This is a genomic window from Roseomonas sp. 18066 (genome assembly GCF_902706185.1).
GTDB lineage: Bacteria > Pseudomonadota > Alphaproteobacteria > Acetobacterales > Acetobacteraceae > Pseudoroseomonas.
On record NZ_CACSJM010000002.1, the window covers coordinates 1 to 55,084 of the forward strand.

A 55,084-nucleotide genomic window follows, 5' to 3' on the forward strand; every position below is an offset into this window, starting at 1 on the left:
CCGCTGCCCCGACGGTCCAGGCGCCACCGCCGATCGAGACCCCGGGCACCGAGCTGGCCCGCCGCGTCGCCGCCTATGACCCGCGCGCCGATGTCGCGCTGATCGAGGCGGCCTACAACCTCGCGGCCACCGCCCATGCCTCCCAGTCGCGGGAGAATGGCGACCCCTATATCACCCATCCGCTGGCCGTCGCCGGCATCCTGGCCGGCTACCGGCTCGACACCGGCAGCATCGCCACCGCCCTGCTGCACGACGTGGTGGAGGATACCAGCTTCGGCCTGGCCGAGCTGGAAAAGCGCTTCGGCACCGACATCGCGCGCCTGGTCGACGGCGTCACCAAGCTGACCCGGCTGGAGCTGCAGTCGGAGCGCACCAAGCAGGCGGAAAACTTCCGCAAGCTGGTCCTCGCCATGAGCGAGGATATCCGCGTGCTGCTGGTCAAGCTCGCCGACCGGCTGCACAACATGCGGACGCTGCATTTCAAGCCGAAGCCGGAAAGCCGCGCCCGCGTCGCCCGCGAGACCATGGAGATCTATGCGCCGCTGGCCCAGCGCATCGGCATGGACGCGGTGAAGACCGAGCTGCAGTCCCTTTCCTTCCGCGAGCTGCAGCCCGACGCCTACCAGACCATCACCGCGCGCCTGGCCTTCCTGCGCGGCCAGGGCGCCGATCTGATCGACGAGATCGCGGCCGACCTGAAGACCAAGCTGACCGCCGCCGGCGTGCCGATCCTCGAGGTCAATGGGCGCGAGAAATCGCCCTATTCGATCTGGCTGAAGATGCATGAGAAGAAGGTCGAGTTCGAGCAGCTCTCGGACATCATGGCCTTCCGCGTCGTCACCAACGACCGCGCCAATTGCTACGCGGCGCTGGGCGCCATCCACTCGGCCTATCGCGTGGTCCCGGGGCGGTTCAAGGACTATATCTCGACGCCCAAGCCGAACGGCTACCAGTCGGTGCATACCGGCGTCACCGTGCCGGAGAGGCGCAACGCCAAGATCGAGGTGCAGATCCGCACCCCCGATATGCACGAGGTCGCCGAATACGGCGTCGCCGCGCATTGGATGTACAAGCAGGGCACCGCCGCCGAGCCGCCGAAGCGCCGCCGCTACCCCTGGGTGCGGGAGCTGCTGGAAATCCTCGAGACTGCCGCCGAGCCGGGCGACTTCCTCGAGCACACCAAGCTGGCGCTGCACCAGGACCAGGTCTTCTGCTTCACGCCGAAGGGCGACCTGATCGCCCTGCCGCGTGGCGCGACGCCCATCGACTTCGCCTACCAGGTGCACAGCCAGGTCGGCGATGCTTGCGTCGGCGCCAAGATCAACGGCCGCATCGTCCCGCTCCGGCACCAGCTGGAAAACGGCGACCAGGTCGAGATCATCACCGCCCGCGGCGGCACGCCCAACCCGGCCTGGGAACGCTTCGTCGTCACCGGCAAGGCCAAGGCGCGCATCAAGCGCTTCGCCATGGCCCGCCAGCGCGGCGAGTTCCAGGAGCAGGGCCGCAGCGCCATCGCCCGCGCCTTCCGCCAGGAAGGCCTCGACTTCTCCGAGAAGCTGGTCGAGCCGGCGCTGAAGATCTTCAAGCAGCCGGGCTTCGAGGAGCTCTGCGTCGCCGTCGGCAACGGCAATATCTCGGCGCGCGAGGTGCTGCACGCCGCGGTGCCGGAGCTGCGCGGCCCGCCGCGGCCGATGGACGTGATGCCGCTGGCGCGCGCCCGCGGCAAGCCGGGCTCCACCGTGGTGCGGCCGGAGCGGCGGCGCGAGGCCTCCTCCGGCATCACCGGGCTGGTCGCCGGCATGGCGGTGCAATTCGCCGGCTGCTGCCACCCGATCCCGGGCGACCGCATCGTCGGCATCGTCACCACCGGCAAGGGCGTCACCGTCCACAAGAACGACTGCCACAACCTCGAAGCCCTGGCCGCCACGCCGGAACGCTTCATCGACATCGACTGGGATTACGAGGCCGGCTCGGCCGGCGCGCATCTCGGCCGCCTCGACGTGCTGACCAGCAACGAGGATTCGGCCATCGCCGCCATGACGGTGGCCATCGCCAAGCAGAGCGGCAAGCTGCACAACCTGCGCTTCGCCCATCGCGCCGCCGACTACGCCGAGGTGGTGGTGGACCTCGAGGTCGCCGACCTGCGCCACCTGTCCAACGTCATCGCGGCGCTGCGGGCCTGCCCCGGCATCATCCAGGTCGAACGCAGCAAGGGCTGACGCGCACCGCGCGGGGAGTGAACACACGCCATGATCATCGGCCTCGGCAACGACATCGTCGATATCCGCCGCATCGAGAAAGTGCTGGCCCGCCACGGCGACCGCTTCCTCGAGCGGATCTTCACCACGCTGGAACGCCGCAAGGCCGACAGCCGCACCGACAGCCTGCGTGCGGCGACCTACGCCAAGCGCTTCGCGGCCAAGGAAGCGGCGTCGAAGGCGCTGGGCACGGGTTTCCGGCAAGGGGTGTTCTGGCGCGACCTCGGCGTGGTCAACCTCTCCTCGGGACAGCCCTCGCTCCGGCTGTCGGGGGGCGCCGCCAAAAGGCTGGACGCCATCACGCCGCAAGGACACGGCGCGCAGATCAGCCTGACCATGACGGACGAATATCCCTACGCCCAGGCCGTGGTCATCATCTCGGCGGTCAGGATTGCGCCGATCTAAGAAAAGCAAAGGCCAGGGGAAGGAATTCCCCTGGACCCCATCTTCTTTCTGTTACCAAAGCACGTCGCCATCGGGCTTCGTCGGGGCCGAGGCATCGCTGTCGCCCAACGCCTGCTGCAGGTCGATCTCGATGGTGCGGCAGATCGCGGTCATCGGCACGTCGTTCACCGCATTCTCGAACGGATCCTGCAGGTCGTGGCCGATCTGCTCGAAAGCCAGCAGCATCAGCCCCACCACGGTCGAGGCCAGCGGCGTGTAGAGGCCGAGCTGGTCGACCAGCCCGACCGGCAGCAGCACGCAGAAGACATGGCAGAAGAAGCGCGGGAACAGCGTGTAAGGCCGCGGCAGCGGGGTGTTCTTGATGCGCTCCATGCCGCCCTGGGCATTGGAGAAATCCACCATCAGCCGCTCGATCTGCGTGTGGCGGAACTCGGTGATGCGGCCCTTCCGCGCCGCCTCGGCCAGCAGCCGGGCGGAGCCGTTCAGGATGGCGTTCGGCAGGTTGGCATGGCCGCGCAGGGCGGCGGCCTCGGGCGCGGTCAGGAAGCGGGCGACCTCCGGCCAGGGGTCCTGCCGGCGCAGCGCGCAGCGCAGGGCATGGACATAGGCGATCTGCCGGCAGACCAGGCGGCGCACCAGCTGGCGGCCTTCGGTGCTGTCCTCGATGAAGCTCAGCGCCTGGCGGGTGTAGGAGCGCGAGGCATTGACCATGGCGCCCCACAGGGTGCGGGCTTCCCACCAGCGGGCATAGGCGCTGTTGTTGCGGATGCCGAGGAACAGCACCAGGGCCGAGCCCAGCAGGGGCAGCGGCAGCATCGGCAGGTCCCAGGGTGTCTCCTCGCTGTGCAGCAGCGAGTAGGACAGGGTGATGGCGATATCCCAAACGAGGAAGATGACCAGCGGCCATCCGAGGTAGCGCAGCATCCGATGGAACTGCGTGCGGGTCGGGATGATCATCGGGCGGGGAGCCGCTCCTGTGTTCTTTCCTCCCTGAGCCCGAAGAACGCCCTTTCCCGTGTAAGGTTATGTTTCTGGAAGAAAAAAGATGGGGTCCAGGGGAATTCCTTCCCCTGGCCTTGCTTTTTATTCTTGCCGGATGACGTCCGTGATCCTTCGGATCTGTCCTTTGCTATCGACGACGATGACATCGAATCGGATGCCATTCCGTCCGTGCTGCCCGTTGGCCCCCGCCCAGATTTCCCCCGCCGCCCAGAGCCGCGCCTGCTGTCGCGGCGTCAGCGCCGCCGCCGCCTCGGCGAGCGTCGCCCGGCATTTCACCTCGATGAAGGCCAGCAGCCCGTCGCGCTCGGCGACCAGGTCGATCTCGCCGCCGCCGCTGCGGTAGCGGCGCTGCAGGATGGTCCAGCCTTCCGCCTGCAGCCGCTCGGCGGCGCGCGCCTCGGCCAGGCGGCCACGGGCTTCGGCCTCGGCGCGGGATTGTCGCGGCATCGTCATACTCTTCACGCCGCCGCGAATCTGCGCAAGCCGGGCTGCGGCAGGACGATTCTTGGCCTACATCGAAAGCCATGCAGAGACGCCCCGGCCGGCTTCGTCGTTTCCTCAAGCGTGGCCTGATCACCGCCATGCTCCTGTTGGTCGTGGCGGTGCTCGGCGCCGGCGGGCTGCTGTGGCTCAGCCTGCCGCCGCGCGAGGGCCGCGTCGACCTGGCCGGGCTGGGCGCCGAGGTGACGGTGCTGGAGGATGCCCGGGGCATCCCCCGCATCACCGCCGCCAACGAGCTGGATGCCGCCCGCGCGCTGGGCTGGCTGCATGCCCGCGACCGGATGTTCCAGATGGAGCTGATGCGGCGCAACGCCTCCGGCCGGCTGGCCGAGATCGCCGGCGCCGCGGCGCTGCGGCTCGACCGGATGAACCGCACCCTCGGCCTGCCACGGCGGGCGGAGGCGGATTTCGCCGCCCTCCCCGCCGAGACGCGGGCGATGCTCGAGGCCTATGCCCAGGGGGTGAATGGCTGGATCGAGGCCAAGGGCATGCTGGCCGCGCCGGAATTCCTGGCGCTCGGCGCGCCGGAGCCCTGGCAGCCCTGGCAGAGCCTGCTCTGGGCCAAGACCATGGGGCTGTGGCTGTCGGGCAACTGGCGCACCGAGCTCGACCGCGCGCGCCTGGCCCAGCGCATCGCGCCGGAGCGGCTGGCCGAGCTCTGGCCCTCCGACGACACCGCCGGGCGGCCGGACCAGGTGGCGGGGCTCGACCAGGGCGTGCTGGACCGGCTGGCCGCCGCCATCCCGCGCTTCCCCGAGGATGCGCCGCTGCCGGCCTCCGCCTCGAATTCCTGGGCGCTGTCGGCGGCGCGGTCGGAAAGCGGCGGGGCGCTGCTGGCCAACGACCCGCATCTGGGCTTCCAGGCGCCGATCCTGTGGTACCTGGTGCGGATCGAGCTGCCGAATGGCCGCTTCCTGGCCGGCGCCAGCTCGCCCGGCGTGCCCTTCGTGGTCATCGGCCGCAACGAGAAGCTGGCCTGGGGCTTCACCACCACCCATTCCGACACCCAGGACCTGTTCGTCGAGCGGCTGGCCGGCGCCGACGGCTACGAGACGCCCGAGGGCCCGCGCCCCTTCACCCTGCGCGAGGAGCTGATCCGGGTGCGCGGCGTGGCCGAGGCGGAGCGGCTGGTGGTGCGCGAGACGCGGCACGGGCCGGTGGTCAGCGATCTGGCGGGCGCCACGGGGGGTGCCACGGGCGGCGCCACGGGAGGCACCGGCGCCCCGGCCGGCACCGTGCTGGCCGTCGCCATGGCCAATCTGGAGCCCGGCGACCAGGCGGCGGCGGGGATGCATGCGCTGAACCGCGCCGGCAGCCTGGCCGAGGCGCGGCGCGCGGCGGAGGCCATCAGCTCGCCGCCGCAGAACCTGATGGTGGCCGATGCGGCGGGCGGCATCGCCATGTACCTGACCGGCCGCAGCCCGGTGCGCCGCGCCGGCGATGGCAGCCAGCCGGCCCCGGGCTGGGATGGCAGCCATGACTGGACCGGCTTCATCCCCTTCGACGCGCTGCCGCATGTCGAGAACCCGGACAGCGGCGCGCTGGCCAACGCCAACAACCGCATCCAGGCGCCGGGGGCCGATCCCTATCTGGGGCGCGACTGGTTCGGCGACTGGCGGTTCCGCCGTATCCACGAATTGCTCGGCCAGCGCCGCAAGCACCGGCCGGAGGACCTGGCCGCCATCCAGCGCGACGCGCAGAGCCTGTTCGCGGCCGAGGTGCTGCCGGCGCTGCGCGCCATCCCGCGCCCGGCCGGCACCGCCGGCGTCGCCCGCGACCTGCTGCTGGCCTGGGACGGCGAGATGGCGATCGACCGGCCGCAGCCGCTGATCTTCAACGCCTGGTGGCCGATCGCCGCGCGGCTGGCCATGGCCAATGGCGGCGTGCCGGAGGGCGGCTGGCCGGTGATGGGCGAGTTCCTGCGGCTGGTGCTGAACCCCGACGGCCGCGGCGCCGCCTGGTGCAAGCCGCAGGGCGAGACGCCGCCGCAGCCGGTGCCCGCCTTCGGCAAGGGCGGCGCCTGCACCGCGCTGGTCGCGACCGCGCTGCGCCAAGCGGTGGAGGAGCTCTCCCCCCTCTACGGCCCCGACCCCACCGCCTGGCGCTGGGGGGCGGCGCACCGCACCCGCTTCGAGCACCCGCTGCTGCGCTTCATCCCGGGCCTGTCCGACTGGACGGCGATCAGCCTGCCCAGCCCGGGCGACGACCAGACGGTCAATCGCGGCGGCATGGGCCATGCGATGGAGGGCGATTTCCGACAGGTCCACGGGCCGGGGCTGCGGCTGGTGGCCGACCTGGCCTCGCCGGATGGGATCTGGGCGGTGATCGGCACCGGGCAGTCGGGCCATCCGCTGTCGCCGCACTGGGCCGACCAGGCGCCGGTCTGGGCCGGGCTGGCGCCGGACGGGGTGCGGCTGCTGCGGCTGGGGGCGGTACCCGAAGCCTCGGGCGGCAGCCTGACGCTGGCGCCGCGCTAGAGCGAGCTGTCTTCGGACGAACGAAGACGACCCGCTCTAGCTGTTTGTTTGATCGCGTGATTCAGGCTTTCGGTGATTCCACCTCAAGCCACCACGCTCTGGCCTCGCGGCGAAAAGGCGGGCCTGCGCGCGGCGGGCACCGCTTCTCCCGTTGCGTCCGGCCGCGCAGGCCGTAACACTGGCGACAGATGCTGCACCGTTCGACCAAGCGCCCCCAGTTCTTCTACACGACCGCGCCGCTGCCCTGCCCTTACCTGGCGGGCCGGACGGAGCGGAAGATCGTGACCGAGCTGACCGGGCCCGAGGCCGAGCCGCTGCATGACCGGCTGTCCCGCGCCGGCTTCCGCCGCAGCCACAACATCGCCTATTCGCCGGTCTGCCCGGGCTGCTCGGCCTGCATCCCGATCCGCATCGACACCGGCCGCTTCACGCCCGACCGCACCCAGCGCCGGGTCGCCCGGGCGAACGCGCTGCTGCGCGGCGAGACCGTGCCGGCCCGCGCCACCGCCGAGCAGTTCGCCCTGTTCCAGCGCTACCAGAAGGCGCGCCACCAGGATGGCGACATGGCGGCGATGGGCTTCTACGACTACCGCGCCATGGTCGAGGACACGCCGATCACCACCGGGCTGATCGAGTTCCGCGACCCCGACGGCCAGCTGGTGGGCGCCTGCCTGACCGACTGGCTGAGCGACGGGCTGTCGGCGGTCTATTCCTTCTACGAGCCGGGGCTGGAGAAGCGCTCGCTCGGCACCTATGCCGTGCTCTGGCTGGTCGAGCGCGCGCTGCAGCTCGGCCTGCCCTATGTCTATCTCGGCTACTGGGTGCCGCTGAGCCGCAAGATGGCCTACAAGGCCCGCTTCCAGCCCAGCGAGATCCTGCTCAGCGGCGCCTGGCGGCCGATCGAGGCCTATGCCGGGCCGATGCTGGAGCCGCTTCAGCCGGTGGCGTCGCCGTAGGGCCAGCCGCCGAGCCACAGCGTCTCCGCCACCGTCGCCGCCCCCGCCGCCAGCATGGCCAGCCGGTCGAAGCCCAGCGCGATGCCCGCCGTCGGCGGCATGCCATGCGCCAGGGCGTCGAGGAAATCCTGGTCCACCGGCCAGCCCTCGCCATAGAGGCGGTGCCGCTCGGCGACATCATGGGCGAAGCGGGCGGCCTGCTCGGGGGCGTCGGTCAGCTCGTCGAAGGCATTGGCCAGCTCGATTCCTGCCACGAACAGCTCGAAGCGCAGCGCGGCGCGGGGGTCGGCCGGGTCGCGCCGGGCCAGCGCCGCCTGGGGCGCCGGCCAATGCGTCAGGAAGGTCGCGCGGTCGCGGCCGAGCTCCGGCTCGATCCGCTCCAGCAGGATGCGGAAGAACAGATCCTCCCAGCCCTCCTCGCCGCGCGGGGCGATGCCCACCGCCCGGGCCGCCGCCCGCAGCCTGGCGCCGTCCCCCTCGGTGGCCAGGATATCGAGGCCGCCGGCATGGCGGCGAAACGCCTCGGCCATGGTCAGGCGCTCGAAGGGCGCCGCGAGGTCGGTGGTGATGCCGCCATGGCTGACGCTGCCCGGCAGCACGGCCCGCAGATAGGCCTCGGTCTCGTCCATCAGCCCGTCCAGGCCGGCGCCCGGGCGATACCATTCCAGCATGGTGAATTCGGGGGAATGGCGCGGGCTGACCTCGCCATTGCGCCAGACGCGGGCCAGCTCGAAGACCGGGCCGCAGCCCGCCACCAGCAGCCGCTTGATCGCCAGCTCCGGCGAGGTGCGCAGCCACAGGGGGAAAGAACCCTCCCCCAGGATCGGGCGGAACTCGCTGCGGAAGGCGGCCAGATGCACCTCCATCCCCGGCGCCGGGACCAGCGCGGGCGTCTCCACCTCGGCATAGCCGCGCGCCGCGAAGAAGGCGCGGGTCTCGGCCATCAGCTGCGTCCGGCGGCGCAGCGCCGGCAGGCGGGCGGCGAGGCTGTCGGGGTGCCAGACGGGACGCTGGTCCGGGGGGCTGGGTTGCAACGGGCGATCGGGCATTGCGGGCTTGGGGCCTCCGGGCGTAAGCGCGCGACCATGCCCGACGGTTCCGCCCATTTGAAGCCCGGCCTTAACCCTGGCCCCCGCACGCTCCGCGACGCTTCTGCCCTGGTCGCCGCCGGCCTGGTGCCGCCCGCGGCGCAGGCCGGGCTGGACGCGCTGTCGAAGACCTATGCCATCGCCGTCACGCCCGCGGTCCAGGCGCTGATAGACCCCGCCGACCCGGCCGACCCGATCGCCCGGCAATACATCCCCGATATCGCCGAGCTGACCACCCTGCCCGCCGAGCGCAGCGACCCGACCAGCGACGCCCCCTTCACCCCGGTCAAGGGCGTGGTCCACCGCTACCCCGACCGCGCGCTGCTGAAGCCGCTGCTGACCTGCCCGGTCTATTGCCGCTTCTGCTTCCGCCGCGAGGTGGTCGGCCCCGGCGGCGGCCTGCTGTCGGAGGCCGAGCTCGACGCCGCCCTCGACTGGTTCGCCGCCACCCCGCAGGTGCGCGAGGCGATCCTGACCGGCGGCGACCCGCTGATGCTCTCGCCCCGCCGGCTGCAGCACATCCTGCGGCGGTTGTCGGCGATCCCGCATCTCGACATCATCCGGCTGCATTCGCGCGTGCCGGTCTCCGCCCCCGAGCGCATCACGCCGGAGCTCGCCGAGGTGCTGGCCGAAAGCGACAAGGCGGTCTTCCTCTGCGTCCACGCCAACCACGCCCGCGAATTTTCTGAACATGCCCGCGTTGCCCTGAAGCGGTTGCGCCGGGCGGGGGTGGCGCTGCTCGGGCAGTCGGTGCTGCTGCGCGGCGTCAACGACAGTGCCGAGGCGCTCGCTGGCCTGTTCCGCGCGATGCTGGCGCAGCAGGTGAAGCCCTACTACCTGCACCAGCTGGACCGCGCCCCCGGCACCGCGCGCTTCGAGGTGCCCATCGAAGAAGGCCGCGCCCTCCTGCGATCCCTCCGCGGGAAGCTCACGGGGCTGGCCTGGCCGGCCTATGTGCTGGACCTGCCCGATGGGGCGGGGAAAGCACCCCTCGGGCCCGACTTTGCTGTCGCCGACGGGGATGATTGGGTTGTTGAAGGGCCTTTGGATAGGAAGGCCTACAGGCAACGGAAGAACTGAGAAGGTCGGGGGAATGAATTCCCCCGAACCCCCATCTTCTTTCTGTTCATCGGCCGTTCGAAGACCAGCGCACATCCACGAGCATGGCCTTTGACCGGCCTTCGCCGTCAGGCTGCCGTCAGCACGACACGCCCGTTGATCTTGCCATCCTTCAGCCGGTTGAGCACGTCGTTCACATCCGAGGCCGGCGTGGTGCTGACCGGCAGCGGCGACAGCTTGCCCTGCTGGGCCAGGGCGACCACGTCGCGCAACTCCTGCGGGTTGCCGACATAGCTGCCGCGGATGGTCAGCGCCTTGGTCGCCATCAGCGGCAGCGGCACGTTCATCTCGCCGCCGAACAGGCCGACCTGGATCAGCTTGCCGCCCTTGCCCAGCGCATCGATGGCGAAGCGCGCGGTCTGGGTGCCGTTGACCAAGTCGATCACCGCCTCCACCGGGCCGCCGCACAGCGCGAGCAGGCGGGCCGTGGTGTCCTCGGCCCCGGCCTGCAGCGTGTCGGTGGCGCCGGCCTTCTTGGCGCCGTCCAGCTTCTCAGCCGAAATGTCGACCGAGACGATGCGCTTATGGCCCAGCGCCTTCAGGATCTCGATGGCGTTCAGGCCGAGGCCGCCGGCGCCGACGACGACGATCGGGGTCGTCGGCGGCAGCGGCAGCACCTTCTGGATGGCCGAATAGACGGTGACGCCGGAGCAGGCATAGGTCGCGGCCACCGCCGGGTCGATGCCGTCGAAGGCGACCAGGTGCTTCGGGCTGCGGGCGATGACATGGGTGGCGTAGCCGCCGTTCTGGAACACGCCCATGCTGCGCGAGGCCACCTGGCACATATTGTCCTGGCCCGACTGGCAGCGGTCGCATTTGCCGCAGCCCAGCCAGGGGAAGACGATGCGCAGGTCGCCGACCTTGACGCCCTTGGCATCGGGGCCGAGCTTGGCGACGCGGCCGACGATCTCATGCCCCATGGCCAGCGGCAGGACCACGCCGCGGTCCTTCAGCGACATCTTGCCGCGGCTGCCCATGTCGTAGCTGCCTTCCCAGATATGCAGGTCGGAATGGCAGACGCCGCAATGCGTCACCTCGACCAGCACTTCCTCGCCGGTCGGCTCCGCCAGCGGCAGCTCGATATTCTGCAGCGGTTCCCCGCATTCGACCACGGCCCAGGCGCGCATGTCGATTTCTCCCTTCTTGGACTCATGGGATGGGAAACCCTGGCGCGCGGCGGGTCAAGCCCCGCCGGCGCAGTTCGCCGGATGCTTTGCGGCGACCCGGATCACGCCTTGCGCGACGACGGGCCGGAGGCGCTCAACGCGCGGCGGATCTCGGCCTCCGCCTTGGCGAGCTCCGTGGTCGCCTGGCGGCGGGCGGCGCGGCCTTCCTCGGCGATGCGCAGGCTGTCCTCCAGCGTGGCGACCAGCGCGGCATTGGCCTGCTGCACGGCGACCAGGTCGAAGACCCCGCGCTCCACCTCGATGCGCGCCTCGGCATTGCCCTGGCGCAGCGTCTCGGCATTGGCGGTCAGCAGCTTGTTGGTCAGGTCGGTCGCCGCGCGCACGGCGCCGCTGGCCTCGCGCATGTTCTGGATGGCCAGCGCCTGGGCCAGCTGGGTGCGCCACAGCGGCACGGTATTGGCCAGCACCGAATGGATCTTCGACGCCAGCGCCTTGTCGTTCTCCTGGATCAGCCGCATCCCCGGCAGCGATTGCATCGCCACCTGCCGCGTCAGCCGCAGGTCATGCACGCGCCGGTCGAGCTCGTCGCGCGCGGCGCGCAGGTCGCGCAGCCGCTGCGGCCCCAGCGGATTGGTGGTGTCGGCCGCCGCCGCCGCCGCCTGCGGGATCACCTCCGCGTCGGTGCGGGCCAGCACCGTCTCGCCGGCGGCGATATGCTCGGCCAGCCCGTGGAACCAGTCGAGCGTCGCGCCATAGAGGCGCTCCAGCCGCTCGACATCCTCCATCAGCCGGGTGCGGTGGTTGTCCAGCTTGTCGCCGATGCTCTCGATCTGGCCGCGCACCGTCTCGTAGCGCTGCAGCACCACCGCCGCCTCGGCGCCGGCCCGGCGGAAGACGCGGGCCAGCAGCCCCGGCTTCTCGCCCAGCGCGGTGACATCGAAGCCGCGCAGGGTCGACAGCAGGCCGGACAGCGCCTCGCCCGCCTCGCCGGTCGACTGGTTGCGCACGGCGCCCAGCATGGCATCCGCCGCCGTCGCCGCCCGCGTCTGCGCCTCGGCGCCGAAGCGCAGGATGGTGGAGGGGTCGCGCAGGTCGATCTGGGCGGCCAGCGCGGTCACCCGCTCCGGCGCGATGCTCTCCCGGGTCAGCGTCTCGGTGGTCTTCATCCCGGCGGATTGGCTCATGCGTAACCCTCCTCTCGCAGTCGGTCGGCCAGGACCTTGACCTGAATTTCCAGCGCCTCGGTCTCGGCGGCGCGCAGCCGGTCGCGCAGCTGCAGGCTGCCGCGCGCCATGTCCTCGACCAGCAGGCCGAGGCCGGGCGGCGGCTCGGCGCCGCGGCCCAGCGTGTCGTCGATCCGCTCCAGCCCTTCGAGCTGCAGGTTCATGAAGCGCCGCGCCTCGCCGAGGCCGGAGGGGCGCAGCGCCAGCTCCGCCATCAGCGCGCGCAGCGCGGCGACCGCCGGGCGCAGCTGGGCGTCGGCGGCGGCCAGGGCGGCGAGCCGCGCGCGCGGCACCTCCAGCAGGTCGGGCGGCGGCGGCGGCGCGGGGGCCGCCGGCTCGACCACCGCCGGGGGGGCGGCCACATACAGAAGCTTGGCGCCGAAGAAGGCCATGGCGCCGAAGACCACGGCGCCGAGCGGCGGAATGCCGGCGGCCATGCCGGCGATCACGCCGGTGGCGGCGCCCACCATCAGGGCGGCACGCGCTGTCTTGCCGCGCCGCAGCCGGTGCAGCGCCAGGCCGAGCAGCCCGAGCCCCAGCAGCAGCCCGAGCAGCGGCCGCTGCTGGCCGCTGATCAGATTGACCAGCAGGGCCGGCGCCAGCGGCAGCGCCACCAGCACCAGCATCGCGCCCCGGAACTGCCGCAGCATCAGCTGAACACCCGGAAGACCGCGCGGAAGAACGCCAGGAGAGAGACCAGCCAGAGCGACAGCCCCAGCAGTCCGAAGCCGGCGGCGCGGCCGAGCGTGCTTTCCCCCTGCAGCCGGGCGGGCAGCAGGGCGGTCAGGCGGGTTTCCAGCCAATCGGCGGGGCGGGGTCGGGGCGCGGGCGCCGCGGACCGGGCATGGTGTCGCATAGGGGTCAGATTGCCCCTGGGACCTGCGGCTTCAAGCGACCGGCGGCGCTTCAGCCACCGCGACCCCGGAAGAAACGCGCGATCGTGGCCGCAGCCTGGTCCAGGTGGCGCTCCAGCACCGCCACCGCCGCCTCGACCTCGCCGCGATCGGCGGCGTCCAGCATGGCGCGGTGGTCATGCTGCGCCATCTCCCCCCGCCCATGCGCCGCCAGATGGAAGCGGAGGTAGCGGTCGAAGGCGGAAAGCTCCTGCTCGACCAGCTGCAGCATCCGGGCATGGCCGGCGGCGGCATAGAGCGCCAGGTGGAAGCGCCGGTTCAGCTGGCCGAGCCGGCCGGCATCCGGCTCGCTGTCCATCGCGGCGATCAGCGTCGCCGCCTCCGCCCGCTGCGCCGCGGTCAGGTTCGGGATCGACAGCCGCAGCGCCGCCACCTCCAGCGCGCGGCGGATGGCATAGCCATCGGCGGCGTCGGCGGCCGAGATGGCGGTGACCACGGCGCCGCGATGCGGCAGCATGTCGACCAGCGCCTGCGCCTCCAGCTGGCGCAGGGCTTCCCGCACCGGCATGCGGCTGACGCCGAAGCGCGCCGCCAGCTCCTCCTGCCGCAGCGCCGTGCCGCCGGGCAGGCGGCCATCCAGGATCGCCGCCTTCAGGATGGCCTCGACATACTCCGTGGCGGTGCGCCAGCCGCCGGCCAGCTCGGGGGCCAGGCGATCCAGCGGGGAAATCTCTGCGGCAGTCACAGGTCGGGCATCCACAATCCGGCCGTTGATTGGATCCAACATTACGCTACCCTGCCGTGCCGAAGCCAGAGGGAGTTCCAGGCCCGTGTCCGCAACGCTTGCCCGCGCCGGCCTGGTGCAGCCCCTGGTGGCCGGCGTGCTGGCCGCCATCGTCGGCTTCGCCAGCTCCTTCACCATCGTGCTGCAGGGGTTTCGCGCGGTCGGCGCGACCCCCGCCCAGGCGGCTTCCGGCCTGCTGGCGCTCTGCGTCATGCAGGGGCTGCTGGCCATCTGGATGAGCACGCGGCTGAGGCTGCCGATCATCATCGCCTGGTCGACCCCGGGCGCCGCCCTGCTGGTCGCCACCGGCATGCCGGAAGGCGGCTTCCCCATCGCCGCCGGCGCCTTCCTGATGGCGGCCGGGCTGATCCTGCTGGCCGGGCTGTGGAAGCCCTTCGGCCGCGCGGTGGCCGCCATCCCGCCCAGCCTGGCCAATGCCATGATGGCCGGCATCCTGCTCGACATCTGCCTGGCGCCGATGCGCGCGGTCGGCGCCATGCCGCTGCTGGCCCTGCCGGTCATCCTGGCCTGGGCGCTGGCCTGGCGCTTCGCCCGGCTCTACGCCGTGCCGATCTCGGTGGCGGTGGCCGCCGTGCTGATCGTGCTGGCCACCCCCCTGCCCCACGGCGCCCTGGCCGAGATCGCGCCGCACCTGGAATGGGTCACCCCGCAATTCTCCACCGGCGCCGCCATCGGCATCGCCGTGCCGCTGTTCCTGGTGACCATGGCCTCGCAGAACGTGCCGGGCCTGGCGGTGCTGAACGCGCATGGCTACCGCCCGGCGCCCGGGCCGATCTTCACCGCGACCGGCCTGGCCAGCGCCGCCATCGCCCCCTTCGGCGGCCATTCGCTGAACCTGGCGGCCATCACCGCCGCCCTCTGCGCCAACCGCGACGCCCATCCCGACCCGGCCCGGCGCTGGATCGCGGCCCTGGCCTGCGGCGGCGCCTATGTGCTGCTGGGGCTGGGCGCCAGCTTCGCGGTGGCCTTCATCGCGGCCTCGCCGCCACTGCTGATCCAGACCGTGGCGGGACTGGCCCTGCTGGCCAGCCTGGGCGGCGCCCTGACCGCGGCGCTGGCCGATGAACGCCAGCGCCTGCCGGCCATCACCACCTTCGCCACCACGGCCTCGGGGCTGGCGATCTTTGGCATCGGGGCGGCGTTTTGGGGGCTCGTCGCGGGGGGTGCCTTGATGGTGCTGGATCGCATCAGAAAGTAAGCAGGCCAGGGGAAGGAATTCCCCTGGACCCCATCTTTTTTCTGTCTGGCTGCCGGTGAAGCGCAGGTCAGTGAACGGCCGGTGAAAGAAAAGAATGATGGGGGTTTGGGGGAAGAATTCATTCTTCCCCCAACCTTGCCAATGCTTCCCGTCAGACGACCGGGCTCTTCCCGCCATCCACGTTCAGCGCCGTCCCGGTGATGTAGCCCCCGGCATCGGAGGCCAGGAACAGCGCGGTGGCCGCGAATTCCTCGGCCTTGCCGATGCGGCCGAGGGGGACATTGCGGCCCTGCTCGGCCTTCCACGCGTCGAAGCTCAGGCCGCGCGGGTCGGCGGCGTGGCGGCGCACCCACTGGTCGCTCTCGATGATGCCGACCAGCAGGGCATTGACCAGGATGCCGTGCGGCGCGCCCTCATTGGCCAGGACCTTGGTCAGGGCCATGCCGGCGGCGCGGGAGACGGCGGTGGGCGCGCCCTGGGCCGGCGGCGCCTTGGCGCCGATGTTCAGCACGTTGATGATGCGGCCGAAGCGGCGCTGCTCCATGCCCGGCCAGGCCAGGCGGGCCAGGCGGATGGCGGCGAAAAGCTTCAGGTCGAGGTCGGCCTGCCACACCGCGTCGCTGACCGCGGTGAAGCGGCCATGCTGGCTGACGCCGGCATTGTTGACCAGGATATCCACCTGGCCGAAGGCGGCCACGGCCGCGTCATGCGCCGCCTGGCAGCCTTCTGCGGTGCTGATATCGGCGGCGATGGGGGTGGCGCCGGTCTCGGCGGCGGCGGCCTGCAGGGTGGCCGCGTCACGGGCGACGATGGCGACCCGGGCGCCGGCCTCGATGAAGGCGCGCGCCATGGCAAGGCCGAGGCCCTTGGAACCGCCGGTGATCAGCGCGTGCCGGCCGGCCAGGGAAAGCTGCATTGTTGGGAGACCTCTTGGACGGATGGGGAAGAGTGGGGCGACCTACGGGACTCGAACCCGTGACATCCACGACCACAACGTGGCGCTCTACCAACTGAGCTAAGGCCGCCATAACCACCTTCCCCCCGGGCCTGCTGGCTGACCAGCGGGCTTCGAGGTGGCGCGGGAAATAAGCCGCGCGCGCGTCGCCGTCAACAGCCAGCGCGCGGCAAAAGCGTCAGAAGATCAGCTCGCCGGCCGCCAGCGCCATGACCAGCACCAGGACGAACAGCAGCAGGAAGACGCCGAAGATGATCTTGGCGATGCGGCCCGCCACGGCGGAGACGCCGGTGAAGCCCAGCGCGCCGGCGACGATCGAGATGACGAGGCAAATCAGCGCCCATTTCAGCATGGTGGTCCATCCCCCTGGTTGACCCTGGCGGGGGAACGCGGCGGAAGCGGCGCAGTTCCCGCCGGACCCGCCGAAATTTCAGGCCGCGCGGTTCTCCACCATGGCCATCAGCGTCTCCAGCCGGTCGGCCTCGGCCGCGGGCTTGTCGGCGCGCAGCCGGCCGATGCGGGGGAAGCGCATGGCGACGCCCGACTTGTGCCGCCCCGACAGCTGCGCGGCGTCGAAGACGATCTCGAGGACCAGCTCCTTCTCCACCTCGCGGACGGGGCCGAAGCGGCCGGTGGTGTGGTTGCGGATCCAGCGGTCGAGCCAGACCAGCTCCTGGTCGGTATAGCCGGAATAGGCCTTGCCCACCGGCACCAGCTCCTGGCCGCCCTGCCCGTCCTCCCGCCACAACCCGAAGGTGTAGTCGGAATAGGTGCTGCTGCGCTTGCCGTGGCCGCGCTGGGCATACATCAGCACCGCATCGACCGAGAGCGGCGCCCGCTTCCACTTCCACCACAGCCCCTTGGGCCGGCCGGCCAGATACGGCGCGTCGCCGCGCTTGAGCATCAGCCCCTCGATGCCGGCGGCGCGCGCCCCTTCGCGCAGGCCTTCCAGCTGCTCCAGCGAGACGAAGGCGATCTGCAGCGACAGGTCCATGCGGCCCGGCTTCGTGGCGGCGAACCAGGCCTCCAGCCGCTCGCGGCGAGCGTCGAAGCCGAGCGGGCGCAGGTCCTCGCCGGCCTCGAACAGGATGTCGTAGACGCGCAAGCCCGCCGGGTAGTCGCGCAGCATCTTCGGGCCGACGACCTTGCGGTTGAGGCGCTGCTGCAGCTCGGCGAAGGGGGCGACCTCGCCGTCGCGCATCACCAGCAGCTCGCCATCCAGCACCGCATGGAAATCCATCGCCTCGAGGATTTCCGGGAAGGACTGGGAGATGTCCTCGCCGGTGCGCGACCAGAGCCGTCGCCCGCCGGGACCGGCGGAGGCCTGCACCCGGATGCCGTCCCATTTCCACTCGGCGCGGAAGTCGCGGTGGTCGAGGGCGGCGATATCCGGCGCCTCCAGCGGCTGCGCCAGCATCGGCGAGCGGAACACCGGGGCGTCGCGCGGATCGGGGCGCGGCGCGCGGCCCTCCAGCCAGGCGAAGATCGGCAGATAGGGCGCCGGCACCCCGTGCCAGACCTCTTCCAGCTCCTCGATCGGCTGGCCGGACCAGTCGGCGAGCGCCTGCCGCGCCAGCCGGCCGGAGACGCCGACGCGAAGCCCGCCGGTGACCAGCTTGATCAGCGCGATCCGCCCGCCGGGATCGAGCGTGTCGAGCCATTCCTCCAGCAGCCCCGGGATCTTGTCCTTCGGCGCCAGCTCCAGCGTCTCGACCACCTCGGACAGGTCGGGCGGCGGGCGATTCGGGCGGGTCGCCGGTGCGGGCCAGATCAGCGCCACCGTCTCGGCCAGGTCGCCGACATAGTCGTGGCTCATCGCCAGCAGCTCGGGGTCGACGCGGGTCCGCACCAGCTCGCGCACGATCGACGGCTTGGCGGCGCTGAACGACAGTTCCCCGGCGATGGCGGCCAGGCCGATGCCGCGGTCGGTGTCCTTCTGCGTCGCGAACCAGCGCTTCAGCAAGGCCAGCTTGGCATTGCGGCCGGGGGTGAAGATCAGCCGCTCCAGCAGCTCGGCGAAGGCGGGCAGGCTCATGGGGTGGCGGCCTCCGCCGGCTCGGGCTCGGGGGCGGCGTCCTCGTCCTCCTCGCGGCCCAGCAGATGCAGCGCGCGGCCGCGCACGCCACGACCGGCCAGCGCATGGATCAGCGCCTCCTCCCGCCCATGCGTGACCCAGACCTCGGGGGCGCCCACCTCCTCGATGGTGGCGAGAAGATCGTCCCAGTCGGCATGGTCGCTGACGATCAGCGGCAGCTCGACGCCGCGCGCCTTGGCCCGCTGCCGCACCCGCATCCAGCCGCTGGCCAGCGCCGTCACCGGATCGGCCAGGCGCCGCGCCCAGGGGCTGGCCTCGGCCGAGGGCGGCGCCAGCACGATCTCGCCCGCCAGCACCGTCTCGCCGCGCTTTTCCGGCCGCGGCACCGGGCGGAGCTCGCCCAGCTCGACGCCGAAGCGGGAATAGAGCTCACACATGCTGGCCTGGGCGCCGTGCAGGTAGATCGGCCGGTCGTAGCCGGCCAGGCGCAGCAGGGCGATCAGCCGCTGGCACTTGCCCAGCGCGTAGCACCCCACCAGATGCGCCCGGTCGGGAAACAGCGAAACACTGTCAAGCAGCCGCCGCATCTCGCCGATCGCCGGCGGGTGGCGGAACACCGGCAGGGCGAAGGTCGCCTCGGTGACGAAGACGTCGCAGGGCACCGGCTCGAAGGCGGCGCAGGTCGGGTCGGCCTCGCGCTTGTAGTCGCCGGAAATCACCAGCCGGCTGCCCTGCCAGTCCAGCACCACCTGCGCCGAGCCCAGCACGTGGCCGGCCGGCACCAGCGTCACCTTCACCCCGTTCTGCATGACGCTGCGGTGATAGGGCAGCGGCTGCGGGTTGCGCGGCGCGCCCTCGCCCAGCCGCGCGGCCATGATGGCCAGCGTCTCGGGCGTCGCCAGCACCGCGTCATGCCCGGGCCGGGCATGGTCGGAATGGCCATGGGTGACCACGGCGCGGGCCACCGGCCAGGCCGGGTCGACATGGAAATCCCCGGGCTCGCAATAGAGTCCCTGGGGGGTGATGCGGATCCAGCTCTCGGGGTGCGGCGCGGCCATGGCCTGGTAACAGCTGGGCGCGGGCTTCGGCTGCACAAGCCCTTGTCATTCGCGCTTTCCGGCTGCCGCCCCAGATGATGGCAGCGGTAGCGGAGGATGCAGCCCCATGGAAAACGACCGGAACCTCGGCGCCAATCCTGACCTGGACCCCGCCTGGGAAATGCGCCCGCGCCAGGGCATCGGCCGGCTGGAATTCGGCATGTCCCGCCAGGCGGTGGCCGCGCTGGCCGGCCAGCTGGGCGTCATCACCTATGAGAACGACCTGGGCGCCGGTATGGGCGACATCGCCGCGCTGCTGCAGCCCTTCGGCCAGTGGATCTCGGACGAGGACATCGCCACCGCCCGCGCCGCCATGGCCGAGGTCGCCGACATGCAGCAGGGCCTGTTCCAGGAGCATCGCGGCTGCGGCCTGATGCTGACCTTCCAGGACGACGCCCTGGCCGAGATCATGGCGCCCTGCGACGGGCCGCCGATCCACCTGGACGGCCTCGATGTCTTCGCCGCCCCGCGGATCGACGCCGTCGCCGCCCTGTCGCGCGCCGTCGGCGACGCGCCGCTGACCGATGGCGAGCACGTCGCCTATCGCCATGCCGCGCTGTGGCTGCACAGCTTCATGCTGGGCGCGCCGGGCTTCGCGCCGCATCCCGACCGGCAATCGGCCCGCGAGGTGAACATCCTGCTGCGCGCCGGGCCGATGCGCGGCACCGCCGAGATCGCCTGGGACCGCTTCCGACCCCTGGCGCTGCAGGCATGACCGCCTTTCGCGACGAGGCGCAGCTGCGCGCCGCGATCCGCGATGCCGGGCTGCAGGAGATGGCGGGCGCCCTGCTGGCCAGCGCCCGCCCGGCGCAGCTGTTCCTGCGCCGCCAGCGCCCCGACGACGCGCTGCCCACCGGCGCCAGCAAGATGGGCGGCGTGCCGGACTGGCCGCCCGGCCGGCCCTGGCCGACCCGGCTGGCGCGCCCGGACGCCGCCGCCTGGGCCGAGCAGGTGCGGCTGCGCGGCGCCCGGCTGCAGGCCTATCTGCAGGGCCGCGGCCTGGTGCCGGAGCCGCGCCTGGCCGTCCATGACGCGCTGCTGATCGACAGCTTCTACCGCCCCTTCCCGCTCGCCTTCCGCGCCCAGCTGGACCTGCAGGCGCTGGCCGAGCTGCCCGGCTTCGACGCCGACCTGCCGCGGCACGGGCTGCTCAGCCTGTTCGAGGACCTGACCGGCGACGGCAGCGGCCACGAGACCCGGCTGATCTGGCATGACGGCCCGATCGCCGCGCTGCAGCGCCGCCCGGTGCCGGAGCCGATCATCGCCTTGTCCGACGCGCTGCAGCCCGGCATCCCCTGGTCGGCCATGGACCAGGCGGAGGTGCTGGAGCCGCATCCGGCGCTGACCCTGCCGCATCGCTGGCTGACCGCCAGCGGCTGGCGCGACGAGCGGCTGTTCCAGCTGCTGCGGCGGCCGAGCCAGCAATTGCTGCTGCCCGGCGAGCCCGGGCCGGGCGACGGCCAGGTCGGCTGGTTCGCCGACCGGCTGGGCGGCTGGCCCGACCCGATCCAGTCCGACCCCGAATCCGAGATGCCCGAGGCGCCCGGGGCCATGGCCCCGGGCGACGACCGCATCCGCCATGTCTTCAGCTGGGGCGGCGAGCATCATGGCGGCACCCGGCTGCCGAATTCGCAGATCGGCGGCGACGGCACCACCCATGTGATGATCCCGCGCGAGGCGCTGCTGGCCCGCCGCTTCGGCGCCGCGCGCGGCATTTATCAGAGCGACTGAGGCCCTACAGCCAGTCGGGCTCCGGCATGCGGCGGTAGGATTCGCGCAGCGCCGTCGACCAGTCCTCGCGCAGCCCGCGGAAATAGGGGTCTTCCTCGGTGATGCGGCGTTGCAGGCGGATTTCCTGCGTGCCGGCCTCGTAGACCAGCAGGTCCAGCGGCAGGCCGACGGTCAGGTTGGAGCGCAGCGTGCTGTCCATGCTGACCAGGGTCAGCTTCACCCCATCCTCCAGGCTGGTCTGGTGCGACAGCGCGCGGTCGAGGATCGGCTTGCCGTATTTGTGCTCGCCGATCTGCAGGAAGGGCGTCTCCGGCGTCGCCTCGATGAAGTTGCCGGCGGCATAGACCAGGTAGAGCCGCAGCGGCCCGCCGGCGATCTGCCCGCCCAGCATCACCGAGACGTCGAAGCCCACGCCCTGGGCCTTCAGCATCGGCCCGTCGACCTCGTAGACGGCGCGGATGGCGGCGCCGACCAGCTGCGCGGCGCGGAACATGCTGGGCACGCTCAGCAGGGTGTGGCGCTCCTCCTCCAGCGCCAGGCCTTCCTGCAGCCGGTTCCACACCGCCTGGGTGATGGCCAGGTTGCCGGCGGCCAGCAGGCAGAGCATCCGCTCGCCCGGGGAGATCACCGTGTACATCTTCGAGAAGGTCGAGATGTGGTCGACCCCGGCATTGGTGCGGGTGTCGGACAGCATGACCAGCCCGCGCTCCAGCCAGAGGCCGACGCAATAGGTCACGGCTGCCGCCCGCTCAGGTAGAAGCGGCCGATCTCCTGCCCCAGCAGCATGTTCTCGTCGATGATGCCGGTCAGGAAGTCATGCAGCCCGGCCTCCAGGATGCCGTCGATCGGGCGGTCGCGCAGCCGCGCATGCAGCGCCCCGGCCAGGCTGTGGCATTCGCCGCGCTGGCCGCCATTGGCCCCGGCGATGGCGTCCAGCGTCTGCTCGACCCGGCGGTAGCAGGCCAGCAGCGAGCGCGGCAGCTCCGGGCGCAGCACCAGCAGCTCGGCCACCCGGCCGGGGCTGAGCCGGGCATGGTAGACATGCTGGAAGGCGCGCAGCGCCGAGACCGAGCGCAGCACCGCCTGCCATTGCGCGTAATTCGCCGCATCCTCGGCCGCCTCGGCGGCGAAGGCGGCGTGGCGGACGTCGAGCAGGCGGGCGGTATTGTCGGCGCGCTCCAGGATGGTGCCCAGGTGGCAGAAGCGCCAGGCATCGTCGCGCAGCATGGTGTCGGCGGCGGCGCCGTTGAACAGCAGCGTGCGGCTGCGCACCCAGTCGAGGAAGCCGGGCAGCCGGTCACCCTTGATGGCGCTGGAATCGAGGCGGCGGAACTCGATCCAGGTGTCGTTGATCGCCTCCCACATGTCGACGGTCAGCGCGGTGCGGACGGTGCGGGCATTGCGCCGCGCCGCCTCGATGCAGGCGGCGATGCCGCCCGGATTCTCGGGGTCGAGCGTCAGCCACTGCACCGCGGCATCCTGGGCCAGCACCGGATGGCGCTCGAGGAAGCCGGGCTCGCAGCCGGTGGCGATCATCAGCGAGCGCCATTCGTCATCCGCGGCGCTCAGCGGATTGGCGAGCAGCGCCATGCGCAGCGTGGCGCCGAGCCCGCGCGCGACATTGCCGGCACGCTCCGAATAGCGTCCCAGCCAGAAGAGGCAATCCGCCGTCCTGGATAGCATTTTTTTCAGTTGTCTCCGGACGGCGCGGCGCGGGGCGCGGGGATCGTGGGAAGGCTTTGCGACTGGGTCATGCCGCCCAGGGTCTGGGTCTGCATCGCGGCATCCTCGACCACCCAGGTGTCCTTGGTGCCGCCGCCCTGGCTGGAATTGACCACCAGCGAGCCCTGGCGCAGCGCCACGCGGGTCAGGCCGCCGGGCACCATGCGCACCGTCTTGCCGAACAGCACGAAGGGCCGCAGGTCGACATGGCGCGGCGCGAAGCCCTCCTCGCAGAGCGTCGGCACGGTCGACAGCGCCAGCGTCGGCTGCGCGATATAGTCGCCCGGCCTGGCGCGGATGCGGGCGGCGAAATCGGCGCGCTGCTCCTCGGTGGCATGCGGCCCGACCAGCATGCCGTAGCCGCCGGAGCCGCGCGCCAGCTTCACCACCAGCTTGTCGAGATTGGCCAGCACATGCTCGCGGTCGGCCTCGCGCTCGCACATGAAGGTGGGCACGTTGGACAGGATCGGCTCCTCGCCGAGATAGAAGCGCACCATCTCGGGGACGTAAGGATAGACCGCCTTATCGTCGGCGATGCCGGCGCCCGGCGCATTGGCCAGCGCAACATTGCCCGCCTTGTAGGCCGCCATCAGCCCGGGCACGCCCAGCGCGCTGTCGGGCAGGAAGGCCTCGGGGTCGAGATACTCGTCGTCGATGCGGCGGTAGATGACATCGACCTTCTGCGGCCCCGCCGTGGTGCGCATGAAGACCATGGCGTCGCGGACGAAGAGGTCGGCGCCCTCGACCAGCTCGACGCCCATCTCGTCGGCCAGGAAGGAATGCTCGTAATAGGCGCTGTTATAAGGCCCGGGGGTCAGCACCACGACCTTGGGGTCGCCCGCGCAGCTGGCCGGGGCGATGCTCTTCAGCGTCTCCAGCAGCTCCTCCGGATAGTGGCTGACGGGGGCGATGCGGTGGCGGGTGAAGAGCTCCGGGAACAGCCGCAGCATCGCCTCCCGGTTCTCCAGCATGTAGCTGACGCCCGACGGCGTGCGGCAATTGTCCTCGAGCACGTAGAACTCGTCGGCGCCGGTGCGCACCAGGTCGATGCCGCTGATCACGGTGTAGACCCCGCCCGGCGGCGTGAAGCCCTCCATCTGCTTGAGGTAGCCCTCGTTCTGCAGCACCAGCTCGGCCGGGATGCGGCCGGCCTCGATGATCTTCTTCGGCCCGTAGACATCGGCCAGGAAGGCGTTCAGCGCCCGCACCCGCTGCTCCAGCCCCTGGCCCAGCCTTTCCCATTCGGCGCGGGACAGGATGCGGGGGATGACGTCGAAGGGGATCAGCCGCTCCGGGTCGCCGCCCTCGGTATAGACGGCGAAGGTCACGCCGATGCGGCGGAACAGCACCTCGGCCTCCCGCCGCTTCTGGTCGAGGGCTTCCTGGCCGGTGGCGTCCAGGAAACGCGCCATCTCGGCATAGGGGGAACGGATGACGCCCTCGGCGTTCATCTCGTCGAAGGCGGAGGCAGGGCGATCGGCCACGTGGTTCCGGCGTCCTCATCAGGGGTCGGGCGTCCTGCGACGACGCCTCGTGCTGCTATTGAGCAAGCCGGGCACCCCCCGCGCAAGCGGCCATCGCAGTCTGGCGGTCGGCGACGGGCAGCGGCCACGCCCGGTTTGCCCAAGGCAGCGGCAAGCCTGCCTGCTGGGACGGCTTTCGCCGCTTCCGCTTGACCGCCGGCGCCGCGGCGGCCGAGGTTTCCCCCAAGCCCCCGGAGACCTGCCGATGCGCCGTCGCGATCTGCTCGCCCTCCCCTTCATCCCGGTGGCGGCCCAAGCCGCGGAACCCGCCGTCGATGTCGCCCTGGTGCTCGCCGTCGACGCCTCGGGCAGCATCGGCGAGGACGAGTTCCGGCTGCAGCGCGAAGGCTGCGCCGAGGCGGTGACCCACCCTGGCGTGCTGGCCGCCATCCGCGGCGGCGCGCTGGGCCGGGTCGGCTTCGCCATGGTCGAATGGGGCGCGCCTGGCGGTGCCGCGACCGTGGTGGACTGGCAGGCGGTGGCCGATGCCGGCAGCGCCGCCGCGCTGGCCGCGCGGTTCCGCGCCGCGCCGCGCTCGGCCCAGAGCTGGAACGCCATCGGCGACGCCATCGACCATGCGCGCGCCCTGCTGGGCGCCTGCCCCTACGAGGCGACGCGGCAGGTGATCGACGTCTCCGGCGACGGGCCCGACATGCGGGGGCTGCGGCGCGCGCCGCAGGCGCGGGACGCGGCGGTGGAGGCCGGCATCACCATCAACGCCCTGGCCATCCTGCGCGGCCGCCCTGGCCTGGTCGACAGCTACCGCGCGGAGGTGATCGGCGGCCCCGGCGCCTTCGTGCTGACCGCCGAGGACCGGGCCGATTTTTCCCGCGCCCTGCGCGCCAAGCTGGTGCGTGAAATCGCCTGATGCGCGAATTTCGCCGGCCGCGGGTATTTTGATGCCATATTACATAAAGAATTGCTGATATCTTGAAGTTGTTATCGCGCGATTCCTCGCGGCAAGTTTTTTCTTTGGGGCGGGAACCGCCCTGTGGTAGCGACAGTGTCATGACGTCCGCGATCCGCCGGAAGGTGCCCCCGCACCATCCACGCTCCGCGGCGTTCCCGGTCCATTCGACACGGAGCGCCTTCACGCCTCGCCAAAGAGGCACCACGCGACCCCGCAAGGCACCACCAAGAAGGTGGTTGGGGATGTTCTTTCTGGGAGCCGCCTTGCTCGCTGCTCCCGTCGCTTTCAGCAAGCCGGCCGAGGCCGGCCCGCGCAATGCATGCCTCGAGGCGGTGCGCGCGGCAGAAGTGAAGCACGACCTGCCTGAAGGTCTGCTGGTGGCTGTGGCCCTGGCGGAATCCGGCCTTCATGCGCATGCGCTCAATATCGGCGGCCGGGCCTATTATCCCGACAGCCGGTCGGAGGCGCGGGCGCTGCTGGTGCAGGCCCCGGCGCGGGCCTCGGTGATGGCGGGCTGCGTGCAGGTCAATGCCCGGGTGCACGCCCGCAACGGCAATGACTGGCCGCTGGATCCGGAGCGTTCGGCCGATTGGGCCGCGCGGTATCTGCGGATGCATTACGAGAACACCGGCAACTGGTCGGATGCGCTGCGGCGCTGGAATGGTGGCGGCGCGGCTTCGATGAAGCTGGTCTGCCGCGTCGACGCCAAGCTGCAGGTGGTCAACCCGGGCTCCGTTGTCCTGGGCGACCCTGATTGCGGCCGCACGCAGGTGGCCCGTGCCCGCCGCGACGGCCGGGCGCTCCTGGAGTTGGCAGAAGCCAACTAGCCGCCTAGCGGACGTCAAGCTGACAGAAAAAAGATGGGGGTCCGGGGGAATTCATTCCCCCGGCCTTTCTTTTTATTAAGCTCCCTGGCCGACCTCCCCGAAGCTGCCACATCCCGCTAAGAAGGGTGGCGAAAGCCGCCACGGGGATGCTTTTTCGGCAATCGGCAGTGCTGCGCACCGGGAATCCGGGCTGGGCCGCCGCAAGATGGAGACTGACCATGGTTTCACGTCGCATGATGGGCAGCGCGGCCGGCATCGCCATGGCGATGGCGGTGGCTTCGGCGGCGCCCGCCGTGGCGCAGGGCGCGCCGGGCGAATCGACCTTCGACCGCATCCGCCGCAGCAAGAAGCTGCGCAGCGCCGCGGTGCCGGGCGGCGCGCCGTATTACCACAAGGACCTGGCCAGCGGTCAGTGGCGCGGCTTCTACATCGACCTGCTGAAGATGCTGGCCGAGGAGCTGGAGTGTGAGCTCGAGCTGATCGAGACCACCTGGGGCAATGCGGTGCTCGACCTGCAGTCGAACAAGATCGACATCTTCTTCGGCCTGAACCCGACGCCGAAGCGCGCGCTGGTGGTGGATTTCTCCGTCCCCTGCTTCAGCAACGCCTTCTCCTTCCTGGTCAAGCGCGGCTTCGCGCCGAAGACCTGGGACGAGCTGAACAAGCCCGAGGTGAAGATCGCCGTCGACACCGGCTCCTCGCAGGACCAGGTGGTGACGCGGCTGCTGCCCAAGGCCACCGTCTCCCGCTTCAAGAGCGCCGACGAGGCCACCATGGCGGTGCAGTCCGGCCGCGCCGACGCGCAGTGCCTGGTGCTGATCCTGGCCATGGCCGCCGCGAAGAAGATTCCCTCCCTTGGCGGCGTCGTCGTCCCCACCCCGCTGTTCGCGACGACGTCGAATGCCGGCTTCCGCCGCGAGGCCGACAAGACCTGGCGCGACTACGTCAACACCTGGATCGAGTTCAACAAGGGGCTCGGCGCGGTGCGCAGCGCCATCGTCACCAACATGGAGCTGGTCGGCATCTCCGAGGCCGATTTCCCGCCGGGCGTCTCGCTCTGATCTTCGCCTGACCGACGTGACGACCGCGCGCCGCCGGGGGGCCCCTCCCCGGCGGCGCGCCCTTCCGGGATCTGCGCATGTACCAATGGGATTTCGCCGTCGTCTGGAGCTATCGCTGGCTCTTCGTGAACGGGGTCGGCGTGACGCTGGCCTTCACCCTGGCCATCGTGGTGCTGGGGCTGCTGGCGGGGCTGGTCTCGGGCCTGGCGCGGCTTTCGACCTTCGCGCCGATCCGCTGGCTGTCCCAAGGCTATGTCGAGGTCTTCCGCTGCACCCCCGTGCTGGTGCAGCTGGTCTGGTTCTACTACGCCCTGCCGATGCTGGCCGGCATCGAGATGACCGCGACCACCGCCGGCATCCTGGCGCTGTCGCTCTATGGCGGCGCCTTCTACTCGGAGATCGTGCGCGGCGGCATCGCCTCGATCGAGCCCGGGCAGAGCGAGGCGGCCTTCGCGCTGGGCATGACGCCGGCGCAGTCGATGCGCCGCATCGTGCTGCCCCAGGCGCTGAAGCGCATGGTGCCGCCGCTGATGAACCAGTCGATCATCCAGCTGAAGAACACCTCGCTGGTCTCGGTGCTGGCCGTGCCCGACCTGCTGTACCAGGGCCAGGCGGCGGCGCATGACAGCTACCGCCCGCTCGAGATCTACACCGTGGTCGCCGTGATCTACTTCGTCGTGCTGTTCCCGCTGACGCTGCTGGTCAACCGGCTGGAGCGCCGCCTGGCGCGCGCCGACTGAGGGGAAGGACGATGAGCGAACAACCGATGATCGAGGTCGCCGCCCTCAGCAAGACTTTTGGCGATAATACGGTGCTGCGCAGCGTCGACCTGAAGGTCGCGCGCGGCGAGGTGGTGGCGCTGATCGGGCCCTCGGGCTCCGGCAAGTCCACCCTGCTGCGCTGCCTGAACCTGCTGGTGGTGCCCGATGGCGGCCGCGTCCGCGTCGGCGCGCAAAGCTTCGCCTTCGGCAGCAGCGCCAAGCTCCCCGGCACCGGGGCGCTGGCAAAGTTCCGCGCCGCCACCGGCATGGTCTTCCAGCAGTTCAACCTGTTCCCGCATATGTCGGTGCTGGCGAATGTCATGGAAGGCCCGCTGACCGTGCGCCGCATGCCGCGCGCCGCGGCCGAGACGCTGGCGCGCAGCCTGCTGGCCAAGGTCGGCCTGTCCGACAAGGCCGAGCAGTTTCCGTCGCGCCTGTCCGGCGGCCAGAAGCAGCGCGTCGCCATCGCGCGGGCGCTGGCCATGGAGCCGGCGGTGATGCTGTTCGACGAGGCGACCAGCGCCCTCGACCCCGAGCTGGTCGGCGAGGTGCTGGGCGTCATGCAGGCGCTGGCGGCGGAGGGCATGACCATGGTCATCGTCACCCACGAGATCGCCTTCGCCCGCGAGGTCGCCAACCGCGTGGTCTTCCTGCGCGACGGCGTCATCCTGGAAGATGGCCCGGCGCGCCAGGTCATCGATTCCCCGCGGGAGGCTGCGACGCAGGCCTTCCTGTCCCATTTCCACCGCCAGCGCGAGGCCTGACGCCCATGAATGCCGGTCCCACCATCGAGCGGATGCGTGTCTTCCTGGTCGAGAGCCCGATCAAGATGGCCCGCGCCCAGGGCGTCGGCTCGGTCAAGGGCAGCGTGCGCCGCGTGCTGCTGCAGCTGACCGCCAGCGACGGCACCATCGGCTGGGGCGAGGCCGCGCCGTGGGAGGTCTTCACCGGCACGCCGGAAGCCGCCTTCCTGGCGCTGGACCTCTACCTCCGCCCGATCGTCGAGGGCGCGCCGGTGCGCCGGCTGCGCAGCCTGATGGCGAAGATGGACCGCGCCCTGACCGGGCACCCGGAATCGAAGGTCGCGGTCGAGATGGCGATGCTCGACATCCTCGGCTGGCAGACCGGCCTCGGCGTGTCGGAGCTGCTGGGCGGGCGCGTGCGCGACAGCATCCCGCTGTCCTTCTCCATCGCCGATCCCGATTTCGACGCCGACCTGGCGCGGATGCACGACATGGTCGCCGACGGCCATCGCCTGTTCAAGGTGAAGACCGGCGTGAAGAGCCACGCCGAGGACATGGCGCACCTGGAAGCGATGCGCGACGCCTTCGGCGACAAGATCGACCTGCGCCTCGACTACAACCAGGCGCTGGAGCCGTTCCGCGCGCTGACCGTGCTGCGCGACGTCGACCGCTTCCGCCCGACCTTCATCGAGCAGCCGGTGCCGCGCCGGCACCTGGACGCCATGGCCGGCTTCTGCGCCGCGCTCGACACGCCGGTGCTGGCCGATGAAAGCTGCTTCGACGCGACGGACCTGCTGGAGATCGTCCGCCGCCAGGCCGCCGACGCCATCAGCGTCAAGCTGATGAAATGCGGCGGGCTGCTGAAGGCGCAGGCGCTGATGGCGATCGCCGACACCGCCGGCCTGCCCGGCTATGGCGGCACCCTGTGGGAAGGCGGCATCGCGCTGGCCGCCGGCACGCAGCTGATCGCGGCGACGCCGGGCATCTCGCTGGGCTGCGAGTTCTACATGCCGCACCACGTGCTGACCGAGGACGTGCTGGAAGAGCGCATCCCGCAGGTGAACGGCGAAGTGGTGGTGCCGGACATGCCGGGCCTCGGCATCCGCATCAGCGAGCATTCGCTGAAGCATGGGGCGAAGCATCTGGCGGAGGCGTAAGAGGTCGTCAGAGAAGGGCTGGGCAGGCCAGGGGAATGAATTCCCCTGGATTTTTCTGTCGGATTGCCATGTCCACGTGACGACAGAACGCGAAACGGCCAGTCCACAGCGCGACCTTTGAGGTCGCGCTGTTTTTTTATGCACTGCGTCCCGCCGCGATGCCCTGGTGTGGCCGCCGCTGGGCGCTGGTCTCTCAACGGCCGATCATCAGAAAAAAGATGGGGGTTCGGGGGAATTCATTCCCCCGACCTGCCCACAAAAAAACCGGGGGAGATTGCTCTCCCCCGGCTTTCCGAACTGATCGTGGAAGCGATCAGACCGAGTAGTACATCTCGAACTCGACCGGGTGCGGCGTGTGCTCGAACTTGTACACGTCCTGCCACTTCAGCTCGATGTAGCTCTCGATCTGGTCCTTGCCGAAGACGTCGCCGGCGAGGAGGAACTCGTGGTCCGCGGCCAGGGCCTCGAGGGCCTCGCGCAGCGAGCCGCAGACCGTCGGGATGCCCTTCAGCTCTTCCGGCGGCAGGTCGTACAGATCCTTGTCCATGGCATCGCCCGGGTGGATCTTGTTCTTGATGCCGTCGAGGCCGGCCATCAGCATCGCCGAGAAGGCGAGGTAGGGGTTGGCGGTCGGGTCCGGGAAGCGGACTTCGACGCGCTTGGCCTTCGGGTTCGTCGCATACGGGATGCGGCAGGAGGCCGAGCGGTTGCGGGCCGAGTAGGCCAGCAGCACGGGGGCCTCGAAGCCCGGGATCAGGCGCTTGTAGGAGTTGGTCGACGGGTTCGTGAAGGCGTTCAGCGCCTTCGCGTGCTTGATGATGCCGCCGATGTACCACAGCGCGTAGTCGGACAGGTCGGCATAGCCGTTGCCCGCGAAGATCGGCTTGCCGGCCTTCCAGATCGACTGGTGGACATGCATGCCCGAGCCGTTGTCGCCGTAGATCGGCTTCGGCATGAAGGTCGCCGACTTGCCGTAGCTATGGGCGACGTTGTGGATCACATACTTGTAGATCTGCATGTGATCGGCGTGCTGCACCAGGGGACCGAAGCGGGTGCCCAGCTCGTGCTGCGACTGCGCCACCTCGTGGTGGTGCTTCTCGCCGGCGACGCCCATCTCGATCATGGTCGACAGCATCTCGGCGCGCAGGTCGACTTCGCTGTCGACCGGGTTCACCGGGAAGTAGCCGCCCTTCAGGCCCGGGCGGTGGCCCATGTTGCCTTCCGGATAGTCCTTCAGGCTCGAGCCCGGGCCTTCGATGCTGTCCAGCTGGTAGATGCCGTAGTTGCCGCCGGTGCCGAACTTCACGTTGTCGAAGATGAAGAACTCGGCTTCGGCGCCGAACAGCGCGGCGTCACCGATGCCGGTCGAGGCGACATAGGCCTCGGCCTTCTTCGCCGTCGAGCGCGGGTCGCGCGAATAGGCCTGGCCGGTGGACGGCTCGATGATGTCGCAGATCAGGATCAGCTGCGGCTTGGCCGAGAACGGGTCCATGGTGGCGGACGTCGCGTCCGGCATCAGGATCATGTCGGACTCGTTGATCGCCTTCCAGCCGGCGATGGACGAACCGTCGAACATGATGCCGTCGGTGAACACCTCCTCCTCGATGGTGGAGACGTGCTGGGCAGTGTGCTGCCACTTGCCCTTCGGGTCCGTGAAACGGAAGTCCACGTACTCGACACTGTTCTCCTTGATCATTTCCATGACCTTGGAGACAGCGCTGGGCGCTGCGGCTGCTGCGGGCTTCTTCGCCATCGTGTGTGGTCCTGTTCCCTAAGACACTCTCGGTAGTCGCGCGGACAGGGTCCTGCCCCTGGCCGCGGGGCAGGACCGGCCGCGAGGGGCGCTGTCCTGCCACGAAATCGGCCGGCCTGTCGGGCGCGGGGCGCCGGCGGGCCGGGAAACCGTCAGGGCGCCGCGGGGCCTGGTCGCCAGGCTCCCCCGAGCCTGCCGCCGGCCTGCGGCGCGCGCGCGGTCAGACCGCGTCCTCGCCCCGCTCGCCGGTGCGGATGCGGATCACTTCCTGCACCTCGGAGACGAAGATCTTGCCGTCGCCGATGCGGCCGGTGCGCGCCGCGGCCTGGATGGCCTCGATGGCGCGCTCGGCCAGGTCGTCGGAGCAGACCACCTCGATCTTCACCTTCGGCAGGAAGTCGACGACATATTCGGCGCCGCGATACAGCTCGGTATGCCCCTTCTGGCGGCCGAACCCCTTCGCCTCCACCACGGTCAGGCCCTGCAGCCCGATCTCGTGCAGCGCGTCCTTCACCTCGTCGAGCTTGAAGGGCTTGATGATCGCCTCGATCTTTTTCATCGGCTCCGTCCACGGCGCAACCCGGTCAAAGGCTGCACCGTCCTTCCTTCCTCCCGGGTCCGCCGCGTTGCTGGGATGCAAGCGTCCGTCCCTGGCGCGGCTTGTGTGCTGTGTTGCATGCCATGGCCTTGCCCGGCAATGCCGACCAGAGGCTTTTTCCACCCCCGCCAGGACCCCGCGGCCCAGGCTGCGCCTGGAGTTGAGGCAGGCTGCCTGCAGAAGTGGCAGGCATGCACGCAGCATGGTTGCGTCCCCTGCGAAGCGCCAGCATTATCCCCCCGCGCCCGGGGCCGGGGCGGGGGGCGGTGCCCCTGAAGCAGCGGGCCGCCTTTCCCCCCGCCGGGCCGCCGCCCGCGTCGGGGCCGTGCTGGACAGACATCCGCCCATGAAGCCGCAGAACGACCTGCTCTCCGCCACCGGCACCACCGTCTTCACCGTGATGTCGGCGCTCGCCACCCAGCATGGCGCCATCAACCTCGGCCAGGGTTTTCCCGACTACGAGGGGCCGCAGGACGTGGTGCAGGCGGCGGCCGACGCGCTGCTGGACAACCGCAACCAGTATCCGCCGCTGACCGGCACGCCCGAGCTGCGCCAGGCCGTGGCGGAAGCGAATCGGCGCTTCTACGGGCTGGAGGTCGATCCCAACGCCGAGGTCATCGTCACCTCCGGCGCCACCGAGGCGCTGGCCGCCTGCCTGATGGCGGTGATCAACCCGGGCGACGAGGTGGTGCTGCTGGAGCCGCTCTACGACACCTACCTGCCCGTGGTGAAGCTGCTGGGCGCGGTGCCGCGGGTGGTGCGCCTGTCGCCGCCGAAGTGGGAGCTGCCGCGCCAGGAGCTCGCCGCCGCCTTCGGGCCGAAGACCAAGGCGATCCTGCTGAACTCGCCGATGAACCCGGCCGGCAAGGTCTTCACCGCCGCCGAGCTCGCCTATATCGCCGAGCTGCTGCAGCGGCACGACGCCTATGCCGTCTGCGACGAGGTCTATGAGCACCTGACCTTCGACGGCTGGAAGCACATTCCGCTGATGACCCTGCCGGGGATGCGGCAGCGCTGCATGCGCGTGGGCTCGGCCGGCAAGACCTTCAGCCTGACCGGCTGGAAGGTCGGCTACATCACCACCGACCGCAGCCTGGCCGGCAATGTCGCCAAGGCGCACCAGATGCTGACCTTCACCACCGCGCCCAACCTGCAGCGCGCGGTGGCGGTGGGCCTGGCCAAGGACGACGCCTATTTCGCCAGCCTGTCGAGCGAGCTGGAGGCGCGGCGCGACCTGCTGGCCACGGGCCTGGCCGAGCTCGGCTTCGCGGTGCTGCCGACCCAGGGCAGCTACTTCATTACCTGCGACTTCACGCCGCTGGGCTTCGCCGGCGACGACATCGCCTTCTGCCGCCACCTGACGGAGACCGCCAAGGTCACCGCCATCCCGGTCTCGGCCTTCTATGCCGGGGGCGACGCGCCGAAGAATTTCGTGCGTTTTGCTTTCTGCAAGCGGGAGGCGGTGCTGGAAGAGGCGCTGCAGCGCCTGCGCGCCTGGAAGGCCGCCAGCCCGCTGGCCCAGGCCATCTGATTTCCGACCCCGATCTCCGACCCTGCGCCGGCGGCCGATCGCCGCCGGCGTTTCGCGTAAACTTCGGCTTTCGCCTCGTCAAAGTTGCAGTCTGGTTCTGGAAATGCGCGCAAAGGGTTGCTAAGCACCGCAACCGTTACTTGCCGCTTTCGACAAAAACACGACCAATCAAAACGCCAGACACAACGCCAGTCAGAACGAAAGTCACACCAGCATGTCCAAAGCCTTCATCTCCCAGGTCCTGCAGGACTCCACGGGCTGCACGGGCGTTGCCGCCAATCGCGCGGCCGGCGACCTGATCGCTGCCATCGTCAAGGAAATGAAGAAGGCCGGCGGCTTCACCCTGCCGAGCTTCGGCACCTTCACGGTGCGCAAGACCAAGGCGCGCAAGGGCATGAACCCGCGCACCGGCGAGCCGGTGAAGATCAAGGCCGGCAAGACCGTCCGCTTCAAGGCCTCGCCGAACCTGCGCAAGGCCGTCTGAAAGACGCCCGGGGCAGTGGCGACGCCACTGCCCCGGTTGAAGGAAATTACTGGTCCTTCCAGGGCTTGCGGGCCCACATCTCCTGCAGCCGGTTGGCCAGGCTCAGCACTTCCCGCCGATAATCCTCGCCGACCAGGCCCTTGACCGGCAGCGCCAGCCGCTGCGCATCGGCCAGGAACAGCGGGTCGACCAGCGCCTTGCCGCAGGCCTCGGCCAGCCGAGAAGAAACCTCGGGCGGCAGGCCCGGCGGCGCCACCAGCCCGCGCTGGGCGCCGGCCACCACCTTCACCCCCTGCTCGGTCAGGGTCGCGATCTCCGGCAAAGCCGGGTCGCGCGCCGCGCCCGCCTGCGCCAGGCAGCGGAAGCGGCCGTCGCGGAAGCCGGGATTGCCCTCGCTGACATTGAAGCAGCCGACATCGATATGGCCGCCGAGCACCGCCGTCTGCAGCGGCGCCGCGCCATTGAAGGGCACGTGGCTGAACTCGACGCCGGGCAGCGCCTGCTCGAGCTCCAGCATCACCAGGTGGTCGTCGGAGCCGATGCCGGTGGTGCCGAAGCTGAGCGCGCCGCGGTCCTTCTTCGCCCGCGCGACCAGGTCGTTCAGGTCCTTGATCGGCGAGTCCGTCTTGACCCAGAGCCCGCCCGGATCGTCGACGACATTGGCGAGATAGGAGAAGTCGGCGACGCGGTAGCGGACCTGGCGCTCATAGGGGATGGTCATCATCGCCGGCGAGGTGACGGCGCCGATGACATAGCCGTCCGGCCGGGCGTTGAAGGTCGCCTCCATGCCGATCTGGCTGCCGGCGCCGGGGCGGTTCTCGACGATGAAGGTGGCGCCGGGCAGGTGGCGCTGCACATGCGGCAGGAAGACGCGCGCCATCTGGTCGACGCCGCCCCCGGGGGGGAAGGGCACGTAGCAGACGATGGGGCGTTCGGCGGGCCAGGCGGCGGCGGCAGCGAGGCGCGGCGCGAGCAGGGTCGCGGCGCCCAGCGCAGCCAGGCTGCGGCGGGTGACAGTCATGAACAGTTTTCCTTTTCCCGGTTCCCGGCGGCGGGCCGGCCCCTCATCGGCGGGGGCCATGCCTGCTTCCAGGTCTTCTTTGCGGCGCAGGGGGGAATGGCCCCCCTGCCCCATTCATTCACGCGGTCCCGCCGCCGGACACCGTCCGGCGGCAACCGGCAGAAATTATTTCTTGCGGGAGGCTTCGTAGCGGGCCTTGTTCTCCGCATTGGGCGGATAGAGGCCGGGCAGCGAGGCGCCCTTCTCGACCTCGCCCATGATCCAGGTCTCCTGGGCTTCCTGCTCGGCGGCGAGCGTCGTGATCTCCTCCAGGATCGCCTGCGGGATCAGCACGGCGCCGTCATCGTCGACGACGACGACATCGTTCGGGAAGACGGCGACGCCGCCGCAGCCCACCGGCTCCTGCCAGTTGATGAAGGTGAGCGCCGCGACCGACGGCGGCGCGGCATTGCCCTGGCACCAGACCGGCAGGCCGGTGCCGATGACGCCGGCGCCATCGCGCACCACGCCGTCGGTGATCAGCGCGGCGACGTTCTTCTTCGCCATGCGGGCGCAGAGGATGTCGCCGAAGATGCCGGCATCGGTGCTGCCCATGGCGTCGGCCACGACGATGACGCCTTCCGGCATCGCCTCGATGGCGCTGCGGGTCGAGATCGGGTTCGACCAGCTGGCCGGCGTCGCCAGGTCCTCGCGGGCCGGGACGAAGCGCAGCGTGAAGGCGCGGCCGACCAGGCGCGGCTGGCCCGGCTTCAGCGGGCGGGTGCCGCGCATCCAGACGTTGCGCAGGCCCTTCTTCAGCAGCACCGTCGTCAGGGTGGCGGTGGAGATGCCGGCCAGGGTGTCGATAATCTTCTGGTCGAGCGGAGCGACTTCGACGGACATTTTTCGGACCTTCAAATGCTGGCGATCAGCCCGCCATCCACGCGGATGACCGAGCCGTTGATGTAGGAGGCACGCGTCGAGGCCAGGAAGGCAACCGTGTCGCCATATTCCTCGGGGCGGCCATAGCGGCCGGCGGGGATGGTGGCGGTGCTCTCGGCCGAGACCTGCTCGACGGGGCGGCCTTCGCGCTTGGCCTTCTGCTCGTCGAGGAACTTGATGCGGTCGGTGGCGACGCGGCCCGGCAGGATGATGTTGGCGGTGATGCCGTGGCCGCCGACCTCGCGCGCCAGGGTCTTCGACCAGCCCAGCAGGGTCGAGCGCAGCGCGTTGGACAGGCCGAGATTGGGGATCGGCGCCACCACGCCGGAGGAGGTGCTGGTGATGATCCGGCCCCAGCCGGCTTGCTTCATGCCCGGCAGGACGCGGTCGGTGAGCGCGATGACCGACAGCACCATGGCGTTGAAATGCTTGGCCCAGACGGCCGGATCCTGGCCGGAGACCGGGGTCGGCGGCGGGCCGCCGGTGTTGTTGACCAGGATGGCGACCGGGCCGAGCTCGGCCTCGATGCGGGCGACGCTGGTCTCGACGGCGGCGAGGTCGGCCAGGTCCCAGACCAGGCTGATCGCCTGCGCGCCGGCGGCCTTCACCGCGGCTTCGGTGCGGGCGAGGCTGTCGGCGCTGACATCGGCCAGGGCCAGCTTGGCGCCCTCGGCCGCCAGGCTGGCCGCGATGGCGCTGCCCAGGCCGCCGCCGGCGCCCAGCACCAGGGCGACCTTCCCCTTCAATCCGAGATCCATTTTTGTCCCCAGTCTTTTCCGAGGCGGCCGGAAGCCGCGATGGGGCAGTGTGCGGGCTGCGTCCCCCTCAGAAAACCCTTCCTTTCCTGCTTTCGGAAGATAGTTTTCCTTTCCTATGGACACCCGATTCCTGGACAGCTTCGTCACCGTGGTCGAGGAGGGCTCGATCGCCGCCGCCGCCCGCCGGCTGAACCTCACCCCCGCCGCCCTCGCCCAACGCATCCGCGCGCTGGAGGAGGAGCTGGGGGCGCGGCTGCTGCTGCGCGCCGGGCGGGCGGTGGCGCCGTCCGAGGCCGGCCTCGCGATCCTCGACCGGTCGCGCGCCCTGCTGCGGGAGGTGCGCGACCTGCGCGATTCCGCCACCGGCGAGGGGCTGGCCGGCGAGCTGCGGCTGGGCGCCATCGCCACCGGGCTGACGGGGTTGCTGCCGGGGCTGCTGGCGCGGATGGCGGCGCGCTATCCGGGGATGGAGGCGCATATCTCGCCCGGCATCTCGGCCGAGCTGTATCGCCGGGTGCTGGTGGGGGAGTTGGATGCGGCGCTGATCGTGCAGCCGGACTTCTCGCCGCCGAAGAGCTGCGCCTGGCATCTGCTGCGGGAGGAGCCGCTGGTGCTGCTGGCGCCGGAGGCGATGGCGGGCGCCGAGCCGCATGGGCTGCTGGCGACGCAGCCGTTCATTCGTTACGACCGCGACCAATGGGGCGGGCGTCTGGCGGACCGCTATCTGCGCGAGGCGCGGATCCGGCCGCGCGACCGCTATGAGCTGGATGCGCTGGATGCGATCGCGGTGATGGTCGACCGGGGGTTGGGCGTGGCGCTGGTGCCGGATTGGGCGCCGCCCTGGCCGGCGGGGCTGCGGCTGGCGCGGATCGCCCTGCCCCGGCCCTGCCCGCCGCGGCGGCTCGGCGTGCTGTGGCAGCGGAGCAGCGCGCGGGCGCGGCTGGTGCAGGCGTTCCTCGAAGCCGGTTAACTCAGCCGACAAAACCCGTTGACAGTATCCAGTTCAGAATGATCAATCTGTTTCGATTTTCGCACTAAATTGGGTCACTCGACGCGCTGGACAGGGAAGGCCGCGACGTGCGGGGCTATCCTTCATGCATCTTCCAGATGCAGCGCCCCGCATGTGCCGGTGACCGTCGGCTTGCCTCCATGGGATGAGGGATCTCTTGAATCAGCTTGCACCCATGCCCTGGCCTTATGCGAAGGCACCTCCAGGCGGCTACCGGGTCGTGGAAACCCTCCCTGCCCCGCCTGCCAGCCCGCTGATCTACCCGACCATCTACGGTCGAGACGAGATGCCGCTCACCGACCAGCGGCTGACCGGCCAGCACGAGCCACAGGCGCTGCAGCTACGCTCCGGCCGGGATATCGTGCTGTTCAAGAAGAATGTCGCAGTCTCGACGCAGACATCGGAAGTCCTGTCGGCCAGCTTCCTCCGCAAACGCTCCTATCATCACGGCGGAGTCCGGCACAATGTCGACACCGACAGCTATGATCTGAAGTCGCCCAGCGCGCTGACCATCCACACGCGCTGCCAGACGCCGATCTATTTCGCCGACACGGACCAGCCGGACATCTATGGCCATGTGCTGCTGGAGGCCTTGCCTCGGCTCTGGGCCCTGGATCGGGTGCATCCCAGGATGCCGGTGGTCACATCCGTGATGCCTCACCGAAGCTACGATCTCATGTTCGAAGCGCTGGGCGTGCCTGCCGACCGGTTGATCCGGATCAACCATCCTGTGGTCGCCGACAAGGTGTATTTCCCGGATCTGCCGGTCGTGCGCCGCAGCTGGGTTCATCCCAGCGCCTTCGATGTCTTCGCCAAGCTTGGGCAATTGGCCGATCGCAGCACCCTCGATGCGCCGGAGCGGATTTACATCTCGCGCTCGCGCGTCGCGGGCCGTCCTCTGACCAACGAAAGCGAGGTGGAGGCCTATTTCCTGTCAAAGGGCTTCGTCGTGGTCCATCCGCAGGAACACCCCATCGAGGACCAGATCAAGCTGTTCGGGCGCGCGCGGATGGTGGCCGCCGCCGGGGGGTCGGCGACGCATAACTTCGTCTTCTCGCCGGCGGAGACGAAGATGCTGATCATCTGCTCCGAGGGCTGGATGGTGAATGCCGACATGCTGCTTTCGCAGCATCCGGGCAGGCTGGGCTATGTCTTCGGGCAGGCCAGCATGGCGACGGCGGCGAGCCACCGATCAGGCGGCCCCTGGCAGGTCGACATGTCCGACGTCCGGGCCGCCGCAGAGGAGCATTTTGGTCTCTGATCGAGCAGGTCTGTCTCTGGCCCCCGCCTGAACGGGCGCCAGCCTGACAGCCTTACTTCCTGCGGACGAATTCGGTGCGCAGGACCAGGCCCTTGATGGTGTCGTGGCGGCAGTCGATCAGCTCCGGGTCGTCGGTCAGGCGGATGGAGCGGATGACGGTGCCCTGCTTCACGGTCTGGCTGGTGCCCTTGACCTTGAGATCCTTGATCAGGGTCACGGCGTCGCCGTCGGCCAGCAGGTTGCCGGAGGCGTCCCGGGCCTGCGGCCTGGCGGCTTCGGAGGCGGCGGCAACCTCGCTGGCGGGGCGCCATTCGCCGGTGGCTTCGTCGTAGATGTATTCGTCGTCGTTGCTCATGTGTCTCTCTGTCGCGTCCCACCTGTCAGGCAGACTGCGGCAGCCTGTCAGAAAAAGATGATGGGGGGTTCCGGGGGGAAGAATTCATTCTTCCCCCCGGTGCTTACGCTGCCTTGGATAGTTCCTGCGCCGGCGCCTGCTGCAGGCGCGCCAGCAGCGCCTGGATCGGGTGCTGCAGCCGTTGCTTGTCCAGCCGCTTCACCTGGCTGCGGCAGGAGTAGCCGGAGGCCAGCAGGCGGTCGCCGTGCCTGGCCACGTGCTTCTGCCAGCTGAGGGCGTAGAGCTGGGCCGAGGTTTCCTGGTGGTCGGCCTCGTGGCCGTAGGTGCCGGCCATGCCGCAGCAGCCGGAGGGCAGCAGGGTCAGCGGCGTGCCCAGGCGCATGAAGACGGCCTGCCAGTCCTTCAGGGAGGCGGTGGCGTTGGTCCGCTCGGTGCAGTGCGGCAGCAGGGAAAAGCCGTCACCGGGGGGCAGCTGCGGCAGCAGGGCCAGGCGCCGGGCCAGCCATTCCTGCGGCAGCAGGACGTCGGGCGCGTCGAGGCCGGCATAGTCGCTGCTGCGATAGGCGAGCGTCATCGAGGGGTCGAGGCCGATCAGCCCGATGCCGGTGGCGGCGAGCTCGCGCAGCATGGCGGCATTGGCCCCGGCCTGGCGGCGGAAGGCGCCGAGGAAGCCATGGACATGCAGCGGCTTGCCGTTGGGGCGGAAGGGCGCCAGCCAGGGGGTGAAGCCCATGCGGGTCAGGGCCTCGGCCAGGTCGAGCACCAGGGTGGTCTCGAAATGGCTGGTGAAGGCGTCCTGGACGATGACGACGTGGCGTTCGCGCTCGGTGGCCGGGATGGCGGCAAGCGCCTCGCGGGAGGCGAGGAGGACGCCGCGGCGGGCGGCCTCGCGCAGCAGGTCGATGCCGGTCAGCAGCGGGGCATCCACCAGGCCCAGCTTCTTGCCGATGGCCTTGCCGATGCCGCTGCCCAAAGCGAAGTTGGCCAAAGCGGGCATGCGGGCGGCGAAGGGCAGCGCGCGCTCCATCTGGCCGAGCAGATGATCCTTCAGCGGGCGCAGGTAGCGGCCGTGATAGAGCTCCAGGAACTTGGCGCGGAAGCTCGGCACATCGACCTTGATCGGGCACTGGCCGGTGCAGGACTTGCAGGCCAGGCAGCCATCCATGGCTTCCTTGACCTCCTGCGAGAAGTCCGCCTCGCCGCGCGTCAGGGCCAGGGTGGCGCGCAGGCGGGCGGGCCAGTCGCGCAGCCGGGCGCCGCGGTCGAGGCGGGCGGCCTCCTGCGTCGGGTCGATGCCGGCGGCCGAGAGCTGGCGCAGCCATTCGCGGAACAGGCTGGCGCGACCTTTCGGCGAATGGCGGCGGTCGCCGGTCGCCTTGAAGGACGGGCACATGGCGTCCTGCAGGTCGTAGTTGAAGCAGGCGCCGTTGCCGTTGCAGTGCAGCGCCTCGTCATAGGCGGCGCGCAGCTCGGCCGGGATGGTGCGGTCCAGCTGGCCGCGCATGGGGACGCGGTCGATGGCCAGCAGCGCCTCGCCATCGGGCGCGGCGATCTTGCCGGGGTTCAGCTGGTTGCGCGGGTCGAAGGCGGCCTTGACCGCCTGCAGGCAGGGGTAGAGGGGCCCGAAGACTTCCGGGACATATTCCGAGCGGACGCCCTTGCCGTGCTCGCCCCAGAGCAGGCCGCCATATTTGCGGGTGAGCGCGAAGACCTCGTCGGAGACGGCGCGGATCAGCGCCTCGGCGCCCTCGGCCTTCATGTCGATGGCGGGGCGGACGTGGAGGACCCCGGCATCGACATGGCCGAACATGCCGTATTCCAACCCGCGGCGGTCCAGCGCCGCGCGGAACTCGGCGATATAGTCGGCCAGGTTCTCGGGCGGGACGGCGGTGTCCTCGACGAAGGGGATCGGGCGCTTGTCGCCCTTCATGTTGCCGAGCAGGCCGACGCCGCGCTTGCGCATGCCCTGGATGCGCTCGCCGGCGGCGTCCCAGGCGACGGTGTAGCCGCGGCGGCCGGCGGCATTGCCTTCCGTTGTCAGCTTCGCTTCGACGGGGTCGAGGGTGCGGCGGACCTCTTCCTCGGAATTGCCGACGAACTCGATCAGGTTGATGCCGGCGGCGGGGCCTTCCGGGTCATCCGGGAAGAACTCGGCGATGCCTGACCAGACGATGTCGCCGCGGGCCAGGCCCAGCACCTTGGAATCGACGGTCTCGACCGAGGCGGCGCCGAGCGCCATCAGCAGCTGGGCGTCGCGCAGCGCCGCGTCGAAGCTGGCATAGCGCAGGTTGACCAGGGCGCTGCGCTTCGGGATCGGCAGGACCTGGATGCGCGCCTCGGCGATCATCGCCAGGGTGCCCTCGGAGCCGCAGAGCAGGGAATTGAGGTTGAAGCGGCCCTGATCGTCGCGCAGATGCGCCAGGTCGTAGCCGGTGAGGCAGCGGTTCAGCGGCGGGAAGCGCTCGGCGATCAGCCCGGCATGCTCGCGGAAGATGCCGTCGGCGACGCGGTGGATGGCGCCGACCATGTCCTGGCGGCGGGCGATCGGCGCCAGCTCTTCATTCGTCAGCGGCCGGCTTTCCCACAGCGTCCCGTCCATCAGCACGACGGAGAGGGACAGCACATGGTCGCGGGTCTTGCCATACAGGCAAGAGCCCTGGCCGCAGGCGTCGGTGGAAATCATGCCGCCCAAGGTGGCGCGGTTGCTGGTCGAGCATTCCGGGGCGAAGAACAGCCCCAGCGGCTTGATGGCGGCGTTCAGCGCATCCTTGACCAGGCCGGGCTCGACGCGGACCCAGCCCTCGGCGGCATTGACCTCGAGGATGCGGTTCATGTGGCGGGAGACGTCGACGACGATGCCGTCGGTCAGCGACTGGCCATTGGTGCCGGTGCCGCCACCGCGCGGGCCCACGGCCACGCCGTGGAAGCGCGGATCGCCGCTGACGCGGGCGATCCGCTGCAGGTCCTCGATCCCGCGCGGGAAGACCACCGCCTGCGGCTGGCGCTGGTAGATCGAGTTGTCGGTGGCCATCATCAGCCGGTCGGCGAAGGCAGCGGCGATGTCGCCCTCGAAGCCGCGCAGACGCAGCTCGTCCAGGAAGGCCAGGGCGGGCGCGGCCGGGGCGGGCAGGTCTGCGAGGCGCGGGATCATGCGAAGCTCAAGCCTTACTCGCCCTTCCAGACCGGGGGGCGCTTGTTGAGGAAGGCATCCATGCCCTCGCGGAAATCCTGGCTCATATAGCACATCAGGATCAGGTCCTTGCCCTCCTCCGAGGAGATCGCCGGGCGCAGCCGGCTGATCGCCTCCTTGGTGGCGCGGAGCGTCAGGGGGGCGTTGGCGGCCACCGTCCGGGCGACCTCCAGCGCGCGGGCCTGCAGGTCGGCGCCCTCGGGCAGCACCTCGTGCAGCAGGCCGATGGCCTTGCCTTCCTCGGCCTCCACCAGGCGGGCGGTGAAGATCATCTCCTTGGCCCGCGACGGCCCGATCAGGGCGACGAGGCGGGAGAAGGCGCCCATCGACAGGATGTTCCCCAGGGTCTTGGCGATGGGGAAGCCGAAGCGGGCATTGGCGGCGCCGATGCGGATGTCGCAGGCCGCCGCCAGCGCGCCGCCGCCGCCGGTGCAGGCGCCGGCGATGGCGGCGATGGTGGGCTTGGGGCAGGCCTCCAGCGTCGCGATGACGCGGCCGACCCGCTCCTCATAGGCGATGGCGTCTTCCGGGGTCTTGAAGGCGCGGAACTGGTTGATGTCGGTCCCCGCCGCGAAGGCCTTCTCGCCGGAGCCGGTCAGGATGATGGCGCGGACCGACTTGTCCTCAGCCACCTGCTGGCAGAATTCCGCCAGCCGCTCATACATGGCGAAGGTGAAGGCGTTGCGCGCCTGCGGCCGGTTGAAGGTGACGCGGCTGATCCCGTCGTCCAGCCGGTCGAACAGGATGTCGTTGTCCGTATCCATCGCCTGCAGCCCTCCCTTTTGTGCATTGGCCCGGGCCTTGCGGCGCCCGGGCAGGAAGCTTCGTCATAAGATCGCACCCCGGCGCTGTAAACATGGGGGGACCGTCATGGAATCTTCATGCCTCCCCCCTGCCCGAGCGGCCCGGGCGGCGTTAGGGAGGCGCGTCTGGCCAATGGGGGATCCCGATGATGCGGCGCGCAAGCTTCCTGAAGCTCGGGCTTCTGGCCCCCTTGGCGATGCCCTCGCTGGTCCGGGCGCAAGGGCTGGGCGGGCGCCTGACCCTCTATACCAGCCAGCTGGAGCCCGATGCGGCGAAGACGGTGGCCGCCTTCCGCGCCCGCCACCCGGGCGTCACGGTGGAGTGGATCCGCGGCGGCACCAACCAGATCCTGCCCCGGCTGCGCGCCGAGCTGGCCGCGGGCGCCCCGAAAGCCGACCTGCTGCTGCTGGCCGACAGCCTGACCTTCGAGGCGCTGAAGCGCGAGGGCCTGCTGCGGCCGAGCCCCGAGGTGGCGCTGGGCGGCGTCCCGGTGGAACGCCATGACCCCGGGCGCTGCTATTTCGCCACCAAGCTGCTGACCACCGGCATCGTCGCCCATGCCCGCGCCCCCTTCACGCCGAGCTCCTGGGCCGACCTGCTGAAGCCCGAGGCGCGCAACCTGACCGCCATGCCTTCCCCTTCCGTGTCGGGGGCCGCGGCGATCCATGTCCAGGCGGTGGCGCAGTCGCTGTCTCTGGGCTGGGCGTACTGGGAAAAACTGGCCGCGGCCGGGCTGCAGCCGCGGGGCGGCAATGGCGCCGTGCTGCAGGCGGTCGCCGGCGGCGAGCGCGCCTTCGGCATCATCGTCGATTATCTTCCCATTCGCGAAGCCGCCCAGGGCGCGCCGCTGCGCTTCATCGCGCCGAGCGAAGGCGTCAGCGCCATCACCGAGCCCGCCGCCATCCTGAAATCCAGCCGCAATCCCGAAGCGGCGGCCGCTTTTCTGTCCTTCCTGCTCTCGCCGGAGGGGCAGGCGCTGGCGGCGGAACAGGGGTTCCTCCCGGCTGACCCGTCCGTCGCCCCGCCGGCCGGCTTCCCCGATCCGAGGACGCTGACGCTGCTGCCCTTCGACGTGGCCGCTGCCAGCGTGAGCCTTGCCGCCGACCTCCGCCGCTTCGCCAGCCTTGTCGGCCAGTAACACCCGGCTTCCCCCCCTGGCCTGGGCGGCGCTGCTCTGGCTGGCGGCGATCGGCCTGGCGCCGGCGCTGCGCCTGCTGGCCGAGGCCCCGGGCGCGGCCCTGCCCGCCCTGGCCGCCGATCCCACCATCTGGCGCGCCGCCGGGCGCAGCCTGTTCGTGGCGGGGTCCGCCGCGCTGCTGGCCGGGACCTTGGGCGCGCTGCAGGCCTGGCTGCTGCTGCTGCATGCCGTCCCCGCCCGGCCCTTCCTGCTGTTCGGCTGCGCCCTGCCGCTGCTGGTGCCGCCGCAGATCATGGCGCTGGGCTTCAGCCAGCTGGGCGGGCCGTCCTCCTCCCTGCTGCTGGCGCTGGGGATGGCGCCGCCGCTGGGCACGCCGAACCCGCTCCACGGGCCCGGGGGGATGATCCTGCTGCTGGGCATCCAGGGGGCGCCGCTGGTGCTGCTGGCGCTGTCCGGCCTGGCGCGGCGGCTGCCGGGCGACCTGCTGTCGGCGGCCGGCAGCCTGGGCGCCGGGCCGGCGGCGACGCTGCGCCGGGTGGTCGGGCCGCTGCTGCTGCCGGGGCTGCTGGCGGGGATGGGGCTGGCCTTCGTCGCCGCCCTGGGCAATTTCGGCATCGCCGCGCTGCTGGGCATTCCCGGCCGCTACCCGCTGCTGACCCTGCTGATCTGGCAGAAGCTTTCTTCCATCGGCCCCGCGGCGCTGGCCGAGGTCGCGGCGCTGTCGCTGCTGCTGGCGGCGCTGGCCTTGCCGGGCCTCTGGCTGCAATTCGCCGCGGCGCGCGCCGGGGCCTGGGGCGGCAGCAATGGCCGCGCCTTCCGGCCACTCCCCGCCAATCCCGCCACCCGCGCCGCGCTGCCGGTCCTCGGGCTGTATCTGCTGGCGGTGCTGGCGCTGCCGCTGGCGGCGCTGCTCTGCACGGCGCTGGCCCCCGCGACCGGCGTGCCGCTGACCCCCGCCAACGCGACGCTGCGGCATTTCGCCGCGAGCCTGGCCCCGGGCGCGCAGACGCTGTCGGCGCTGGGGCATTCGCTGCTGTTGGCCGGGGGTGCCGCGCTGCTGCTGGCGCTGGCCGCGCTGCCGATCGCGCTGCAGCAGGGGCGTCGCGCGGTGCGCTGGGCCACCATCGGCGTCGACCTGCCCTATGCCCTGCCCGGCGCCTGCACCGCGGTCTCGGTGATCCTGCTGGTGCTCGGGCTGCCCGGCGGCGGCGCGGTCTATGGCACGCTGGGGCTTATTCTGTTTGCCTATCTGGCGCGGTTCCAGGCGCTGGCCTTGCGGCCGGTCGCGGCGGCGGCGGCGCGGCTGGACCCGGCGCTGGACCGGGCAGCGCAGTCGCTCGGCGCGGGCGGGCTGCGGCGGCTGTGGCGGGTGCAGCTGCCGCTGCTGGCCCCGGCGCTGGGGGCCGGCGGGCTGCTGGTGCTGCTGATGGCGGTCAACGAGGTCACCGTCAGCGCCCTGCTGCACGGGCCGGGCAGCCAGACGCTGGGCGTGCTGGTCTTCAACCTGCAGGATGCCGGGCAAGGGCCGCAGGCCGCGGCGACCAGCTGCCTCGCCCTGCTGGTCACCGCAGGGCTGATGGTCCTGGCGACGGCATTCGCCAAAAAACTGCCGCCGGGCACGCTGCCCTGGCGGCCCTGAACGGAACTACATCCCGTCGGGCTCGAGCAGCACCACCGGCTCGCCATTGCCCAGCACGCCGACGCCGCCCACCCCTGGCAGCCCGGCGAGCGCCGGATGCATCGGCCGCAGCAGCAGGTCGGAGCGCCGCTGCACCCGGTCCACCGCCAGCCCCAGCACCCGCCCGCCGCTGCGCAGCATGACGATGGCGCCCTCGCTGGCGGCCGGGTCGGGCGGCAGGTTCAGCAGATCGGACAGGCGGCGCAGCTCGGCGCCGGGCGGCAGGGCGTCGTGCTCCACCACGGAATCGACGCGGCCGGCCGGCAGCGCATAGGCATGGCCGCCGACCTCGACCAGCAGCACCGTCTGCACCGCCGCCGTCAACGGCAGACGGAGCGCGAAGCTGCTGCCCTGGCCGGGCTCGCTGGTGACTTCCAGGGTGCCGCCGGCGCGGCGCACGGCATCCTGCACCACATCCAGCCCGACGCCGCGGCCGGAGGTTTCCGTCACCGTTTCGGCGGTGGAGAAGCCGGGGCGGAACAGCAGCCCATGCACCTCGTCGGGCGGCATGCGGGCGGCCTCGGCCGAGCTGATCAGCCCGCGCGAGACCGCCCGCGCCAGCACCCGGTCACGGTCGATCCCGGCGCCGTCATCCGACAGCCGCACGCGGATCTGCCCGGTCCGCCGCGCCGCCGAGATCTTCAGCGTCCCCTTGGCCGGCTTGCCGGCGGCCTCGCGTGCGGCGGGCGATTCGATGCCGTGGTCGACGGCGTTGCGCACCAGGTGCAGCAGCGGGTCGGCCAGCAGCTCGACCAGGCTGCGGTCGATGGCGACCTCCTGGCCTTCCAGCAGCAGCTCGACCTCCTTGCCGCTGGCCCGGGCCACGGCGCGCGCGACACGGGGCAGCCGGGAAAACAGCGTGCCGATGGGGACGACGCGCAGCTCCATCACCGCCTCGTCCAGCCGGCGCAGCGACAGGGTCAACCGGCTCTCGGCACCCTCCATCGCGTCCTGCACCCGGCGCAGCCGCTCCAGCGCATTGGCCAGGTGCGGCGCGACGCTGCCGGGCAGCCATTGCTCCAGCGCGGCCAGCCGCCCGATGGCGCCGCGGCCGCCACCTTCCTGCAAGGTCTCCGACAGCGACAGGGCGGCGGCGCGCACCTCGGCCTGCAGGTTGATGATGCCGTCGATGGTCTCCTGCCGCACCCGCATGGTGACGGGGCCGGCCTCGGCATGCTCGATGCCAGCCTCGGGCAGCAGCGCCAGGTCGCGCAGCACGCGGTGGTCGGGGTCCAGCGCCCGCGCATGGGTCTGCAGCAGCGACAGCTCGGCGCCGCTGGCAAAAAGCGTCTCCAGCTCGGCGGCAAGCTCCGGCGAGGGCGGCGGCAGGTTGCGGCTGGCCAGCACCTCGGCTTCCTCGTGCAGCCAGGCGCCGATGGCATTCTCGATGCCGGCATCCTGGCCCAGCGCCAGCCGCGCCACGAACAGCCGCTGCCCGGCGGCCAGCGCCGCCAGCGCCCGGCCGCGCGCCGCCGCCCCCATGCTGCCGCGGAAAGCCGGGGGCAGGCGCGGGTCCAGCGCCTCGGCCGCCGCCTCGGCCGGCGGCAGGGCGCGCGGCGCCAGGGTCTCGCCCTCGGCCGCGGCATGCAGGCGCTCGGCGAGCGCCGGGCCCTGGATCGCCAGCACGGCGGCGGCATCCGGGTCGGCGGCGCGGTCGGCCAGGTCTTCCAGGGTCAGCAGCAGGGTCTCCAGCGCCTCCTGCCCCAGGGCGCAGGCCGCCGCCGCCGCCGCCCGTGCCGCCGCGGCGAGCGCCGGCGCGTCGCCATGCCCCTCGGTCAGCGCCGCCAGGCGGACGGCGAGCCCGGCCAGCCGCGGCGCCAGCTCGCCCCGCGTGGCGCCGGGGATTTCGGCGGCGCCGGCGCTTTCCCCGGCCATGTCTTCCAGCCGTTCCAGCTGGCGGCGCAGCAGGCCCAGCGCCGGCAAGGCGGCGATGCTGCCGGCCGCCTCGGCCAGCGTCGAGAAGCCGGCGGAAAGCCGTGGCAGGCCGAGCAGGGCGGCGGCCTCGGCCAGCTCCTCCACCTCCTGCAGGGCGGCGGGGTCGCGGGCGGCGACGGTCTCGCCGGCCAGGTGGCCGAGCAGCGGCACCGCCACCACCACCCGCGACGCCACCACGCCGACCAGCGGATTTTTTTCGGTGGCCGCCACCGCGGGCGGCGGCGCGGGTTTCGCCGGTGGGGCGGCCGGCGAGCCCCCGGCGATCCGCTGCAGCTGGGCGATCAGCGCCGGGTCGGCCGGCATGTCCTGATGCGTCGCCAGCACCGCCGCCCGCTGCCGCCGCAGCGCATCCACCGCGCCGAGCAAGACCCCGCTGACAGCCGCATCGACCACCAGCCGCCCCGAGCGAGCGTTTCCAAGAATATCCTCGGCGACATGCGCGACGTTCTTCATGCCGGGGGCGCCCAGCGCGTCGCTCATCCCCTTCAGGCTGTGGAAGGCGCGGAACAGGGTGTTGACCTGCTCGCGCTCCAGCGCCGCGCCGCCGCCGCCCAGCACCGCCTCGATGGTGTCCAGGTGCTCTTCCGTCTCGGCGGCGAACTCGCCCCAGAGCGCGTCATCCTCGCCCAGCATCGCCTCAGCCCTCCGCGCCGAGCGGCGCCGGCAGGCCGACGGCCCGCCGCGCGGCGCGCAGGATGGCATCGCCCTGGCGGTCGCGCAGATCCGGGCTGAAGGCGCCCGACGGCTTGCCGACCACCGCCGCCGCGCCCAGCCGCCGCGCCAGCACGGCGAGCTCGGTGCCCGGCCGCGCGGCGGAGGAGACGATGACCACCGCCCCATGCCCCGCCAGCGCCCATTCGCGCAGCGTGCCGATGCCGTCCAGCACCGGCATCTCGATATCCAGCATGGTCAGGTCCGGCTTCAATTCGGCCATCAGCCCGAGCGCGGCGCGGCCATCGGCGGCCTCGCCGACCACGGCGAAATCGGCATCGGCCGAGAGGGTCTCGCGCACCAGGCGGCGCATCATGGCGCTGTCATCCACGACCAGGGCGCGGATGCGGGCGGTGCTCGGCGCCGGCTCGGCGGCAGGGGGTGCCGCGGCCTCGGGTGGCGGCAGGTCATGGCCGGCGGCGGCGATGGCCTCGGCGTGATGCGCCAGCGCCTCGCCCAAGGCCGGGATGCCGGGGACGCCCGGCTCTTCCAGCAGCGCCGCGGCCGGCTCCAGCAGGCGGGTCAGGGAAGAAATACCGAAGGCGGCGGCCATGGCGCGCAGGCGGTCGACCATGCGCTGCGCCTCGGCCGGCGTCGCGGCCGTGGCCAGGGCGACGGCGCCGTCCAGCCATTCCGGCAGGAAGGCTTCCAGCAGTTCCGGGTCCAGCGGCTCGGCCATGCCCTGCTCCATCCGATGCGTCCCCGACACTGGAAAACGGAGGCAGCATGACCGGTTTTGCGGGTGCTGTCGCCAGGGGTGCAGCACAGCTTCGTGACAGACCGGGCGGGACTGGCCCAAGCAGCACAGACTTTATGTCACTGACGAACCATGTGCTTAGCGAGGCGCGACAGAAGGCCCTTGTCTCGGAGCGGTGTAGACATCGAGAGCCTTCAGCAACTTCAGGGATTCAACCCGCAGACCATCATATCCGCTCATGAGTTCCTTCCACTTCGACACTTCTTCATCGCTGCTCGGCGGTGAAGCTGTCGAAAGGTCCTGGAGATGTCTGATAATGCTCACGCGGCTTTCGTAGAGTTCTGGTAGCTTTCGAAGCGCGTCTTGAGCTTCCGCAGGGAAGAAAACCGCCTGCTTTCGAAACAGAAAGGCCATGCCAGCCAAAGACTGGCCAGCTTGCTGCATCGCTGGCACAACGACCGCCCAATCGTCGCTGTTTCGGGTGATCAGATAGAAGTTCATTCGACCGACGAACATCGCGTTTCGCTGCTGAGCCTGGTCGCCACCAGCAATGAGTTCACGGCGCATTCGGAGTTTCTCGGCGATTTCCCGCTGCTGCTCGCTGAAAGCCCTGCTGGCCTCCCTCTGCGCTTGCAGGCTGGACGCTGTATTCCAAATACTCATACCCTTCTCGAGCAGCTTCTGAACCGCCTCGGCCGCCCCGGCAGTCGCAACCGTCAAGGCCGTGATGGCAGCTATCGCCGCTAAGATGGCAGGTAGCGCAGCTTGCGCCTGGCTTGGCGCCAGTATGGTCCCCGGCAAGGCGGAACTGGTCAGAAGGAGCCAACGTCGCCGCACCATCGAAGCCTCCCTGATAAAACCTTCCACCGGCTGGTCATTATAATTGGATCGAATTAAAAACGAAATCTCATTGAAGTGGGCCGCACCACCGGCAGCTCTGTTGCCGAAGTCTGAGCCTCACGGTCGACAGCTTGGAAGAATAAAACGGTAAGCCCGCCTATCGCGCCAGCAGCAGCGCCGCGCGGCGGCCGAGCGCGGTGGGCGTCGCCAGCTCCACCACCCCGCCATGCGCCCGGGCCACCTCGGCGAAGGCCACCGGCATGCCGGCGACGACGCAGCTTTCCGCGCTCTGCGCCAGCAGCACCGCGCCGCGCGCCGCCAGCGCCGGCGCCGCCCCGGCGCCGTCGCGGCCCATGCCGGTCAGCACCACCGCCATGGCCCGCCGCGCCACCAGCGCCGCCGATTGCAGCAGCAGGTCGACCGAAGGATGCACCGGCCCCGGCCCGGCCGCGAGCCGGAGCAGAAAACCGCCATCGGCGGCGCGGGCCAGGTGGCCGTCGGTGCCGCCGGGCAGCACCACGACCTCGCCGGCCGCCGGGTGCAGCCCGCGCTCGCCCAGCCGCACCACCAGCCCGCTGCGCCGCGCCAGGTGGCGGGCGAAGTCGGGGCCCAGATCGGCCGGCATGTGCTGCGCCACCAGGCAGGGCACCGGCAGCGGGCCGCTGGCGCCGAGGAATTCCGCCACCGCATCCGGCCCGCCGGTGGAGGCGCCGAGCAGCAGCACGTCGCAAGGGCCGCCGCGCCGCATCGGCGGCAGCGCCGGCGGCGGGTCCAGCAGCGGCAGCGGCAGCGGCGCGCCGGCCGGGCTCTCGCCCTCCGGCCGGGCGCGGGCGCGCTGCGCCGCCCAGTGCCGCAGCCGGCCGCGCAGCTCGCGGTCGATCTGGCCGAGATCGAGGCCGGACAGCGCCGAGCCCTTCCACAGATAGTCGGCCGCGCCCCGGGCGAGGGCCGCCAGCGCCGCCTCCGACCCGTCGCGGGTGTGGTGGCTGACCATGACGATGGCGGGCGGCGCCGGCAGCTGCATCAGCCGCTCGGTCACCTCCAGCCCGTCCATGCCCGGCATCTCGACGTCGAGCGCCACGACATCGGGGCGCAGCTGCGCCGCCAGCTCCAGCGCCGCGGCGCCATGGGCGGCCTCGCCCACCACCTTCAGGTCGCCATCCGCCTCGATGATGCGCTTCAGCGCCAGCCGCATGAAGCCGCTGTCGTCGACCACCAGGACCCGGATCACGAAGCCGTCCCGGCGGATGCGGGGCGGGTCGCCGCCTGGGCCAGGGCGGCGGCGCGGCACAGCGGCAGCGGCAGGCCCTGGAAGGGCAGCAGCGCCGCGACCACGCCGTCGCCCTCCATCGCCACCATGCTGTCCAGCGGGAAAGCGCGCAGCCCCAGCACGGCGGTCACCGCCAGCGCCAGCGGCGGCGTGCCGGCCAGGCGCAGCAGCGGCACCGGCCGGCCCGGCGCCAGCACCGCGGCGCCGCCCAGCGCGCGGCCGGCATCGGCCACCGGCAGCACGTCGCCGCGATGCGCGACCACGCCATCCGGGGCGCCGAGCGCCAGGCCCGCCGGCAGGGGCGACGGCGCCTGCGGCGGCACCACGCCCGCCACCTCCTCCACCGCCAGGGCGAAAAGCTGGTCGCCGGCGCGGGCCAGCATCAGGCTGCGGGTTGGCGCCGGTGGCGGCGGCGGCGTGTCCTGGTGCGGCGGCGCCAGGGCGGCCAGCGCCGGCGCCGCGGCCAGGGCCTCGGCCAGCCGGCCCGGCGGCATGGCGCCGAAGCCCGCCGCCTGGGCCAGGGTCAGCGGCGTCGCCCGGTCGCAGGGCAAGCCGTACAGCCGCCCGGCCACCGCCAGCACCGCCAGCAGCGGCGCGTCGCGCCCCTCGTCCAAATCGGGCGCCAGCCGGCGCGGGTCGAGCACCAGCACCGGCGCGCCCTCCCCCAGCCCCAGCCCGGCGGCCAGGCCCAGCCCCAGCGCGCCGGCCGGCATGCCCGGCGCCGGGGCCAGCGCCGGCATCGGCACCACCCGCGCCAGCCGGTCCAGCGGCACCGTCATCCGCCCCGCGCCCAGCCCGAGGCCGAGCAGGCTGGCGCGTTCCCGCTCCGCCACCGGGCGCGGCACCAGGCCGGCGGCGGGCAGCGACGCGACCGCGGCGGCGGGGGCGGCGGTCAGCAGCGCCAGCGGCAGGTCGAGCGGCTGGGCATCGGCCGGCGCCTCGGCCAGCAGCGCCTCGCCGGTCAGCAGCAGGCGGCCGCTGCCCTCGGTCGCGGGGCACAGCAGCCAGACCGGGCCGGCGACGCCGCCCGGGGCCAGCACCGGCAGCAATTGCCCGCCCTGCAGCGCCAGGCCGAGCAGGCCGGGGGCGGCGCCGGGCAGCGGCCGCGGCCGCATCGGCGGCACCGCCTGCACCCCGGGCGGCAGGCGCCAGGCGCGGCCGCCGGCGAGCAGCGCGGCGCTCATGCCCGGCGCCACAGCGAGGGCTGCGCCGCCGACCACAGCGCCAGGCCCAGCGCCGGCGGCGGCGCGTCGGTGGCGCCGAGCAGCAGCGCGCCCCCTGGCGCGAGCCGGGCGCAAAGCCCCCCGACCACCACGGCGCGGGCGGGCTCGGTCAGGTAGATCAGCACGTTGCGGCACAGGATGATGTCGAAGCTCTCCTCCGGCACGCCCAGCTCGCAAAGGTTCTGGCGCGACCAGGAGACGGTGACGCCCTCCGGTGGCGCCGCCCGCGCCCCGCCATCGGGCAGGCGCGGGAAATGGCGCCAATAGGCCGGCGGCACGTCGCGCAGCGGGTCGGGCGGCCCGGGCGGGAAGCGCCCGGTGGCGGCGCGCGCCAGCGCCGGGCGGCAGAGGTCGATGCCGGTGACGTCGGCGGCGAAGCCGGCCTCGCCGGCCAGGGCGGCCAGGGTCCAGCCCTCCTCGCCCGTCGCGCATCCGGCGGAGAGCAGCCGCAGCGGGCGGGAGAGCGCCCGCAGGCCGGGGAAGACGAGCCCGGCCAGGGCCTCGAGCTGCGAGGCCGCGCGGAACAGCCGCGTCTCCTGCACGGTGACGGCGTCGAGCAGCGCGGCCCAGAAAGGGTCCTCGGGGTCGGGGGGCGGCAGCCGCGCCTCGGTCATGCCGGCCAGCAGCAGGGCGGCGCGCCGCAGCCGGCCGAGCAGCACCTCGCTCGGCGCCAGGCCGGCCAGCCGCGCCAGCCCGTCCAGCAGCCCGGCCTGCAAGCTGTCCGACGCGGGGGGGCCCTGCATCACACCTCCGGCCGGGAAAGCCCGGCGGGCGTCACCTGGGAAAAGGACGCCCGCCGGGGATGGGTCAGGCGGCCAGCGCCTCGGCGCGGGTCGCGAAGGCCGGGATGATCTTGTCGAAGCCGGAAATCTCGAAGACCTCGCGCACCGGCGCCTGCAGCCCGCAGACGCTGAAGGGCTTGCCAGCGGTCTTGGCCTGCTTGGCGGCCTTCAGCAGCACGCGCAGCCCGGCGGAGGAGACATAGCGCACCCCCTCCAGATCGGCGACCACGCCGCCTTCCTCCAGCAGGGCGAGCAGCTTGCTCTCCGCCGCCGCGGCGGTGGCGGTGTCGAGCCGCCCCTCGAAGGCAGCGACCGTCACGGCCCCGGACTTGATCTCGGCGATCTGCATACTCGTCACGCTCCTCTATGCGTCTCTCAATCGTCGTCGACGCGCGGCGGTCAAAGTGCCGCGCGCTTCAGCCCGCGTCCAGCACCGCCGCGAGGCGGTTGCAGCCGTCCTGCCGCCGATAGTCCAGGCTGCGGACCATCTTGCGCACGAAATGGATGCCCAGGCCGCCGATCTCGCGCTCCTCGATGGCCGCCTCGGTGTCGGGCGCGGCCTCGGCCAGCGGGTCGAATTCCGGGCCGTCATCGGCGATGTCGAGCCGCAGCGCGTCGCCCTCCTGGCGCAGCGCCACCTCGACGAAGGTCGCGCCGATGCCATGCATCGCGACATTGGCCACCAGCTCCTCGGCGACGAGGGCCAGGCGGTGCGCGACGCCGGGGGACAGCGCCGCCTCCTCGGCGAAGGCCTCCAGCCGGTCCAGCAGCTCGGGCACCGCCTCCGCCTCGGGCCGCAGCCGCAGCGCCAGTTGCGTGCTCATCGCCATGCTCGGCTGCCTTCCTCTCGACTCGGGGGGAAATTTCCGCGCCAGATTACCCAAGCGCGCGGCGCTTGTCAGGGGATGGCCGCCAGCTTGACGGGGCGGCCGCCGCGCGGCATCGATGCCGGGGCCCCGTGGCGAGCGGGCTTTCTTCCGTGAAAACAATTGCTTCGTGACGGTTTCATGACAGGTCGCGGGGCCAAGTGCGGGACTTCCGGACCATGCGCATGCGCCTGATGCTGGGCGGGCTGGTGATGCTGGTGCTGCTGGGCATGGCAGGCCTCGGCCTCTTCGCCCTGCACCGCACCGATGCCGCCGGCCGCGCCACCGCGGCCCATCTGGCCGAGCTGCAAGGCGTGCTCGACACCGGCCGCCAGGCGGAGACCGCCTTCAAGCGCCAGGTGCAGGAGTGGAAAAATCTCCTGCTCCGTTCGCGCGACGCCGACAGCCGCGCCCGCCTGGAGGCCGCCTTCCTGGCCGAGCAGAAGCGCACCACCGGCCTGCTGCAGGCCCTGGCCCAGGCCGCCCCCCGCCTGCCGCCCGACGCCGGCGCGGCGCTGCCGGGGCTGGCCACCGAGCACGCCGCCCTCGCCGCCCGCTACGCCGAGGCCCTGGCCGCCACCGACCCGGCGACGCCGGAAGGCCCGCGCCTGCTGGACGACCAGCTGCGCGGCGCCGACCGCGCGCTGGACCAAAAGCTGGACGCGGCGGCCGAGGCCATCGCCCGCAGCTTCCGCGCCAGCCGCGAGGCGATGCTGCGCGACTC

General features: G+C 71.3%; 52 protein-coding genes and 1 tRNA gene (1 of these 53 cut by a window edge). 21 read left to right on the forward strand and 32 right to left on the reverse strand.

The features are described 5' to 3' along the window. The first annotated feature begins 32 nt into the window (after positions 1 to 32). Both GVN67_RS00485 and acpS read left to right on the forward strand, forming a co-directional pair. Positions 33 to 2,219 carry a bifunctional (p)ppGpp synthetase/guanosine-3',5'-bis(diphosphate) 3'-pyrophosphohydrolase gene (locus GVN67_RS00485; protein WP_159992384.1) on the forward strand — a complete coding sequence of 729 codons (2,187 nt, stop codon included), beginning with the start codon at positions 33 to 35 and terminating at the stop codon, positions 2,217 to 2,219. A 30-nt stretch (positions 2,220 to 2,249) separates the two neighbouring features. Further along, positions 2,250 to 2,663, forward strand: a complete 414-nt coding sequence (acpS, locus tag GVN67_RS00490) for a holo-ACP synthase (RefSeq protein ID WP_159992298.1) — start codon at positions 2,250 to 2,252, stop codon at positions 2,661 to 2,663. Positions 2,664 to 2,714: 51 nt separating this feature from the next. On the opposite strand, the gene GVN67_RS00495 is transcribed toward acpS, so the two are convergent. Both GVN67_RS00495 and GVN67_RS00500 read right to left on the reverse strand, forming a co-directional pair. Beyond that, positions 2,715 to 3,620, reverse strand: a complete 906-nt coding sequence (locus tag GVN67_RS00495; protein WP_159992299.1) for a bestrophin family protein — start codon at positions 3,618 to 3,620, stop codon at positions 2,715 to 2,717. Positions 3,621 to 3,746: 126 nt separating this feature from the next. Further along, positions 3,747 to 4,112: a YraN family protein gene (locus GVN67_RS00500; RefSeq protein WP_235034880.1), complete on the reverse strand. Its 366-nt coding sequence runs from the start codon at positions 4,110 to 4,112 to the stop codon at positions 3,747 to 3,749. A gap of 134 nt (positions 4,113 to 4,246) precedes the next feature. Between GVN67_RS00500 and GVN67_RS00505 the strand changes: the two genes are divergently transcribed. Next, positions 4,247 to 6,643, forward strand: a complete 2,397-nt coding sequence (locus GVN67_RS00505; RefSeq protein ID WP_235034881.1) for a penicillin acylase family protein — start codon at positions 4,247 to 4,249, stop codon at positions 6,641 to 6,643. A gap of 188 nt (positions 6,644 to 6,831) precedes the next feature. Further along, positions 6,832 to 7,599, forward strand: coding sequence for an arginyltransferase (locus tag GVN67_RS00510; RefSeq protein ID WP_159992302.1), 768 nt, complete (start codon positions 6,832 to 6,834; stop codon positions 7,597 to 7,599). Here the strand turns inward: GVN67_RS00510 and epmA are convergent. Next, the gene (gene epmA / locus GVN67_RS00515; RefSeq protein ID WP_159992303.1) at positions 7,578 to 8,648 is read right to left on the reverse strand and encodes an EF-P lysine aminoacylase EpmA; all 1,071 of its coding nucleotides are present in this window, start codon (positions 8,646 to 8,648) and stop codon (positions 7,578 to 7,580) included. The genes GVN67_RS00510 and epmA overlap by 22 nt on opposite strands. Positions 8,649 to 8,684: 36 nt before the next feature. Between epmA and GVN67_RS00520 the strand changes: the two genes are divergently transcribed. After that, a complete protein-coding gene (locus tag GVN67_RS00520; RefSeq protein ID WP_159992304.1) occupies positions 8,685 to 9,767 on the forward strand; it encodes a lysine-2,3-aminomutase-like protein in 1,083 nt (360 codons plus the stop codon). Positions 9,768 to 9,874: 107 nt separating this feature from the next. Here the strand turns inward: GVN67_RS00520 and GVN67_RS00525 are convergent, their stop codons facing one another. The 5 genes from GVN67_RS00525 to GVN67_RS00545 form a co-directional block, all read right to left on the reverse strand. Then, complete coding sequence (locus tag GVN67_RS00525; RefSeq protein WP_159992305.1) at positions 9,875 to 10,933, reverse strand: alcohol dehydrogenase; 1,059 nt, start codon at positions 10,931 to 10,933, stop codon at positions 9,875 to 9,877. A gap of 101 nt (positions 10,934 to 11,034) precedes the next feature. Continuing rightward, entirely contained in the window at positions 11,035 to 12,117 is a 1,083-nt protein-coding gene (locus tag GVN67_RS00530; protein ID WP_159992306.1) for a toxic anion resistance protein, read from the reverse strand. Further along, positions 12,114 to 12,806: a hypothetical protein gene (locus GVN67_RS00535; RefSeq protein ID WP_159992307.1), complete on the reverse strand. Its 693-nt coding sequence runs from the start codon at positions 12,804 to 12,806 to the stop codon at positions 12,114 to 12,116. The genes GVN67_RS00530 and GVN67_RS00535 overlap by 4 nt, the downstream gene beginning before the upstream one ends. Then, the gene (locus tag GVN67_RS00540) at positions 12,806 to 13,012 is read right to left on the reverse strand and encodes a hypothetical protein (protein WP_159992308.1); all 207 of its coding nucleotides are present in this window, start codon (positions 13,010 to 13,012) and stop codon (positions 12,806 to 12,808) included. Before GVN67_RS00540 ends, GVN67_RS00535 begins: the two co-directional genes overlap by 1 nt. 50 nt (positions 13,013 to 13,062) lie before the next feature. Further along, positions 13,063 to 13,755 carry a GntR family transcriptional regulator gene (locus GVN67_RS00545; protein ID WP_235034883.1) on the reverse strand — a complete coding sequence of 231 codons (693 nt, stop codon included), beginning with the start codon at positions 13,753 to 13,755 and terminating at the stop codon, positions 13,063 to 13,065. 85 nt (positions 13,756 to 13,840) lie between these two features. Between GVN67_RS00545 and GVN67_RS00550 the strand changes: the two genes are divergently transcribed. After that, entirely contained in the window at positions 13,841 to 15,013 is a 1,173-nt protein-coding gene (locus tag GVN67_RS00550) for a benzoate/H(+) symporter BenE family transporter (RefSeq protein WP_235034884.1), read from the forward strand. A gap of 151 nt (positions 15,014 to 15,164) precedes the next feature. Here GVN67_RS00550 and GVN67_RS00555 read toward each other — a convergent pair whose 3' ends face one another. The 5 genes from GVN67_RS00555 to GVN67_RS00575 form a co-directional block, all read right to left on the reverse strand. Continuing rightward, positions 15,165 to 15,929 (reverse strand): SDR family oxidoreductase, encoded by a 765-nt coding sequence (locus tag GVN67_RS00555; RefSeq protein WP_159992310.1) that lies wholly within the window; start codon positions 15,927 to 15,929, stop codon positions 15,165 to 15,167. 33 nt (positions 15,930 to 15,962) lie between these two features. Beyond that, a tRNA-His gene (locus GVN67_RS00560) sits at positions 15,963 to 16,038 on the reverse strand. A gap of 108 nt (positions 16,039 to 16,146) precedes the next feature. Then, the gene (locus tag GVN67_RS00565; protein ID WP_159992311.1) at positions 16,147 to 16,320 is read right to left on the reverse strand and encodes a DUF1328 domain-containing protein; all 174 of its coding nucleotides are present in this window, start codon (positions 16,318 to 16,320) and stop codon (positions 16,147 to 16,149) included. Between the two features lie 78 nt (positions 16,321 to 16,398). Next, positions 16,399 to 18,003 carry a cisplatin damage response ATP-dependent DNA ligase gene (locus tag GVN67_RS00570; protein WP_200845059.1) on the reverse strand — a complete coding sequence of 535 codons (1,605 nt, stop codon included), beginning with the start codon at positions 18,001 to 18,003 and terminating at the stop codon, positions 16,399 to 16,401. Next, positions 18,000 to 19,061: a ligase-associated DNA damage response exonuclease gene (locus GVN67_RS00575; protein ID WP_159992312.1), complete on the reverse strand. Its 1,062-nt coding sequence runs from the start codon at positions 19,059 to 19,061 to the stop codon at positions 18,000 to 18,002. The genes GVN67_RS00570 and GVN67_RS00575 overlap by 4 nt, the downstream gene beginning before the upstream one ends. Positions 19,062 to 19,167: 106 nt before the next feature. Between GVN67_RS00575 and GVN67_RS00580 the strand changes: the two genes are divergently transcribed. Next, on the forward strand, positions 19,168 to 19,815 hold the full coding sequence (locus tag GVN67_RS00580) for a hypothetical protein (protein ID WP_159992313.1): 648 nt from the start codon (positions 19,168 to 19,170) through the stop codon (positions 19,813 to 19,815). Further along, positions 19,812 to 20,831, forward strand: a complete 1,020-nt coding sequence (locus GVN67_RS00585; RefSeq protein ID WP_159992314.1) for a DUF1963 domain-containing protein — start codon at positions 19,812 to 19,814, stop codon at positions 20,829 to 20,831. Before GVN67_RS00580 ends, GVN67_RS00585 begins: the two co-directional genes overlap by 4 nt. Before the next feature lie 4 nt (positions 20,832 to 20,835). Here GVN67_RS00585 and GVN67_RS00590 read toward each other — a convergent pair whose 3' ends face one another. Genes GVN67_RS00590 through GVN67_RS00600 form a run of 3 tightly spaced genes read right to left on the reverse strand, consistent with a single transcriptional unit; the run spans position 20,836 to position 24,004 of the window. After that, positions 20,836 to 21,567, reverse strand: coding sequence for a proteasome-type protease (locus GVN67_RS00590; RefSeq protein ID WP_159992315.1), 732 nt, complete (start codon positions 21,565 to 21,567; stop codon positions 20,836 to 20,838). Next, on the reverse strand, positions 21,564 to 22,514 hold the full coding sequence (locus tag GVN67_RS00595) for an alpha-E domain-containing protein (RefSeq protein WP_159992316.1): 951 nt from the start codon (positions 22,512 to 22,514) through the stop codon (positions 21,564 to 21,566). Before GVN67_RS00595 ends, GVN67_RS00590 begins: the two co-directional genes overlap by 4 nt. 5 nt (positions 22,515 to 22,519) lie before the next feature. Further along, on the reverse strand, positions 22,520 to 24,004 hold the full coding sequence (locus tag GVN67_RS00600; RefSeq protein WP_159992387.1) for a circularly permuted type 2 ATP-grasp protein: 1,485 nt from the start codon (positions 24,002 to 24,004) through the stop codon (positions 22,520 to 22,522). Between the two features lie 277 nt (positions 24,005 to 24,281). Between GVN67_RS00600 and GVN67_RS00605 the strand changes: the two genes are divergently transcribed. The 6 genes from GVN67_RS00605 (at position 24,282) to GVN67_RS00630 (ending at position 29,535) form a co-directional block, all read left to right on the forward strand. Next, a complete protein-coding gene (locus GVN67_RS00605) occupies positions 24,282 to 24,944 on the forward strand; it encodes a DUF1194 domain-containing protein (protein ID WP_159992317.1) in 663 nt (220 codons plus the stop codon). A gap of 284 nt (positions 24,945 to 25,228) precedes the next feature. Further along, positions 25,229 to 25,813, forward strand: coding sequence for a transglycosylase SLT domain-containing protein (locus GVN67_RS00610; RefSeq protein ID WP_159992318.1), 585 nt, complete (start codon positions 25,229 to 25,231; stop codon positions 25,811 to 25,813). A gap of 218 nt (positions 25,814 to 26,031) precedes the next feature. Further along, positions 26,032 to 26,874: a transporter substrate-binding domain-containing protein gene (locus tag GVN67_RS00615; protein WP_159992319.1), complete on the forward strand. Its 843-nt coding sequence runs from the start codon at positions 26,032 to 26,034 to the stop codon at positions 26,872 to 26,874. Between the two features lie 77 nt (positions 26,875 to 26,951). Then, complete coding sequence (locus tag GVN67_RS00620; RefSeq protein WP_159992320.1) at positions 26,952 to 27,614, forward strand: amino acid ABC transporter permease; 663 nt, start codon at positions 26,952 to 26,954, stop codon at positions 27,612 to 27,614. An 11-nt stretch (positions 27,615 to 27,625) separates the two neighbouring features. Continuing rightward, positions 27,626 to 28,399 (forward strand): amino acid ABC transporter ATP-binding protein, encoded by a 774-nt coding sequence (locus GVN67_RS00625; protein ID WP_159992321.1) that lies wholly within the window; start codon positions 27,626 to 27,628, stop codon positions 28,397 to 28,399. Positions 28,400 to 28,404: 5 nt separating this feature from the next. Beyond that, on the forward strand, positions 28,405 to 29,535 hold the full coding sequence (locus GVN67_RS00630) for an enolase C-terminal domain-like protein (protein WP_159992322.1): 1,131 nt from the start codon (positions 28,405 to 28,407) through the stop codon (positions 29,533 to 29,535). 313 nt (positions 29,536 to 29,848) lie between these two features. On the opposite strand, the gene glnA is transcribed toward GVN67_RS00630, so the two are convergent. Next, a complete protein-coding gene (gene glnA, locus GVN67_RS00635; protein ID WP_159992323.1) occupies positions 29,849 to 31,288 on the reverse strand; it encodes a type I glutamate--ammonia ligase in 1,440 nt (479 codons plus the stop codon). Between the two features lie 220 nt (positions 31,289 to 31,508). Further along, positions 31,509 to 31,847 carry a P-II family nitrogen regulator gene (locus GVN67_RS00640; protein WP_159992324.1) on the reverse strand — a complete coding sequence of 113 codons (339 nt, stop codon included), beginning with the start codon at positions 31,845 to 31,847 and terminating at the stop codon, positions 31,509 to 31,511. 385 nt (positions 31,848 to 32,232) lie between these two features. Here GVN67_RS00640 and GVN67_RS00645 point away from each other — a divergent pair, with 385 nt between their 5' ends. Both GVN67_RS00645 and GVN67_RS00650 read left to right on the forward strand, forming a co-directional pair. After that, a complete protein-coding gene (locus tag GVN67_RS00645; RefSeq protein ID WP_159992325.1) occupies positions 32,233 to 33,417 on the forward strand; it encodes an aminotransferase in 1,185 nt (394 codons plus the stop codon). Between the two features lie 214 nt (positions 33,418 to 33,631). Then, on the forward strand, positions 33,632 to 33,901 hold the full coding sequence (locus GVN67_RS00650; RefSeq protein WP_159992326.1) for an HU family DNA-binding protein: 270 nt from the start codon (positions 33,632 to 33,634) through the stop codon (positions 33,899 to 33,901). Between the two features lie 46 nt (positions 33,902 to 33,947). Here the strand turns inward: GVN67_RS00650 and GVN67_RS00655 are convergent, their stop codons facing one another. The 3 genes from GVN67_RS00655 to GVN67_RS00665 all read right to left on the reverse strand — a co-directional run bounded on the left by GVN67_RS00655 (position 33,948) and on the right by GVN67_RS00665 (position 36,601). Continuing rightward, on the reverse strand, positions 33,948 to 34,922 hold the full coding sequence (locus tag GVN67_RS00655; RefSeq protein ID WP_235034885.1) for a tripartite tricarboxylate transporter substrate binding protein: 975 nt from the start codon (positions 34,920 to 34,922) through the stop codon (positions 33,948 to 33,950). Positions 34,923 to 35,087: 165 nt separating this feature from the next. After that, positions 35,088 to 35,804, reverse strand: a complete 717-nt coding sequence (locus GVN67_RS00660; RefSeq protein WP_159992327.1) for a ribonuclease activity regulator RraA — start codon at positions 35,802 to 35,804, stop codon at positions 35,088 to 35,090. Positions 35,805 to 35,815: 11 nt separating this feature from the next. Next, the gene (locus GVN67_RS00665) at positions 35,816 to 36,601 is read right to left on the reverse strand and encodes an SDR family oxidoreductase (protein ID WP_159992328.1); all 786 of its coding nucleotides are present in this window, start codon (positions 36,599 to 36,601) and stop codon (positions 35,816 to 35,818) included. A 115-nt stretch (positions 36,602 to 36,716) separates the two neighbouring features. Here GVN67_RS00665 and GVN67_RS00670 point away from each other — a divergent pair, with 115 nt between their 5' ends. Beyond that, positions 36,717 to 37,571 carry a LysR family transcriptional regulator gene (locus GVN67_RS00670; protein WP_159992329.1) on the forward strand — a complete coding sequence of 285 codons (855 nt, stop codon included), beginning with the start codon at positions 36,717 to 36,719 and terminating at the stop codon, positions 37,569 to 37,571. A gap of 259 nt (positions 37,572 to 37,830) precedes the next feature. After that, positions 37,831 to 38,871, forward strand: a complete 1,041-nt coding sequence (locus tag GVN67_RS00675; RefSeq protein WP_159992330.1) for a DUF563 domain-containing protein — start codon at positions 37,831 to 37,833, stop codon at positions 38,869 to 38,871. 52 nt (positions 38,872 to 38,923) lie between these two features. Here the strand turns inward: GVN67_RS00675 and GVN67_RS00680 are convergent, their stop codons facing one another. The 3 genes from GVN67_RS00680 to GVN67_RS00690 form a co-directional block, all read right to left on the reverse strand. Beyond that, the gene (locus GVN67_RS00680; RefSeq protein ID WP_159992331.1) at positions 38,924 to 39,226 is read right to left on the reverse strand and encodes an alkylphosphonate utilization protein; all 303 of its coding nucleotides are present in this window, start codon (positions 39,224 to 39,226) and stop codon (positions 38,924 to 38,926) included. A gap of 103 nt (positions 39,227 to 39,329) precedes the next feature. Continuing rightward, positions 39,330 to 42,377 (reverse strand): FAD-binding and (Fe-S)-binding domain-containing protein, encoded by a 3,048-nt coding sequence (locus GVN67_RS00685; RefSeq protein ID WP_159992332.1) that lies wholly within the window; start codon positions 42,375 to 42,377, stop codon positions 39,330 to 39,332. A 14-nt stretch (positions 42,378 to 42,391) separates the two neighbouring features. Beyond that, on the reverse strand, positions 42,392 to 43,180 hold the full coding sequence (locus GVN67_RS00690; RefSeq protein ID WP_159992333.1) for an enoyl-CoA hydratase/isomerase family protein: 789 nt from the start codon (positions 43,178 to 43,180) through the stop codon (positions 42,392 to 42,394). 185 nt (positions 43,181 to 43,365) lie between these two features. On the opposite strand from GVN67_RS00690, the gene GVN67_RS00695 reads away from it, so the two are divergent. After that, positions 43,366 to 44,358: an ABC transporter substrate-binding protein gene (locus GVN67_RS00695; RefSeq protein WP_235034886.1), complete on the forward strand. Its 993-nt coding sequence runs from the start codon at positions 43,366 to 43,368 to the stop codon at positions 44,356 to 44,358. Further along, positions 44,345 to 45,997 (forward strand): iron ABC transporter permease, encoded by a 1,653-nt coding sequence (locus tag GVN67_RS00700; RefSeq protein WP_159992334.1) that lies wholly within the window; start codon positions 44,345 to 44,347, stop codon positions 45,995 to 45,997. The genes GVN67_RS00695 and GVN67_RS00700 overlap by 14 nt, the downstream gene beginning before the upstream one ends. Before the next feature lie 6 nt (positions 45,998 to 46,003). On the opposite strand, the gene GVN67_RS00705 is transcribed toward GVN67_RS00700, so the two are convergent. The 8 genes from GVN67_RS00705 to GVN67_RS00740 all read right to left on the reverse strand — a co-directional run bounded on the left by GVN67_RS00705 (position 46,004) and on the right by GVN67_RS00740 (position 54,324). After that, positions 46,004 to 48,604, reverse strand: coding sequence for an ATP-binding protein (locus GVN67_RS00705; RefSeq protein WP_159992335.1), 2,601 nt, complete (start codon positions 48,602 to 48,604; stop codon positions 46,004 to 46,006). 4 nt (positions 48,605 to 48,608) lie between these two features. Then, positions 48,609 to 49,361 (reverse strand): response regulator, encoded by a 753-nt coding sequence (locus GVN67_RS00710; protein ID WP_159992336.1) that lies wholly within the window; start codon positions 49,359 to 49,361, stop codon positions 48,609 to 48,611. 156 nt (positions 49,362 to 49,517) lie between these two features. Continuing rightward, positions 49,518 to 50,219, reverse strand: a complete 702-nt coding sequence (locus GVN67_RS00715) for a hypothetical protein (protein ID WP_159992337.1) — start codon at positions 50,217 to 50,219, stop codon at positions 49,518 to 49,520. 157 nt (positions 50,220 to 50,376) lie between these two features. Then, positions 50,377 to 51,450 (reverse strand): chemotaxis protein CheB, encoded by a 1,074-nt coding sequence (locus tag GVN67_RS00720; protein ID WP_159992338.1) that lies wholly within the window; start codon positions 51,448 to 51,450, stop codon positions 50,377 to 50,379. Beyond that, complete coding sequence (locus GVN67_RS00725; RefSeq protein ID WP_159992339.1) at positions 51,447 to 52,673, reverse strand: chemotaxis protein CheW; 1,227 nt, start codon at positions 52,671 to 52,673, stop codon at positions 51,447 to 51,449. Before GVN67_RS00725 ends, GVN67_RS00720 begins: the two co-directional genes overlap by 4 nt. Beyond that, entirely contained in the window at positions 52,670 to 53,455 is a 786-nt protein-coding gene (locus tag GVN67_RS00730) for a protein-glutamate O-methyltransferase CheR (protein ID WP_159992340.1), read from the reverse strand. The genes GVN67_RS00725 and GVN67_RS00730 overlap by 4 nt, the downstream gene beginning before the upstream one ends. Before the next feature lie 64 nt (positions 53,456 to 53,519). Beyond that, entirely contained in the window at positions 53,520 to 53,843 is a 324-nt protein-coding gene (locus GVN67_RS00735; RefSeq protein ID WP_159992341.1) for an STAS domain-containing protein, read from the reverse strand. Positions 53,844 to 53,910: 67 nt separating this feature from the next. Beyond that, on the reverse strand, positions 53,911 to 54,324 hold the full coding sequence (locus GVN67_RS00740) for an ATP-binding protein (protein WP_159992342.1): 414 nt from the start codon (positions 54,322 to 54,324) through the stop codon (positions 53,911 to 53,913). 215 nt (positions 54,325 to 54,539) lie between these two features. Here GVN67_RS00740 and GVN67_RS00745 point away from each other — a divergent pair, with 215 nt between their 5' ends. Then, positions 54,540 to 55,084: the 5' portion of a hypothetical protein gene (locus GVN67_RS00745; protein WP_159992343.1), read on the forward strand. Its footprint extends 112 nt past the window's final position; 545 of the gene's 657 nt are visible here — the first part of the coding sequence; its start codon is at positions 54,540 to 54,542; its stop codon lies beyond the right edge, outside the window.

Coding starts and splice junctions, on each gene's coding strand:
- GVN67_RS00630 (WP_159992322.1), top strand. CDS start 28,405: ATGAATGCCGGTCCCACCATCGAGCGGATGCGTGTCTTCCTGGTCGAG.
- GVN67_RS00610 (WP_159992318.1), top strand. CDS start 25,229: ATGTTCTTTCTGGGAGCCGCCTTGCTCGCTGCTCCCGTCGCTTTCAGC.
- GVN67_RS00665 (WP_159992328.1), bottom strand. CDS start 36,601: ATGGATCTCGGATTGAAGGGGAAGGTCGCCCTGGTGCTGGGCGCCGGC.
- epmA (WP_159992303.1), bottom strand. CDS start 8,648: ATGCCCGATCGCCCGTTGCAACCCAGCCCCCCGGACCAGCGTCCCGTC.
- GVN67_RS00690 (WP_159992333.1), bottom strand. CDS start 43,180: ATGGATACGGACAACGACATCCTGTTCGACCGGCTGGACGACGGGATC.
- GVN67_RS00670 (WP_159992329.1), top strand. CDS start 36,717: ATGGACACCCGATTCCTGGACAGCTTCGTCACCGTGGTCGAGGAGGGC.
- GVN67_RS00715 (WP_159992337.1), bottom strand. CDS start 50,219: ATGGTGCGGCGACGTTGGCTCCTTCTGACCAGTTCCGCCTTGCCGGGG.
- GVN67_RS00625 (WP_159992321.1), top strand. CDS start 27,626: ATGAGCGAACAACCGATGATCGAGGTCGCCGCCCTCAGCAAGACTTTT.
- GVN67_RS00620 (WP_159992320.1), top strand. CDS start 26,952: ATGTACCAATGGGATTTCGCCGTCGTCTGGAGCTATCGCTGGCTCTTC.
- GVN67_RS00725 (WP_159992339.1), bottom strand. CDS start 52,673: ATGAGCGCCGCGCTGCTCGCCGGCGGCCGCGCCTGGCGCCTGCCGCCC.
- GVN67_RS00735 (WP_159992341.1), bottom strand. CDS start 53,843: ATGCAGATCGCCGAGATCAAGTCCGGGGCCGTGACGGTCGCTGCCTTC.
- GVN67_RS00555 (WP_159992310.1), bottom strand. CDS start 15,929: ATGCAGCTTTCCCTGGCCGGCCGGCACGCGCTGATCACCGGCGGTTCC.
- GVN67_RS00705 (WP_159992335.1), bottom strand. CDS start 48,604: ATGCTGGGCGAGGATGACGCGCTCTGGGGCGAGTTCGCCGCCGAGACG.
- GVN67_RS00660 (WP_159992327.1), bottom strand. CDS start 35,804: ATGTCCGTCGAAGTCGCTCCGCTCGACCAGAAGATTATCGACACCCTG.
- GVN67_RS00565 (WP_159992311.1), bottom strand. CDS start 16,320: ATGCTGAAATGGGCGCTGATTTGCCTCGTCATCTCGATCGTCGCCGGC.
- GVN67_RS00525 (WP_159992305.1), bottom strand. CDS start 10,933: ATGCGCGCCTGGGCCGTGGTCGAATGCGGGGAACCGCTGCAGAATATC.
- GVN67_RS00570 (WP_200845059.1), bottom strand. CDS start 18,003: ATGAGCCTGCCCGCCTTCGCCGAGCTGCTGGAGCGGCTGATCTTCACC.
- GVN67_RS00585 (WP_159992314.1), top strand. CDS start 19,812: ATGACCGCCTTTCGCGACGAGGCGCAGCTGCGCGCCGCGATCCGCGAT.
- GVN67_RS00740 (WP_159992342.1), bottom strand. CDS start 54,324: ATGGCGATGAGCACGCAACTGGCGCTGCGGCTGCGGCCCGAGGCGGAG.
- GVN67_RS00520 (WP_159992304.1), top strand. CDS start 8,685: ATGCCCGACGGTTCCGCCCATTTGAAGCCCGGCCTTAACCCTGGCCCC.
- GVN67_RS00680 (WP_159992331.1), bottom strand. CDS start 39,226: ATGAGCAACGACGACGAATACATCTACGACGAAGCCACCGGCGAATGG.
- GVN67_RS00535 (WP_159992307.1), bottom strand. CDS start 12,806: ATGCTGCGGCAGTTCCGGGGCGCGATGCTGGTGCTGGTGGCGCTGCCG.
- GVN67_RS00580 (WP_159992313.1), top strand. CDS start 19,168: ATGGAAAACGACCGGAACCTCGGCGCCAATCCTGACCTGGACCCCGCC.
- GVN67_RS00615 (WP_159992319.1), top strand. CDS start 26,032: ATGGTTTCACGTCGCATGATGGGCAGCGCGGCCGGCATCGCCATGGCG.
- GVN67_RS00600 (WP_159992387.1), bottom strand. CDS start 24,004: ATGAACGCCGAGGGCGTCATCCGTTCCCCCTATGCCGAGATGGCGCGT.
- GVN67_RS00685 (WP_159992332.1), bottom strand. CDS start 42,377: ATGATCCCGCGCCTCGCAGACCTGCCCGCCCCGGCCGCGCCCGCCCTG.
- GVN67_RS00505 (WP_235034881.1), top strand. CDS start 4,247: ATGCTCCTGTTGGTCGTGGCGGTGCTCGGCGCCGGCGGGCTGCTGTGG.
- GVN67_RS00530 (WP_159992306.1), bottom strand. CDS start 12,117: ATGAGCCAATCCGCCGGGATGAAGACCACCGAGACGCTGACCCGGGAG.
- GVN67_RS00500 (WP_235034880.1), bottom strand. CDS start 4,112: ATGCCGCGACAATCCCGCGCCGAGGCCGAAGCCCGTGGCCGCCTGGCC.
- GVN67_RS00730 (WP_159992340.1), bottom strand. CDS start 53,455: ATGCAGGGCCCCCCCGCGTCGGACAGCTTGCAGGCCGGGCTGCTGGAC.
- GVN67_RS00540 (WP_159992308.1), bottom strand. CDS start 13,012: ATGCGACACCATGCCCGGTCCGCGGCGCCCGCGCCCCGACCCCGCCCC.
- GVN67_RS00710 (WP_159992336.1), bottom strand. CDS start 49,361: ATGGCCGAGCCGCTGGACCCGGAACTGCTGGAAGCCTTCCTGCCGGAA.
- GVN67_RS00510 (WP_159992302.1), top strand. CDS start 6,832: ATGCTGCACCGTTCGACCAAGCGCCCCCAGTTCTTCTACACGACCGCG.
- GVN67_RS00640 (WP_159992324.1), bottom strand. CDS start 31,847: ATGAAAAAGATCGAGGCGATCATCAAGCCCTTCAAGCTCGACGAGGTG.
- GVN67_RS00575 (WP_159992312.1), bottom strand. CDS start 19,061: ATGGCCGCGCCGCACCCCGAGAGCTGGATCCGCATCACCCCCCAGGGA.
- acpS (WP_159992298.1), top strand. CDS start 2,250: ATGATCATCGGCCTCGGCAACGACATCGTCGATATCCGCCGCATCGAG.
- GVN67_RS00645 (WP_159992325.1), top strand. CDS start 32,233: ATGAAGCCGCAGAACGACCTGCTCTCCGCCACCGGCACCACCGTCTTC.
- GVN67_RS00650 (WP_159992326.1), top strand. CDS start 33,632: ATGTCCAAAGCCTTCATCTCCCAGGTCCTGCAGGACTCCACGGGCTGC.
- glnA (WP_159992323.1), bottom strand. CDS start 31,288: ATGGCGAAGAAGCCCGCAGCAGCCGCAGCGCCCAGCGCTGTCTCCAAG.
- GVN67_RS00595 (WP_159992316.1), bottom strand. CDS start 22,514: ATGCTATCCAGGACGGCGGATTGCCTCTTCTGGCTGGGACGCTATTCG.
- GVN67_RS00495 (WP_159992299.1), bottom strand. CDS start 3,620: ATGATCATCCCGACCCGCACGCAGTTCCATCGGATGCTGCGCTACCTC.
- GVN67_RS00695 (WP_235034886.1), top strand. CDS start 43,366: ATGATGCGGCGCGCAAGCTTCCTGAAGCTCGGGCTTCTGGCCCCCTTG.
- GVN67_RS00655 (WP_235034885.1), bottom strand. CDS start 34,922: ATGACTGTCACCCGCCGCAGCCTGGCTGCGCTGGGCGCCGCGACCCTG.
- GVN67_RS00605 (WP_159992317.1), top strand. CDS start 24,282: ATGCGCCGTCGCGATCTGCTCGCCCTCCCCTTCATCCCGGTGGCGGCC.